Below are 57,671 nucleotides of genomic sequence, written 5' to 3'. Positions count from 1 at the left end.
CCGACCGGAGATCCGGTCGTGGGCGTGTGGTCGATGCTGGTCAAACCGCTGCTGGCCTACACCGCGCACGAGGTGCTACTGACCTGTCGGCAACGCAGCGGCGCGCAGGGATCACTGCGTACCAACTGGATTCAGGACTGGATCGGCAACACCGAAGGAACTATCACCGCCGAGGGTGAGTCGCAGCTGCTGTGGAAACAAGCCGGACAACTCACCTTCCGTGATTTTGCTGCCTTGGCGCTGCCGCGCACGCCCCGGATTTTGCCTTGGTACGTGCGGATGCTGGGCGATCGGGAAAAGGGCATAGCAGCCGGGTGGCGCCGCGATGACATCGCCGTCGCGGGGATCACGATCGATCGCGACACCGCCGCCATCGAACTCGCCGCGGCGACCAGTGAACGACTCGCGGCGACCGCGTTGTGGCAGGCATCGACGACGGCCGAAGACGATATAGCCCGTGGCCTGCTCGAATCCGCTACCGCTGTTTACGCGCTGGAACGAATCCTGTGCCGTGGTACCTGGTTCGCCGCGAATGGTCGGATGCCACCCCGAGTAGCACAACGCGTTCACCGCGATCTGCACCACCATCGTGAGCACCTGGGAGCACACCTGGGGGAGTTGGCCGCCGGGTTCGACATCGCCCTGGACGTTTTCGACGCGCCGATGGCCGCCCCGGACTACTTGCGGTGGTGGCAAGAATGGGCAGGTTGGCCGAGCACCCCAACCATCACCTCGGCCAGCGACGAGGCGAAGCCATGACCGAACCCATGATCAAGCACAGTGTGGTCGTGGTCGGCGCGGGATTCGGTGGGCTCACCATGGCCGCAGAACTGAAACAAGCTGGCGTGGAGAATTTTCTGGTCCTCGAGGAAGGACCAGAGGTCGGCGGGGTATGGCGGGAGAACACCTACCCGGGCTGTTCCTGCGATGTGCCCGCCCACCTGTACAGTTTCGCGTTCGACCCCTACCGAGACGCCCATGTGCGTTACCCGGGCCAGCAGGCGATCTTGACCTACATGCGAGAGGTCGCCGACCGCAACGGGTTGCGCTCGCACCTACGGTGCAACGTCTCCGTGGTGAGCGCGGATTACTCCGACACTGACCGCACTTGGGCGTTGAGCACCGCCACCGGCGAGATCATTTACACGGACGCGGTCGTGTGGGCGCTCGGCCAACTGCATCGACCCGCGATTCCTCGGGTGCGTGGAACGCAGACCTTCGGCGGCCCTGCGTTCCACTCCGCACGGTGGGATCACACCGCCGACCTGAGCGGGCAGATCGCCGTCGTCGGGACCGGTTCCTCGTCGGCACAGATGATTCCCGAGCTGGCCCGCGTTGCGGCCGGTGTCACCGTGTATCAGCGTTCCCCGTCCTGGGTACTGCCCAAGCCTGGCGCGTCGTTCGGACCGCTGTCACGAAGAGCACTCACACATGTGCCCGGTCTGCACGACCTTTACCGGGCGGGGCTCTACCACGCCGCTGATCTGGTTCTCGCGCCGATCATGCGCGCGGGGTGGTCGGCGGGACCTGCCGAACTCGTTGCGCGGGCCCACCTTCGGTGGCAGGTGCGAGATCGTGAGCTGCGCGCGAAGCTCACACCGAACTACCGGATCGGGGAGAAACGGATCCTGCTCGACAGCGGATATTATCCGGCGCTGTCCCAGCCACACGTCGAGCTGGTGACCGACCGCATCGACCGGCTCGGCCCGGACGGGATCCGCACTGTCGACGGCACCGAGCGCCGCGCGGATGTCATCGTGTGGGCCACCGGGTTCCGCGCGCCGGAATTTCTTGCCGGGATGCGGATCCGTGGCCGCGGCGGGGTGGACCTGCACGACCGGTGGCGGCGAGATGGGCGACCGACCGCCTTCTACGGACTTGCGGTGCCCAGCTTTCCGAATCTCTACATGATCGCTGGGCCGCACTCGTTCACTCCGTCGAACAGCAATCCCTCGGTCAAGCAACACCAGGCCCGGTACATCATGCGCTGTCTGGCCCTCAGTGCAGACTGGGGTGCGCCGGTGGAGGTGATCGAGCGGGCGATGGCGAGCTACATCGATCGGTTGGATCGTGCTCTCGCCCGAACTGTCTGGTGCGATGGTGCGGCGAGGACGTGGTGGAAGCGCGCTGACGGCACGATCACCAATGCCTGGCCTGGAACCGTCAGCGAGTTCGAACAAGCGATCGCAGACAGCGATCCAGCCGAATCGTTCGTGCGGGTGGCCGCGAATGCTAGAGCTCTGGTGGAGCGCCGATGAACGTGTCACGCATGTCTGCCGGCCGAGCTCGTGGCGAGATCGGAGAATCGCCTAAGTGGTCATATGCAGGGGTCAGCTTGACATAGTTCCGATGAGCAACCGGTTGCGACGCAATAGCTATAGGTACCGGGAGAGCACGATTGTTAGCGTCTTCTCAAGATTCTCTCGCGGGTGCTGAGTGGGCACAGGCTTGCTGAACATTCCTTCCGGCTGAGCTGTCAGCTGATAGAGCAATCCGTCAGTGCCGACCACAACGCCGCACCCTCGCCCGTACGATGACAGCGCGGGACTACGGTCACCAGTACACCCTTGGCAGCTCGACAGGCTCCACCCGGTGATACGTTTCCGTTTGACCACTATCGAACTAGTGCCGCCGTAGTCGGGGTAGTGCGTATCTCTGTGACTGGCTGGAGCAATTCTCAATCGTGTCATTTCAGCGACGAACTCTTGCAGAAGAGCATGTTCGGCCGCCATGAGTGAAGCCCGCTCTTCCCCGGACTTCTTGGCAGCGGAAGCTTCCTGTTGTTGTTTTGCGTCTCGGTCAGCCTTTGCGCGCTGCGCGCCGTCGAACAGACCCACGATGCTCCTCTTATAGGTTGGTCGACGAGGTGATGTACCCCGGGTTCTGCGGGTATGCGCTGCCGACAGACATCGGGCCAGGGTTGGTTGACTGTTGCAGTATCTCGCACTCGGTTGGGTCCGGCCCGGGAATCCTGAAGCTGTGGCCCGTCGATCCTTGACGGAGTAGTCGTGCCCGGATCATCTCGCTGTGGGTCCGTCGATTGTTGTCAAGACAATGCGGGACTTGGATGAGCGGTCGCGTCTAGGCGGGCCGCTGCTGCTCAGGCGATGCCTAGCGGCGGCTATGTGCGCGCAGCCGGAGCCCTGCAGGCTTGAGGGTGAGAGTTTCGCGGACATCGAGGTCATAGCCGGGGTCGGATTCCAGGTCGAACTGGTGCAGAAGCACCGCGAGGGTGACCGCTATTTCGTGGTACGCGAACTGGCGCCCGATGCAGGCACGGGGGCCAGTACCGAAAGGCTTGTAGACGCGGGGCGGTAGGCCGCGAAGGTTGTCCGGCAGGAACCGGTCGGGATTGAACTGATCGGCATCGGGGCCCCAGGCGGGGTCTCGATGGGCGGCGAGGAGTAGCACCAGTACCCAGTCCTTCTTAGCGAATCGATAGCGGCCGCCTAGCGTGGTGTCTTGCTTGGCCCGGCGGAAGTATCCGGGCCCGGTTGGCCACAGCCGCAGAGTTTCGTCGATGACGCGGCGCAGACTACGCAGCTTGGCCACGTCGTCGTAGCGGATGTCCGGGAATTCCGCTGTGGGCCAACGCTCATCGAGTTCGACGCGGACGGTCGCGGCGATGTCGGGGCGGGTCGAGAGGTAGTGCAGAGCGAAAGCGATGGTGTTGGCGGAGGTCTCACTGCCCGCGATGAGGAAGGTGAGGATCTGGTTTCGGATGTTGACCGTGTCGAGACGTTCCCCGGTTTCTGGGTCGACGCTGTCGAGCATGAGATCGAGGATGTCGCGATACTCACGATGGGGATGGCCTTTGCGGGCCTCGATGATGTCGTCGACGACAGCGTGCGCATGCGTCAGGTCGGCCAGGTGTCGCTCGCGGTCGTCGCGTCGGAAGACTTTGTCGAACAAGGGAAGGACGTCGGTGCGACGGTTGGCGTAGGCGAGCTCACGCACCATCGCTTCGACGAAGGAACCGCTGTTCGAATCGGCCAGCGAACCGAAGGAATGCGAGAACCCTGCGCGCGCAATGATTTCGAACGTCAGCTTGTTCGTCGTCGCCGGCACGTCGATCCACTGCGGTGTCGCGGACCAGACATCGGTCAACTCCCGAACGGTCTCGATGATCGAGCCGTGGTAGTTGGCCATCGCCGACTTGGTGAAGGCTGGGGCGAGAATGGTGTGTGCCTTGGCCCAATTCGGCTCGGAGTTGTAGGCGGTGAACAATCCGTCGCCCGCCAGTGGTCGCAGTTTGATCAGCGCGTGCCCGACGTGCTTTTCCCACCGCGACTCGTCGTTGACTTCCTCGACGGCCTCGACTCCGGTGACGATGATCGCGGGGTAACCGAACAGCTTCTGTTCGAAGACCGGCCCCAACTCCCGCGCTTGCTCGGCCAGCCGTTGGCACGGCTTTGCGAAATCGGTGGTCAGGATGTCGCCGAGCAGCGGTAGCCGAAATCGGGGATGCGGCAGCTTCGCCGATAGCCCCGTAGCGGTGGTCGTCTCGATCATGTTGTGTCCCTACGTCTTCTGGGTTGGTGATTCGGCTGGTCGGTGCGAAGCGGACCGGTCGGCGGCGACGAACCGATGGGCAGGCGACCACCACTTGGCCAGTCGCAACAACTCTGATACCTCGTCTGCGAGGTTCGCTGAGGTCGAGGTAGGTAGCGGCGTTGCGGTCTCGGCACGCGGTGCGATCCCCTCGAGGCGATCGTGGGCGGCCCTCGCCAACTGCAGTGCGAGGGTGGCTGTGTCCCATTCGGATCTGGGAATGTGCTCTCGCGCAGTGAAAGTCGCGAACATGTCGGGTTCTACGTCGTGAGCGAAGGAACGCAGCCCGAGCATGGCGTCTCGTATTTCGACTGTCGCACGGTGTAGCTGCAAGGTAGTGATCCGTCGCTGCGACGGGCGCGGGCCAAGTGGAAGTCGACTGTCGGGGAACAGTGACACCATCGCTTGCCATAGTGATCGTAGCTGGCGCCACTGCCTGCTTGTCGTGTCGTAGCCGAGCCATCGCGTCGCTGACCGTAGTGGCGGAGCGGCTGACACGGCCACTATGGCGGCGGCGATCCAGAAGAAGTTCCGCGGATGGGTTTGCATCCGGTACTCGACGGAATCGAGAAGGTGTAGTTCCTGAAGGACCGCGAGCACCAGCGCGATAGCGGTGGTGACTCCGATGGTTGCTCCGGCTGCCGCGATGCCCGCGAGAACAAGTTTCTCGCTGCGGATCACGCCGGGCTGCCGGTATTCGGTGTGGCACCGGCTGACCATCACATAGGCCAGGTAGGTCGGCAGCACCGAGAAACCCACCCACACCAGTACCCCGTCCCAACCGCCGGTTATTTCGATGGGCATGTGGGCGCGTCGTGCTCGTGTACCGGCGATGAGCATGAGGGCCGACAACGCGACAGCGACGAACGCATACCGAAGACATTGTTGTCGTGCATGTTTGGTATTCCAGCCCGACAACATGCCGACCACGCAGAGGAACGGTGCGATGGAGCAGACGATTGTGCACAGCGTCAGTTGCTGAATCGCGGTCACACTCAGCGGCGTGTGCTCGGCGATCGCGTGCTGTACTGCGCGTTCACGCAGCAGTTGGGTCGCGAGAATGATGGTGAGGGTCGTGTTCAGGTACCGTTCGGCCGTGCTGCTGGCGAACCAGTTCCAACGCGCACCCACCACCAGCGTCATCGCGACGATGATCGGCCATGCGATCGTTGCCGATACTGCCGAGGTCATTGCTGCCTGAAAAGAACATTGCGTAGACCCTGGCTGGGGTGGTCGGCTGTTGCCGCGACCATGACCAGGGTGGCGAAGGTCTCCGCTTCGCGCTCGAGGCGGTCACCGTAGTCCGAGCGCCCCAGTACCGCTCGCACCGTCGCCGGGTCGAGGTCTGGAAAAGCTGAGCGGAGCAACGGATCAGGGGCTCGGGCGTTCTCGGCAGTGCCTGCTGCGCGGTCGTGATCGAGCAGCATGTGACCGAGCTCGTGGCAGACGATCTGATCGATGTGATATTCCGAGGTCGCGGCCTCGTAGATGATCACGTCCTCGCTGTCGCGCATCAGCCAGATGCCGCACGCGCTGTCGGGCGTCACCGGCAGTTCGAGGTCGGCAGTCGAGATCAGGGTGATGGGCCGCCCGCGCAGCGTGGCGACGTTGTCGACGAACGTCGTTCGGTTCCACGGCCGGGGAATCGGGAGCTGGGTAACCAGCTTGTCGATCCGCTTCGTCGAATTCTTCATGACCCCGTAGTCCCCACCGATACGTCCACCCCAGATCAGCGATCCTGCGACTCGATCGGAGGCAGATTCTCGATCTCGCGCGCACGATCAACGATAGCGGCGATGCTGTCCAACGTGCGAGGCGTGAGACCCGATGCCCGCAACGCCAGGCCGCGTACACCGGAATCTTTCATCGCTTGCAGCAAATTCAGCTGAGCCTCGGTCGACTCGTCGGACTCGGCATCGAGCAGATACGACGCGGACACTCCGAAGAACTGCGCGATCGCGCGCAGATGCTGCACCGTCGGATTGGACTTCATCCCCGACCGAAGTTGCCACAGATACGCGGGGCTGATCGACACCCCGGTCGCCTCCGTGATCGCAGCCGCGGCAGCGGCATTGGACAGCGGCGGCACCGAGGGCTTGCGCATCACCTCGAACAACCGATTGATCTTCGCGGCCAAATCGGTTGGGCTCTCGGGGTTTTCGTGCTGTCGCCCGTCCACTGTTCCCCCTCCTGCGAAATACGGCCGTTTACACCACAGTACAATAGACGGCCATTGACATGTACCAGCGTGCATGACACAGTCGCTTCGTGTACATCAGTACACGCCACTCGGTCCGTATGTGTACTGGCGTGGAGGGGGGTCAGTACATGCTGGACTAGGTCGGCGAACGCCGACGGCAGCACTCCGGTCGATGAAGCCCGGAGTGTTGCGGTCTAGCAGGCTCGGCCGCGGCTAGGCGGGCGTCGCATGTCGGCGCCGATGCGATGATCGCAGTCGGCGGGCGCGAGGGCATTGACAGCACCCGCAGTCGAGCTCGTCGCCTTCTGCGGATCGGCTTCGGAGGGGAGTGCACCCATCGGCGATGCCATCGGACGCCGAAGTGACCGATGCCGCCGGGCGAAGGGGGGAGTGAGCCCGACGGCATCGATATCAACGGCGCCGACCGACCCGCGAGGGCGCGGCATGCCGCTGATTCGGGTGACAATCCTTGGGGGGGAATAAGGTTGCCGACCCGCACTTCATCCTAACCAGCAAGTTCTCGCACTGCCCATCTTGGTGATTCCGCGATGCTGTTGAAAATGCCGCTAAAAGACAGTGCAGCGCAACGGGCCTGTCCGCGATGGCGAACCGGCATAGACCGCCCGTGAGTGTGAGACCCCAGTGCTCGTGTGGAATCGCTGATGGGCCGCACTGTGGAGGGGCTGGCCGTACACCGGATTGGCTAGTCCCCGCGCCGTGCAGACAGCGGCGTGGCGCGCAGATCAGGGATGGCTGAGCCCGTAGTTTCCAGGTCGCGAGCGCACAACTGTATCGCGCGGACCCGGCAGCGCGGTCACCCCGGCCACAAGCCTTCTACGGTGCCCTGTTCACCGACCAGATGTGGAATTGCCGTCGTGAAGGTAGGCGGTGTGTCCGGTGGTGCGGGCGTGCAGTGCAGCCTGGAGCCGCTGCCAAATGTAGGGGCGAAGACGTTGGCGGGCTTGGTCTGGTGTGAAGAAGCCGAAGTCCTCGAGTTCGCCGTCGGCGATGTGAAGCGTCGAAATTGTTGCGGGACTGAGAGTTCCAGCGTCGAAGATGAGCATGAGGGAGTCGTCCCATGGGCCGTGGGGTGCTACCCAGTCGATGCAAAGCAACGACAGTGGTGTGGCGGAACGATCCAGGCCGAGTTCTTCGGCGAGCTCGCGCCGCACGGTGGCATCGGGTGGTTCGTTGGCGTCCGACATCCCGCCAGGAAGGTCCCAGTCCGGCTTGTAGTTGGGGTTGACCAGCAGGATTCGACCGTCGGAGTCGTGGATGAGGGCATCGGCACCGACTCGCTTGCGTGGTTGTTTGGCATTGCCTTCGGCGAGGTGAGCGCGCCAGGCATCGGGATCGCGCTGGTAGAGCGGGTCGGCGCGGTTCATGTGATCGCCGCCGTTCGATGCATCGAGGCCCTTTCGTGGATCACCGCGGTGAGTCGGTCTACGAATTGTCCCACCATGCGGTTGGTGAGGTAGGGCCGCAGTTGGTGGTCAAGGCCGTGGAGTTGGAGTGTGAGCTGGTGGGAGTTCATGGTGGAGATGCTGTCGAGGACTTTCGTCGCGACGACGCACGCGTGATCAGGGTGGCCTTGAGCGGTGAGGATCGCTGCAAGACTCAGCTGCGCGAAGGCGTGTGAGCGGGTACCAACAGGGCGTAGGCCGATGATGCGGTGGGCATTTCGGGCCGCGGCGGGCAGGTCGCCGACGGTGCGCAGACATCGGGCGGCGTCGCTGGCCAGTGAAGCTTGGTCGAAGTGACTTGCCCACGGTGAGGCGACCGGTTCGGCGGGGGCCTCGAGAGTGCGAGCGGCCTGATCGAGTAGACGGTGGGCGTGTCCGGGTTGGTGTTGAGCGGCGTGTGCACGGGCTTGCAGGGCATAGATGCGGGCGGTGAGTTCGGGATTGCGGCCAGCCCGCGACAGTGCCATCTCGGCGTCGTGGGCATAGCCCAGGGCTGCGTCGGGTTTGCGTCGATGCAGGGACAGGTGGCTGAGGCTGGCCAGGACGTGGACGTGGAGATGGTGGTCTCGGCCGACGACTGCGAGGTCCAGGGCGCGGCGGAAGTGCTGGTCGGCTTGGCGGTCGTGTCCGGCATCATGAGCCATCCACCCGGCCATTTCGGTGAGGCCGGCGGCGGCGGTGAACAACGAGCGGGCGTCGCCTCGCTGGTCTCCCCCGAACAGTCGGGGCGCGATATCGGTGTGCAGGTAGTCGATGACCGCGGTGTAGAGGTGTCCACCGCCCAATGACTGGTCGGCGGAGCGGAACGCGCGCACGGCGGCGAGGTCGGGATCCTCGTCACCGGACGCGTCGGTGATACGTACCAGCCGGAACGGCCCTGCCGCAGGTGCCGTCGCCGGGATAGCCGCTGGTACTGCGCGAGGGGCCTGACCAGGCAACTGGAACCAGAGCAGATCCGCCGGGATTGTGAGCAGGGTTGCCCACTGGACAAGCCTGTCCAGATACTTGATCGGTGGGCCGTTCTCGATGCGGCTGAGCTGACCTTGGGTGATCCCGACCCAACGTCCCATCTGAGCCTGCGATATCGGGCGAGGGTGGGCCGGATGAGCGCGATAGGCGGCGATCACCTTCCCCATGTGCCGGTTGCTCAGCGCGGCCCGGATGGGTACGGCATCCCAGAATCCAGGTGCCACCAAGGGGCACTGGTCAGAATCCGGAGCGCCACGTCCCGCACCGATACGGTGCTGCCCGGTCGACGCGGTGTCCATGCGGTCCTACCTGATGGTTGTCGATGAGCCCGATCAGGGGAAGTTTATCGGCGCTCGCCCACTGGCGCTGGCGGTATGCGGACGATGCATACCGTATGCGCGATCGGTCATTCCCACGGGTTCCGCGCGCAGTCACGGTTGAGGAAGTCGCCACGTTCACACGGCGACCAGCCATCGATCCCAGGAGCCGATTATGACCTCGCTGTGTGTGGTGCCGATGAAGCCGTCCTCGCGGTGAACGCTGTGCGGATCGATTGGGGAGCCCAGCGAGCATTGGTGATCGCACCCCATCCCGACGACGAGGTCATCGGCTGCGGTGGGCTGATCAGCCGGATCAAACGTGAGGGCGGACAGGTTCATGTGCTGTATGCGGTGGTCGACGATCTGATCGAATACTCGAAAGCGGGACATTCGAGTACCGCGCAACGGTTGGCCGAGATCACGCGGGTCGCGGAGTTCTTCCCCCTCGACGCCTGGCAACCAGGTCTGGTCGGCCAAGGCGCGACGCTGCGACTGGACACCATGGCACAAACGGAGATAGTCGACCTGCTCGAAGGGCGACCCACCCACCAAATGGCGTTGTCGGTGCTGCGCCCAACAGTGGTCCTCTCACCCGAGATCACCAGCTACAACCAGGATCACGCCGCGATCGCGCGGGCGACGCTGACCGCGCTACGCCCAGGCCCGGACGCGAGTCGCTGGCAGCCACCGCTGGTGCTGGCCTACGAAGAGCCCGCCGATGGTTGGAGCGGCGCCACGGTGGCTGCGGCCTCGCGCAACTTCTTCGTCGAACTGACCGCCGATGATCTCGATCGCAAGATCGCCGCGTTGAAGTTGCACGGCAGCCAGTGGCGTGAGCATCCCCATACCCGCTCCGAAGACGCGTTGCGGGGGCTGGCCGCCGTGCGAGGTGCGCAGAGCGGGTTCTCCTATGCCGAGGCGTTTGCCTGCTTGCGGTGGAGGTCGTGACATGAAACCACTCGTACCAAGGCGGGTCGCTGTGCTGGGCTGCGGGTATGTCGGTGTGCCGGTGGCACTACTCGCCGTCGCCGCCGGACATGACGTCGTTGCCATCGACACCGACCCGGACCGCATCATGCAACTCCAGGCCGGGAAGTCCTACATCGTCGATGTCACCGACTCTGACCTGGCCGACGCGCTCGGGTCGGGTCGGCTGCTTCCCACCGCGGACCCGAACGCGTTGGCCGGATTCGACATCGTGCTGATCACCGTGCCGACCCCCCTCGATCGCGATGGCGACCCGGACTTGACGCTGGTCGAGGCGGCAGCCAAACATGTTGCGGCCCATCTTGAACCGGGATGCACGGTGGTGCTCGAGTCATCCACCTACCCAGGCACCACACAAGACATCGTGCAGCCGATCCTGGAGTGCTCAGGGCTGCGAGCAGGGGTCGATTTCCACCTGGGGTACTCACCCGAGCGGATCGACCCCGGCATGGGCTTGGCAGGACTGCGCGCCGTCCCGAAGATCGTCGCCGGCATCGACGACGCCTCCACAACCGTGATCGCCGAGTTCTGGCGCGCACTGGTTGCCGAAGTCGTTGTAGCACCAGATATCCGGACTGCGGAGCTGGCCAAGCTCTTCGAGAACGTCTTCCGGTTGGTCAACGTGTCGCTGGTCAACGAGCTCGCCCAGCATGCGCGGGCGTTGGGTGCCGATGTACGCCAGGCATTGGCCTTGGCCGAGACCAAACCCTTTGGGTTCATGCGCTTTCATCCCGGTGTCGGCGCCGGTGGGCACTGCCTGCCGGTGGACACCCGATATCTGAGCTGGCAGATCCGCACCCTTTCCGGGACTCCAGCGGTGCTGATCGAAACTGCCTCCCGGATCAACGACTCGATGCCGACCTACGTCGCGGATCGCATCGTGAGTGGCCTGGATCGCCGTGGTGTCGCGATCGAGTCCGCCCGGATCGTCGCCGTCGGGGTCACCTACAAGCGTGATGTCGCGGATCTGCGCGAATCGTGCGCCCTCGAAGTGATCCGGGCGCTGCGCCGCTACGGCGCCGAGGTCGTGATCGTGGACCCGACCATCCCCGAGGGACTCCAGGTGCTGCCCCGTGTCACCGCCGACATCGTGAACACCGCGTCCGGGGTCGCGGTCCTGGTCGGGCATACCGGCCTGGACCTGAAGCTGATCAGTACCGCCAACTACGTGTTCGACGCGTGCGGGGCGCTCCCGACCGCACCGAACATCGAACACCTCTGAACCACACCGATTCCGACATCCGCAGTTCCACCCGATTCAGGAGGATTCATTGTCCACCAACGCATCTCACGTCATCGTCACCGGCGGCGCCGGGTTCATCGGTTCTCATCTGTGCCGCGCCCTGCTCGACCGTGGTGACCAGGTCACCGCGATCGACAACCTTTCGACCGGCCGCAGGGACAACGTCACCGACCTGCTGGAAAACCCCCGATTCAGCCTGCGCGTCAGTGATGTCAACGCACCGGTCAGCTTCGCCGCGATCACCGGGGCAACCCACCTCGTCCATCTTGCCTGCCCGGCCTCGCCCAAGGCGAACACCGCGATGCCACTGGCAACCCTGCGCACCGCCACCGTCGGGACGATGAACGTCCTCGAATGCGCGCACCGCGCCGGGATCCGAGCCATCGTGGCCTCGTCCTCGGAGATCTACGGTGACCCGTTGGTCCATCCGCAGACCGAGGACTACCGGGGCAACGCAGACCCGATCGGAGCACACTCGGCCTACACCGAAGGCAAACGCGCCACCGAAGCCGCCGCCGCGGCCTACCACCGGATGGGCGCTGATGTCGGGATCGTGCGCCCGTTCAATGTCTACGGACCATTCATGTGGCCCGACGACGGCCGGGTGGTCGCTGCGTTCTGCGCCGCGGCCCTGGCCGGTGAGACGCTCCAACTCCAGGGAGGCGGCACCCAAACCCGATCCCTGGTCTGGGTCGGTGATTTCGTGACCGGGCTGCTCGCGATGCTCGACAGCACCGAATTCGGGCCGATCAACCTCGGCTCCGAACACGAGATCACGATCCGCGATCTCGCCCAGCTGATCATCGACCAGGCCGGCTCAGGCTCCCTCGATATCGTCGCGGGTCGCAGCGACGTGGTCACGGTGCGCCGACCAGACACCACCCGTGCCCGCAAACTTCTGGACTGGCAACCCGAAACCCCGTTGGACGTCGGCGTCGCCGCGACGCTGGCGTGGATGCGCACCGTGGCGGTGCCGTCATGACCGTCCGATTCGTCTTGCCACCGAGCTGGCCCACACTGGTCGGAGCAGACCTGTCCGAACTGAGCACCCAGGCCACCACCATCGGGCAAGCCCTGACCTGGCTGGTGGGTCAGCACCCGATATTCGGTGAACGCATCTTCGACGGTGAGCGACTCGCACCGTGGACAATCGTGTGCCTCAACAACACTCACATCCTGGACCTCGACACCCCGATTCCTGCCGGAGATCACGAGCTCCAGATCATCCCGGCGTTGGTGGGCGGGTGAACGTGCCCGAGATGATCGCGATCCCGGCCGCCCAGGTGGCGGTCGGGTCACCCGAATCGCACCTGGACACCGTCGCCGCCTCCCAGCACTACCCTCGGACCTGGTTCGAGGACGAAACACCGCAGCACACCATCACACTGCCCGCGTTCGAGATCGACCGGACACCGGTCACCAACAGCATGTTCGCGGAATTCGTGACGATGACCGGGCATGTGAGCGCCGCCGAGCGACGCGGCTACGCCCTGGTCTACGGGCCCGACTACTGGACCACCATGGACGGCATCTCCTGGCGCCACCCCCGCCCCGACCTCGACGCGGTCACCGACCGACCACACCACCCGGTGGTGCACCTGGACCACACCGACGCCACTACTTACGCCATCTGGGCAGGCAAACGACTGCCCAGCGAAGCCGAATGGGAGTACGCCGCCCACGGCCCCCAGTGGCGGCCGTGGCCGTGGGGCCCGAGCTGGGACAGCGCCCGCGCCAATACCGCCGAACACTGGGCAGGCCAACCGATCCACGATCTGGCCACTTGGAAAGCGTGGTGGCGAACTCACTACGCCGAGCACGGGCCCGCCCCCGCTACCACCGAAGTCGGAGCATTCACCGACGGAAGTTCCCCTTTCGGGCTGGTGGACATGGCGGGCAACGTCTCCGAATGGACCGCGTCGTCGTATCTGCTCTACGACCGCCACCGCCGCTACGACCCCAGCTATCACGCCGTCGCCGACCACGGTCACATCACGGTGCGCGGCGGCGGTTGGAAGTCGTTCCGATGGCAAACCCGCACCAGCGAACGTATCGCGTGCAGCCCCGACTACTCCGGACCAGACCTCGGATTCCGTTGCGCCCGTGACCTACCCGAAACCACCACCAACGTGCTCTCACTCATCAGATAGGGTCTCCAGCCATGCGCGCACTCATCACCGGCGGTGCCGGATTCATCGGATCCCACCTGCTCGATCGGCTGGTCGCGGACGGGCACACCGTCACCGTCATCGACGACCTCTCCAGCGGCGACCGAACACGCATCCCAGACCAGGTCACGCTGCACACGGTCGACGTCGTCGATACCGCCGCGGTCACCGCGATCATCGAACAAGCGCGCCCCGAGGTGATCTACCACCTCGCAGCGCAGATCAGCGTCCGGTACTCGGTCGCCGACCCCCACCGCGACGCGCTCGTCAACATCAACGGCACCCTCAACGTCGTGGCCGCGGCCACCGCCGTCGGCGCCCGCGTCATCATGGCTTCCACCGGCGGCGCGATGTACGGCGACGGCGTGCAGATGCCGACGCCGGAAACGGTGCTTCCGCAAACCCAAGCACCGTATGGGATTTCGAAGTACTGCGCTGAGCAGTACTTGACTCTGCACAACCGGCTGTACGGCGGCCGCCACATCGCCCTGCGTCTGGGCAATGTGTTCGGACCGCGCCAGGACCCGCACGGTGAGGCAGGTGTAGTCGCGATCTTCTGCGGTCTCGCCGCCGCTGGTAAGGCACCCACGGTTTTCGGTGACGGCAAACAGACTCGCGACTATTTGTACATCGCTGACATTGTCGACGCGTTCGTGGCCGCAGGCAGCTACACCGGCACCACAGCAGTGTTCAATATCGGCTCTGGTACAGGCACTTCCGTGCTCGAACTGCTCGACGCGGTCAACGCAGCCGCCGGTACTGATCTCTCCCCTGAATTCGCTCCGGCCCGCGAGGGTGAGTGGTTGCACGGCGCACTCGACTCGACTGTGGCCGCAAGCGAACTCGGTTGGCGTGCCACCATTTCCATCCCCGACGGTATCGGGCGCACGTACACCGAACTGACCATGTAGGAAGCCACGGCCACGCTTGCCCGGGGCGCAGACCAAGCACAGTGCGAGGCTGCGTGTCGGCGGCGCGGCACAAACCGGCCGTCACTGATTACGTCACCGCAGCACCGACGTCGCCGGGCACAGACGTGAACTGCGGGCAGTCGGCCCAGGCGCTACGCGGGCCCGGCCACCCTCCAAATCCGCGCAGTGCGGTCATTGCTGCCGGTCGCCAGCTGGCTGCCATCAGGGCTGAACGCCACCGAATTCACGCTGCCTGTGTGTTCGCGGTAGGGCCCTCCGACCTGCCAATGGGTACTGAGATCCCAAATCCGCACCGTGCTGTCTTTGCTGCCAGTGGCGAGCTGGCCCCCGTCGGGGCTGAACGCCACCGAAACCACCCAGTCAGTGTGGCCGGTGAGGGGTCGCCCGACCTGATGATGGGTGCGCGCATCCCAGATCCGTGCTGTGCTGTCCCTTTCTCACAACGCCCAACTTGGCGATAGTGACAACGCTGTTAAGCGGAGGAACCTCGGCCAGCGCTCCCCTCGGTCACCATGGATAACGACGGTCATAGATCGTCGGAGGGCGAGGACGGTAGTAGTTCTCGGGGTGACCAGTTCTGATCTCGTGCGGGACCGGAAGGCCCGCACGCGGATTCACCTTACCTCGGCTTTCGTCGCGGCTCGCCCTGCCCACCTCGCTGCGTCGAACAACTCGTGGATACCGGTACGCGCTCCAGAAGGCGATGGAGAGGGGCACCGCCAACAGCAGGAGGTCAAAGCTCATCGGTCAAGTATCCGCATCGCCACCTCGGTGGCGAGCTGAATTCCAGGGGCCTGTACATGTTTGGGCGCTTGGGCCATGTCTCCCAAGACGGCGCGAGGGCTGTCTGCGGTGCGGAACCGGGCGGGCCGACCCAAGTCATTCACTGCTGCCAAAAGTAATGCGGCGATTGTTTCGACCCAGTTGTCAGTGCTGATGGAACCAAGGTTGCATTTCAATACTCGGATCACGGCGTGAAGGCGATATATGTCGTTAGTCGTTAATTCGAACGATGAATCTGTGTTCACAAGGCTCGATGTGAAGGGGTTGACCTCGGAACGATTGCGTTGTTGTATTGGATGTGATCCGGGATGCGGTTGAATCCAGGCAAGGAGCGGGTCGAGCCGGGGCGCCAAGCATTGGAGTCGTGGGGGACGATCTTGAACACGCTTGTGACCACGACTTGGCTGTCACGGTCGCCACGGCGCCGATTCTCGCACTCGCACTCAAGCTCTTCGCGGAATTTAGAGTGCTTTGTCACGGTGACGGCAACCAACCATGGTCATGCCGCCTGAAAATCAGATGAGGTATGGGATAGACGATCATGTACTGTCCATCCATGTCCAAGGCCCAAGACCGCGCGTTCCGCACGATAGCCGCCGCGGCTTGGCGCACGGTGCAGCAGAACGGTTCGCTCGCGGCTATTCTCAAGGCGCACGACGAGCGTATGCGGATGTTCACGCCACCACCACTATTCGACCAGTTGCGCCTTCCTCCGATGACTACCGCGATGAGCACGTACACCAGCGTGCTCCCCACTATTGACCTCGGTCGGCAGTTTTTTGAGCTGAACCACCTGCGCACCGCTGACTTCGACACCTACACATCGACCTTGTCGAAGCTGCGTATGGACCTTGCCCCGGTCATGAACACCTCACGCCTGTTTGTGGATTACTTTCCAAGCATCGGGTTGCCCGAGTCCATCGTCACGCCGGCCGTCAGCGATCTCCTACGCAGCCTGGCCAAGCGGTATCCGAGCAACTGGCCCGAGGACGACGCACTAGATTTCGAGCTTGCCCGCGAGATCGTCGAGGACGATGGAATCCCGATCGCGTACATCCCTCGAGCAGAGATAGTTGCTGATCTGGCTGAGGCGGATGATCGCGTCGGCCGCGTCGAAATACTGGTCGCCCGCACCGCGGACATCGTGGACGATTGCCGTGAAGCCCTCGATCGTCGAGTGCATCCCAAGGTAGCCGCCCAGAAGGTGCTGCTCGAACGGGCCATCGAAACCCTCGAGCAGGGACACCTCGAGTCGGCGCAAGCGCTCGCCGTCAATATCTGCGACACATTGATCACTGAACACATCAACGAATCGCACGGAAAGGCCAAGAATCAGTGCGTCGTCAAGAATCTGGCCGAGGCCTTCGCAACGAACACGCTGCGGTACACGTTGGGGGTTGCGCCGGTGGTGAACCTGCTGACTGAGTGGAGCCCAAAGAGCGGTAAGCCACGCCCGGCGCCGCTGTCCCGTCACGTCAGCGTCCACCGTGCGCATCCCGAGCACTACACGCCAGAGAACGCAGTTCTCGCGGTGATGGTCGCAACCAGCCTGGCCCTCGCTCTCAATGAGCGAAATTCCTGGGACTGAAGCCTAGATTCCGCGCCCCCGCGGTCTCGACAGCCTTCTCGATGACGTAACCCGCGCCGACGACCCCCGAGAAGGACCCGCTAGCCCCTCCCAAATGCCGCCACGCGAAATTCAATCCACCCGTAGGTCTGGCTGTTGCCTCCGATTACTCCGTCGGCATTCCCCCGCACGCCCGGCAGTAGTTTATCTCCGCGCACTACCCGGTCTTCTACTTTTATTAGCGGATGCTCATAAACAGCGAGATGCGCGCTTCCCGGAACATACGAAAGGGTGGTAGGTTTTGTCGAAAGGATTTTGCATCCATTCCATACTGTGATGGCATTGTCTGCGGAGAGTGTGACATTCAATACGGGATTGAAGACTGGCTTGGATTCGACCAGCAAGTCCATCCGAGCACCCCTTATGGCCTGGTCAGGGAGCGAACTGGAATTGTCAATCAATACCATAACTGAAATTTCAACATCGCCACTGATCGCGACCTCATCCGCGTACATGTTCTTGCTATCCGCCACACGGCAGTGCACATAATTTCGTTCGTCGCCCATCTGCTTATTGTCAGCAAGGCTATTGAAGACTGCGGTAGGGGAGGGTTCATTTTTGGTGTACATCTCCCGCATCGGCCCCCATCCATAGTTGTTGTTGCCAACGCCAATACCAGGTGCCGGATTCGCGGTGGATGCGATCGACGTGGTTGGCGAATTTGTCGCAGATCCGATCTTGAAGTCGACTGTGTCGCGAAAGAGCGCGAGTACGGCAGCAACGGCCCCGACCAGTCCCGCTACCCCGAGAACAACACTGTTCTTCCACCACGGGGTTGGTGGCGTGGCCGGCGAGGGTGTTGGCGACGACGCTGCGGGTGGAGGTGTCGACGAAGGCGGAGGTGTCGACGAAGAGGGGGGCGGAGTCGTCGGGTTCGACATACGGCCATTCTTGACGATTTTTCCGACGCGCATAACCCACTTGAGCGACATCGGCCATCGTTGGCGCCCTTCGCCAGGCCGACACGCTCGGCCTCCCTTCGCGAAGGAAAGATCCGCAGGGCGTCACCGAATAGCCTGGGCTACAAGCTCACCGGGAACCGGTAGATCGGTGACGGTCAAAATTCCCAGTCGTCATCCTCCGCCTCGACACCCTTCCTGATGTCGTAGCTCGACCCGGACCCAGAGAAGAAGTCGTGGTTCTCGTCGGCGTTGGGCCAGAGGGCGGACAGGATCGCGGGGTTGACCTCGCGGTCGTCGCGTGGGAACAGGCGTTCGTAGCCGAGGTTCATCAGGGCCTTGTTCGCGTTGTACCGCAGGAACTTCTCGACATCGCTGGTGACCCGATCGGGCCGTAGAGGTCGCGCGCGTACTCGACTTCGTTCTCGTAGAGCTCGTACACCAGTTCTTGCGCATCGGCTTGCTCGTCGTCGAGCTGGCCGACGCCGAGCTGGCCGACGCCGAGCTGGCCGACGCCGAGCTGGAACTTGTATCCGAAGTAGTAGCCGTGGACTGCTTCGTCGCGGACGATGAGGCGGATCATGTCGGCGGTGTTTGGTGATCGTCCCCAGTCGTGGCTATTCAGAGTGGGGAACGAGGTAGTCGTCCAAGAGGACTGTCCTTCCGATGAACTCACGATGGGTGTGCTCCGCTGAACCATGCCGATGCTATCCATCACACCGGCAGAAGGTCCGTCCCCGGTTGCACAAGCCGCCGGTCACCGAGGACCCCTCAGGTGGAGCTGGCCGATGGCAGCGTAGGCGCTCAGGTCCCACGCCCCGCGATGGCGTGGTGCGGCGGGCGACAGCCTCCGTACTCTGTCGCGGTCGTCGCCCTCGCCGTCCTCGTTCCCATTCCGGTTGTCGTCGTCGCGGCTGAGGGCTGGTACCCACCGGTGCGGGGCGATCAGACCGGGCGCGAGGAGTTGGTACTCGGCGAGCATGGCCGTGATCTCGTCTCGTCCGCGTGGGTGGTACGGGATGCCCGCGCGGCGCAGGGTTTCGGCGGCGGCCTGGACGTGCTGGGGGTAGAACTCGTCGGTGACGTGGGTGAACACGAGCCATGTCCCGACCGGGAACCGGGCGGTCAACGCCGCGAGCACGGCAGGGGCGTCACTAATCCATTCTGCGGTGCCCGACACGCACACCGCCAACGGTGCCGTCATGTCCATCACGGCGGCGACATCGCCCACGATCGTGTCAGCGTCGGTGATGTCGGTATCGGTGAAGAACCGGGTAGGTGGTTCGTGCAGCAGCGCACGCCCATGCGCGGCCACGACGGTGTCGGAGTCGACATACAACGTCTTTGCGCTGCTGTTCGCTCGTTCGGCGATGTCGTGGATATTCGGGAAGTGGGGAATGCCGCACCCGAGTTCGACGAACTGAGACACCTCGTGATGGTCGGACAGGTACTCGACCGCGCGTCGGGTGAATCGACGGGATTCGGCGACCGCGGGCCGGATCGTGCTGCTCGCCAAGGCGTCGGCTAGCACCTTGTCAGGGTCGTAGTGGTCCTTCCCGCCGAGGAACGCGCTGTGCAGGCGTGCGGGGGTCGGCTGGTCGGGGTCGATCAGGTTTGGTGGACGGGTGGTCACGGTGGGGGCTCCTGCCGCGTTCGGTGCTCGTTCATCTCGGTGTCTGTTGGTGTCGGAGGTGTGGGGTGGTGGTTGTTGGGCGGGTCATGGTGCCGCGCTGATCGCGGTGATCGTGGCTGTGCCGTCGGGCTCGGTCGCGGTGGTGATGATCAAGGCCGCCAACAGCTCTGGGGTTTTGTTCGGCCATTGCTCACGGATCTGGACCTGCCACCGGCCCGGTGCGGTCGGCACGACGGTGGCGCAGTAGCGGGTTCCGACGGGCACGGAATCTATGCCGCCCTGAATGTGCTGCGTGGATGGGACTTTCGCGTCGGCGGTGACGTATTCGCGTGCTTTAGTGGCGGATCGTTGGACGTAGTAGGCGTATTGGAAGGCGAAGATCACGCTGACCGCGCTGGTGGTGTCGCCGGGGTCGGCGCCCGAAGACAGAGCGGTGCTGCGTTTGTGGGGGCAGTCGGCGATCGCGTGTGGCGCGGTGGTCGTTGTCGGGACCGCGTGGACCATCCCGGTCAACGGTGCGGGCAAAGGCGTGCTCGCAGCTGTGTTGGATTGTTCGTCGGTGTCGGGCAGCGACTCGAGCACGACCAACACAACGATGATCACGACCGCGAAGACCGCGCCGAGGGTGGCGATGACTCGTCCGGTGCCGGGCTGGTCGGGGCGTGCGGGTGCGTAGTTACGTCCGACCTGCCGAAACCCGGGCGGCGCCTTCGGTTCGTCGGGGTCGGCGTCGGTGGGGTCCATCCAGGCCGACCAGTCGCTGGAGCGGTCGTAGTCGTCGTAGTCGTCGTCCTCGTCGAACCCGTGGTCGGCGTCGCTACTGAGATCGTCAGGTCCGGTCGGAGGGTCGGGTCGGCGCAGATCGAGTGGGTTGTCGGTCATGTCCCCACAGCTCCGATGACGGGAACCACCACCGCGACAACGTCACCGGCGATTGCTGATGGTGAGGTCGTGCCGGCTTGTGCACGCGGTTTGTGCTCGCCGTCAGTCCCGGCGGCTTGACCCGCAGCAGGCGGCACCACAGCGCCGGTGCTCGAATTCTGGCCAGGCGACACAGCGGGGCCAGGCGCGGGGGAGGGCTGGGGTTTCTGGTCGCCGTCACTGGTGGGCGCGTCTGGTTTCGGCGTGATCGGCGCGGCACCGGTATTCGATCCTGTACCGGTACTGGCACCGTTCGCGCCAGTGGCAGGTTTGTCGGAACCACCGAAGTTGAACAGCGGTGCCCCGCTACCGGTGCCGCCGTTACTGGGCACGTTCGAACCGGTCCCGGTTCCGTTCGCCGTGGGCGCGGTGCCTGTGCTGTCACCGGTATTGCCGGTGAGTGCGGCGGTGATCGTTTCACCGGCTTCGTCGCCGAGGACGTCGATGGCGTGGGTCGCGACCCCGGCGGCTTCGGTGATCAGGGTGGTCAGCACTTCGGCCCCGGAGGTGATCAATTGGGTGCCGAGGGTGGTCGCGGCGTCGATGCCGGCGGTGGCGAGGGTTTGCTGCATCGCGATGACCGGATCGGTCGATGTCGAGCTACTGCCGGTGTCGTCGATGCCTGTGTCGGTGTCGTCGTCGCTGGTCAGGGATGGGTCGCCGGTGGAAGGGCCGCCGCCGGTTCCGAGGCTGGATTTCGGTGTCGTGTAGTCGGTTTCGCGCAGCTTGCTGGTGTAGGTGTCGTAGTCGGCTTGCGCGTTGTCGACTGCGGAGAGGGAGTTGCTGTACATCTGTCGGGCCAGCTCGATGACGGTGGTGACGCCTTGCTCGTTCGGTGAAGCTTTCAGAATCCGGCGGGCTCGGGTTTCGAAGTCGTCGAGTTCGGCATCGATCGCCGCGGCGGCGGTGGTGTTGGTGCCGACTGCGGCGTCGATCAGCGTGGCGAACTCTCCAGTTTGGTCGCTGCCCTCGACCAGGCTGGTGCGGGAGGCGCGGATCGCGGGGATCGCGGAGTTAGCAGCTGTGGAGCTCCAGCTCGATTCGAGATCGGTTGCCTGCAGGCGGTAGGGCGCCTCGGTCGAGTCGAGTTGGCTGATCGCGTTGTTGAGCAGGCCCAGTGCCTCGGCTGGGTCGCCGGTGCCGTCCACGCTGGTGCGCAGCTCGCGGATCGGTGCCGACAGGTAGGCGATGATCGCATCGGGATCTGGCGCCACCTGGCTGCTGGTCGAGGTTTTCACACGCCCGGCCATCACAACTGCCCGATGTTGTCGAGGCCGTCGCCGATGCGCTGATCGAGCCCGCTGATCTGGGCGCGGTAGGTCGCGACGTGGTCGGCTTGATCGGTCACCGTGTGCGCGCAGCCGCCGAGATGGTTGGCGTGGTTGGTCATCGCGGTGATCAGCAAAGCCCGAAAGTCTTCGCCGATCAGCCCCAACCCGGGCACCGCGTCGACCGCTGCGGTGGTGGTGTTCGTGGCGTGGGATACCTCGGCGGCGATGTATGTGCCGGTGGTGGCGAATTGGTGTGCGGTGGCGGGATCGAAGTCCAGTGTCATGTGGTGGCCCCCTGGCAGTGGTACGGGTGTAGGTAGGTAGGACGGGTGACGGTGTGTGAAGGTCAGCGTGCGGTCAGCTCGACACGGCGCGGCCGAGCCTGATGAAGCGGCGGAGCCTGATGAGAGATGAGGGCTGTCGAAGACCGTGCGGGCGGTTCGATCTGGTCGAGCAGGGCCACGATGTCGAGGTCGGTCGAATCGAGGAGTTTCAGGTGGCGTGCACCCTGGGCGGCGGCGGCGAACGCTTCGACGAGGACCGTGCGTTCGGCCAGCTGTTCGGGTGGGGTGCCGGGTGCGAACCCGTGTGCGATCACCGCGTTCAACAGCTCTGCGCCGGCCTCGGGGATGTCGTAGGCGAGATCGATCATCGTCATGATTTCCGATTCGAACCCCGTCCGGAACTTCCAGAGCCCGGCCAGATCGGAGAGCACTTGCGATCCGTAATAGCAGCGCAGATCCGGCACCGGATTGTGCGCTGCCAGCGCGCGGGCGTGGCGCCAGCATTGATCGATGCGGGCAGAGAGAAGTCGGCGTGCTTGCTGGTGGAGTCCGTGGTGGATGACGATGTCGCATCCGACTTCCACCCCGACCGAGCGCGAACCCCTGGTCACGGTGCGGACGCGGGGATGCACGGTGAGGTAGACCAGGGCGAGGCAGGTGGGGTTGAACGCGAGCCCGACAACGGTGTCGGGGCCGTGTCGGACCATCGCTGCGGTGGGGGCGCTGATGTTGCTGTAGTGCAACATCGGGCGAGTAGTCGTCATGGTTGGCTGCTTCGGGGCACGGCGCCCAGCTCGATGCGCTGCGGTCGGGGGACCGGCGGCAAACCGTCGCAACGGCGACGAGGCTGGCGACGACCTTTGGCCAGGCCCCGCATCAGCTTGTCGAACTGTCGGCCGGATTCGAGGAACGCCGGACCGAGCGGGCACTGGCCCAGGTGCGGCGGCCATTTGTCGAAGAGCACGGTGAACATAGCGATGCGACCGACCAGTTCCCCGGCGGTGACGAGCTCGGGGGAGTCGTCGTCGATCAGGACCGCTGTGTCGTGTCGGTTCCCGATATGCCAGCTGATCTCGTCATCGATCACCCGGGCGATGGTGCGACTGAGATCGGTCGCGGCTTTGGGGATCTCGTAGTGCTGCCATTCACTGATGGTCGCCGGGTCCACGTCTGTGAGGTAGATCGTCCACATCGTGACGAAGACGTGCGTGGCGTGCTCGAGCGAGGTCGTCGACTTTTGCGCGCCGTTCCACACCGTGAGCAACCGGTTGGTGTCGGGCAACGGTGCGATTCTTCTGTTCATCGGTCTCCGATCGATCGGTGAGGACTGCTGGTTACGGGCAGTGCGCTGCCAGACAGCGGAGGGGTTGGGGGAGTTAGCGAGTGGGGTCGGTGATGCCGGGCTGGCGGGCAACGGTCGAGCTAGTCGGGGGGTGGGTCGCGTCGGCGCTGACGCCGGGCTGGCTTGGGCCGACCACGGTCACCGGAACGGTGGCCGGTAGTTGTGGCAGCTCGGTGGGTGGTGCCGCGATGTGTTGGGGGGCTCCCACCACCTCGACCGGCAAGGGGCTCGGTCCTCGTGAGGTGGTGGGAGCTGGAAGGTCCACGCTGAACGGCGCGGACGAGGTCGAGACGAGCACCGAGCGCGTGAGGGTAGCGGTCGGCGACGGAGGTGAAACTTCACCAGTGCGCGCCGGTAACAAGGGTGCGGCGGCGGCGTCGTGGGCGACGGCGGCAAGCCACGATCCCGCCCACGCGGCAGGGGAGGGCCCGTCACCGACGGCATGGGAGTAGGCGTCGTGCCGCATTCCGGTTTCCCAGATCCGCACCCACGTGGTGAGGTCGAGCAGGTCGCGGTTGTCGGCAACCTCGCGCCGCACGACATCGAATGCCGTCGAGATCAGTCGATCTCCGGTCGTCGGCGCCACCAGGTCGGCGACCGCACTGGTGAACTTCTCGCCCAGCATGACGACAGCGGCGGCCGGATTGGACAGTGCGACAGCCGCCAGCTGGGTGAGGGCGGCGGGGTTGAGCACCGACGCGACAACAGCGTTGACCGCGTCGAACCCGATAGTTCCGACACGTGTCACGGCGGCGAGGGCGGCGTTGACATCCAACCCGGCCCGCGGGTCCGAGGCATCCGCGAGGCGCTGCGATATCGACTTCTGCGGTGAAATGCTCAGCGTGCCATATGAGTCAACAACAGCGATGTCGTCGAGGACGGTGGCTGCTGCGTTGAGCGAGGTGTAGGCGAGGGCTTGCCCGATCGAGATCAGCGAGCCGATCGGGTCCCCGGTCGAAATCAGCGACTGCGAAGCCACCCCCGCGGCGGCACGCAAGATCGCCGACCCCTCGGGGGTGTCGCAGGCCAGATCACCGGAGACGCAGACACTGGCCACTCGGCCGGTCAGTGCGCCGAAATCTTCGGCGATGTCACGCTGCGGGCCGATCCCACCACCCGCAACCCCTGATCGGACCGGCGCTGCGGGCAGTGCTGCCAGATGTTTTCCACTGGTTCCTGGCGCCGGGGCCGGTGCGGAGGCTTCGGTGCCAGGGAACAATCCCGTGCCGGGGCTTCGGGTCGGGTCGGCCATCAAGATCACCGCCGCGATCACACTGGGATCGACGACCCCGTGGCCCGCACCGATCTGCTGGGCCACGATCGAGGCGACATGCGAGCCCTGCGAATAGCTCACCAACCCCACCCTGGTTCGCGGACACACCGAATGAAGCTGCGCCATCATCGATTCCGTGCGCACCACGCCGGTAGCGACCGATTCGGCGTACGGAACGAGCGAGGCACCGACCGCGCCACCGAAGCCCGCCGGATAAGGCACATAGGCGCGATCGACCAGACCCGGATCGGAAGCGGCGGCCATCATCGGCCGCATCACCAGCGACAACATCCCGGTGTCAGTGCTCGGCGCGGCATCCGGTGAGGACTCACCGGTGCCCTGAACAGCGAACACATACAGCGCTGGACATTTCGTGAGCGACAGCGACGTCGAAGGGGCCGGTGTCGTCGTCGGTGACGCCGAGGCCACGCACACCTCAGGTGCGCCCGAGACGAAGACCGCGACGCAAGCGACGATCGCCGCGGTCCTTCGGGTGAGTGTCATCGCTTCTCCTGCAAGGGAATCAAGTCGGAGCGGGTGCTCCACCAGATGCTCAACGGGACCCGCCGACGTCCGGCGAGCAGATCGTCGGTGAGCGCGTCGAGCCCGCGCACCAGCTCATCGAGCGGGCCCCACACCGCAGACAACCGGTCGAGGTCGACGGGGCGGCCCGGCGACGCGGCGTGGTCGGCCATCCTGACCAGCACCATCGAGACCGTTTCGGTGTGCAGCACCGCTGACTCGACCGGGATCGGCAGGACCTGATCGACGTAGGTGTCGATGCGCCGCATCTGCCCGATCCGCGCCCTGCTGACTTCGTCGTCGGCGGCGCGGGTGGCCAGACGGACCAGCTCGGCCGCGGCGGCGAGGAGAGGATGGGTCAGCTGGTGGCTGCTGGCCCGTCCGAACATCGCTTGCAGCACGACCCGCCCTGATGGAAGCGACGGTGACGGCTCGTTTGCGCTGGTCATCGACGAAGCTCCTTGCGAACAGCGCACACTCGCGACCTTGCGGCGTCGGTGTGGTGGTGAATCAGATCGGGGGCAGAACAACTCGCGACCACGCCGCCGTCGAGCCGGTTGGCTCGGCGGTGGACGACGGTGACGGCTAGTCGGTGTGGGTAGCTAGTGCTCGGGTGAGCAGGACCCGCGCGTCGTCGCCGTAGACGGCTTGGTTCTGGAGCAGGGCGAAGGTGCGCTCAGCGAGTGCGATGTCGTCGGGGCGGGTGGCGATGACTTCACCGGTGACGGTTTCGATCTCGACCGCAGAGCTGTCGTGGATAACGAAAGCCAAGGTGGCGGCTACGAATTCGGCGCTGAGCGCGACGATCCCGATGCGAAGGTTCGGGCGGGAGTCCAGGTCATCGATCAACGCCTTGATCTGAGCGCGCATCACCGCGGCGCTACCGACCGTGCGATGCAAGGCCCACTCGCCGATGAGGAACTCGAACGTGTGGGGTTCGCGGTCGAGGATCAGTTGGCGTTGCATCCGGGCCGCGACGACCTCGTCGAGATCGTTCGGAACGCCCAGGACTCCGATGCAGGCGGTCAGGACCGCCCGTGCGTAGTCCTCGGTCTGGGCCAGTCCGATGACCAATTCCGGGTTCCATGCGCGCTGGCGGGTGACACCACTCTCGATGTCGATCAGGCTGCGCTGCAGCGCAGCCAGGCCGGACTCGGTCCGGGCGTACCAACTCGCATAGGTCATGTCAGTTCCGTATCTGTGTGGTGGTGGGGACGCCGGTCGGCGCCCGGCGAATCGGGGATGTTGGTTCAGTTGGCGTGGTGGTCGGTCACGCGGCGTGCAGCGCGGCGCGCGCGGCGTCGAGGGTGAAGCTGATCAGCAACTCGAAATCGGCGAGACTGTCCGGGCGGGGTTCATCGAGCCAGACACGGGTCTCGTCTCCCGGGGTGGGCAGTGGGATCGGGGAACCGGGGGCGGTACGGATGGCCTGCACCGTCGAGGTAGGCGGAAACAAGCTGATCGCCCGGGTATCGCCGACCTTGGGCGCGGTGGTCAAGAAGGTGCGGGTCCGGGTGGCGACGTTGTCCACGACCGGCGTGATCACCCTGCTGTGGCGCAGCGTGTCCAGGACCAGGTCCGCCAATCCCGAACACACTTGGATCCCGTGAACAGTCTTGGCGGGCAGGATGATCTGGTCGTATCCGTCGAGCTCGACGCGCCAACCAAGGCTCCGGTAGGCGATGCAGCGATCGGCAGGGGTTTGGGTCAGGGGTGTAGCCACAGTTCCTCGCAGGGCATTCGGTTTATCGGGAGAAATCCGTCCCGAATCTCGGTAGCGGTGATGGATGGATGGGGATGGGAAAGCCAGTCACGCAGAAAGTTCCGCACCGCGGTGCGGCAGCCGCGGAAGTCGACCACCAGCCCGGCGCTGATCACCCGTAGGTGGGTGTCGGGTTCGTCGGGGCGAGGTGATCGCGGCAGCGGCATAGCGAACCTCCGGTGCCCTACCGGCACGCCAAGATCGCGGTGACGACGACCTCGGCGGTAGGCCGATACGGATCCAGTGGTTCGAACGGCAGCCAGCGTCGCGCGGGATCACGTGGTGAGGGCAGTAGCACCTCGTCACCGTCGGGCATCAGCACGGCCTCGACGGCCGATAGTGCCGCATAGGTACTCGAGCTACGCAGGTATGACGGTGGCGGCCTGGTCATCATTGTCGCCACAGGACGGCGGGAGCTGGTGTCGAGGATGACTGGTCCCGGCCACGCCATCTCCGCAACGACTCGCTGACACAGCGCAGACGGCAACACGATCGCGCCGATGGTGCCGGTCCGCACGACGATCTGGCCGGTGGATTCCCGGGCGAACGCATCGAATCCACACACCTGCCGGTAAACGGTCGCCTGACGAATAACCTTGTCGGTCGCTAGAACTCGTCCGCGAGTCATCGTGATTCGCCCCGTTCTACACAGGCACGCACCGCACGCAGAACCGTTGTGGTCCCCGGGCGCTGCGGGCTATGTGGTGGCAGCTCCCAAAGACGGACAGGGTCGTCGTTTCTCGCGGTCGGCGTCGGAAGTCCGATCTGCACGCCGGAAGCCATGACCACCACGTTGTGGTCCCACAACGAGGCGGCCTCGGCGGCGGGGATATCGAGTCGGAATTCGGATCTGGTGAGGAAGGTCCACGACCCTGACTGGGGATGGGACACGATCGGTCCACATTCTTCAGCTCGTCTGTCCAACTCCGCGCGCATTCGTCGACCGAGAGGGGCAGGGACCATGACCGCCTGTACACGACCCGCGATGACGACGATCTGGTCGGTAAGGGGGTCGAGGACGGCTGGAAGCTGGCAGACCTCTCGGTAGTAGGTGCAACGCGATGCCGCGGTGACGCCCACGAAATCCAACACAGTGTCGCCGGAAGTCGTTGTGCACGGGGGGTGGTCCATGGGAGCTGTGGATGGTGTCCGCGCCGGAAACGCGTTCATTCGTTGCCTCCACGGACGTAGCCGGTTCTCACTGTCGAGCGCGCAATGATGGCCAGGAGTCGATGTCGGGTGGCCGGTCCGGTGGTGATGGCTGTCAAAGCCTTGTCTACTGCTGCGGATCGGCGGGTCCTCGCTCGCCACCGAAGCCGACCTGTGGGTTCGGATTTGAGTTCGGTGACGCAGGCTTCCAGCTCGTCCGGACGATGGCGGGCCGCCCATCGCAGGATGGCTTGTAGCTCATGGCTTCTTCTGTTCCACACCGCCTCGACCCCCAACTGGTATGCGCGTGTTTGGTTTCGTTCAGACAACCAGCGGCAGGTGGTGCCGACTAGAGATTTGGTGTCCACAGCGCATCCACATCCGCGGCTGGTGTTGTGGTGGCCGTCGGGAATTCAGTGCCCGTTGCTGGATCCGGTTGCTGATCGGAGGGGCCGGTGTCGATCAGCCGCACGTCGGCTGCCTGGGGACCACGGCTGCCTTTGGTGATCTCGAACTGCACGGGCGCACCGTCGGCGAGGCTTCGGTAGCCTTGGCCGATGATGCCGGAGTAGTGGACGAAGACATCAGGGCCGTCTGCGCGGGAAATGAACCCGAACCCCTTTTCGGCGCTGAACCACTTCACAATTCCGTTGGTGGACATCTGATACGGCCTCCTTGATCCTGTTCGGTCTCCCCGTCGCCGGTCTTCCGATGTGAGGAGCTACGCAAATTCCGGGTTGCTGGCGGCGAATTGACCTGCCGTCAGGCTTTAGCGCTGGTAGTCATCGTGGGCGTTGGTCGGCTCCGGCTGTAGTGCTCGGGTGAATAGGTTTGATTCACTGCGAGATCGGTCGAGGATTAGGGTGGACAGATGGCGTCATCGCCTGGGTTCCGAGGCTGCGTTCGGTGCCGACGGCCCGCCGTCGGCACCGACGCGCGTTCGCTGTGCGTCGACTGCGCGCACGCGTCATACGCCTCACGGTTGCCCGCCGCGCAGTGGTGGACCGGTGAGTTGCGAGATGCTCTGCGCAGCAGGGATATCGGGTCGATCCTCGCGGCGTACCGGCATCACCCCGCGCACGGGCACCGCCCGCTGCCGCAATCGGAGTTGGCGCGCTGGCTGGGCATCTCGCAGCCGCGACTGTGCCGGCTCGAAAACCACCGTGCCCAACTCGATGACACGGTCTTGGCGACGATCGCCCACATCCTCGGAATCCCAGAAGAGCTTCTCTGGTTCGACCTCCAGTCGAAAACGCCTCCGGCACAGGGCATCGCGCCGGTGCGGCTCCCTAGCGGCCAAACGGTCCCAGCATCGAACGCAGCGACGGAGGACCCGCTCGCCGAAACGCACCTCGCGACGCTGACCCACTACGCGAATCTCGACATGCTCGCAGGTCCGCACGATCTGCTCGATGTCGTCGAAAGCCAGTTCGCAACAATAGATTCCGCGATGCGAACCAGTCGGGGGCGGCGTCACGAGAAGCTGCTCTACACTTCCGCCCGGTTCGCCGAATTCCTGGGCTGGCTGCACCAAGACGCCGGAAACCTCAACACCGCGATGAGATGGTCGAACGAAGCCCAGAATCGTGCGGAGCAGAGCGGCGACGTCCAACTGCGGGCTTACGTCCTGATGCGCAAATCCAACATCGCAGCCGACTCCGACAACACCACCTTGGCAGTCGATCTGGTCGACGAAGCACTCACCAGAACAGTCGGACTGACCGTGCGGCAACGCTCGGTCCTGTTGCGGCAAAAAGGTCACGCCTACGCACAACGAACCGCGATCACCGGCGACCGAAGAGACCGCCGAACATGTGTCGATGCACTGGCGGAGGCCGCGACGCTCGCTTCCGACGACAACACGGATCCCAACGACTTGGCGCAATACTGTTCATCGGGCTATATCGCGATGGAAGCCGCACACTGCTGGGTCCAACTCGGCCGCCCCGAGAAGGCCCTGGCGACCCTCGAATCAGGCCTCGCGGATTGGACACCCGGCAACCACCGCGACCTCGGGATGGGCTTTGCCCGGCTCGCGACCGCCTACGCTGGCGTCAGCCAACCCGACCAAGCCCTCGACGTCGCCAGGCATGCGCTGACAATCCACTCCGACACCGGCTCACACCGGACGATCCAGCAGTTGAAGCAAGTAGGCGTCGCGCTCGCGGCCCGAGGACACCGCAGCCACATCCTCGACTTCGCCGCTATGCTGCGCGCACACATGGCGACAGCCCAGGTCGCCTCAGTAACCCACGATGAGGAGTTCGAGTGGAGCTGATCACGACTGCCACCTCGACCGACGTCGCACGTCTCGACAGTACGGTCGCGGTCCTGCCCGTCGGCAGCTTCGAACAACACGGCGATCACCTCCCGTTGATCACCGACACAGCCATCGCCTGCCTGATCGCCGAACGAATCGCCACCACATATCAACTCGTGCTGCTGCCGCCGATCACCTTTTCCTGCAGCCACGAACACGAGACCTTCCCCGGCACTGTCAGCATCAGCGCATCCACCCTGACGGTGATGATCGACGACATCAGAACTTCCCTAAAGAGAAGCGCAATCACCACCCTGGTCATCGTCAACGGCCACGGCGGAAACTATGTCCTGTCCAACATCGCCGCCGAAGCCAACGTCAGCGGCCGTAACGTCGCGCTCTACCCCGGTCGCGTGGACTGGGAAGCTGCTCGAACGCAAGCGGCGATGGTGAGCGACATGCACGACGACATGCACGGCGGCGAGCTCGAAACATCAATCCTGTTGTATGCCCGCCCGGAACTGGTGCGTGACTCCTATCGCGACGCCGATCACCTCGCAACAGAACGACGGCACTTCCTCCTGACTGGAATGGCCGAATACACCCCCACAGGCATCATTGGTCTCCCCTCGGCCGCCACCGCCGCCAAAGGCGAAGCCGCGCTCGCGAGCCTCACCGATTCGTTTGCGAGCTACCTTGAAGCAACCAAACGATAGCTACTTGATCTTGTGAAGCTGCCGGGTTCTCGCCGAAAACTGAGCTGCGGACATCTTGAAAAACTGTGCTGTACAACTGATTCCTAGCGGTCGAGAGCACCAGTGTGTCGCTAGGACGCAGGTTCACTGCACGGAGCGTTATCCACAACGTGTCCACAGAATGGCATGATTCGACAGCATGGACAGTCACGCCGCTATCGTCGGTGCGCAGCTCCGAGCCGCCCGCGAGGCCGCAGGCGTTTCGTTGGCTGCGTTGGCGGCCGAAATTCACCGGGGGAAGTCCGCGCTGGCCTACTACGAGACCGGTGAGCGCACACCGCCGCCGGATGTCATAGCGTGTTACGAGAAGCGATTCGGTGGCCTTCAAGATCCAGTCGCTACCCTCGCCGACCTTGGAAAGGCTGACGTGGAAAGACGCGCGTTCCTGCGTGGCGGGTACTCGACAGCGCTGGGCGCCTCGGTATTGCGGCCTGGATGGCTGGACACCTCCGCACCAGTATCAAGAGCGCAGAGCGCGATCCGGCACGTCGGATCTTCCGATGTCACCGACGTCCGCAACGTCATGACGCTGTTCTCCCAGATCGAACAGCGCATGGGGGGTGGCCACGGGCGACGCGCTGTTGTCCAGTACCTCAGCAGTGAGGTCGTCGACTACCTCAACGGCACCTACACCGACGAAGTCGTGCGCCGAGATATGTTCTCGGCAGCGGCCGAGATGGCGTACTTGGCAGGTTGGATGGCCTTCGACAACGACGAGCATTCCGCGGCTCAGCGCTATTTCGCGACGGCGACCAAACTCGCCGCCGAGGCGGAGGATGCGCCGTTGACCGGCCACATCTTGCGTGCGATGGCGCACCAGGCGATCGACCTCGGACACGCCGCAGAGGGGCTCGAATTGGCCGCGGCTTCCGTCGCTGGCTCCCGGTACAGCACTGCTACCCCCCGCGAGCGAGCATTGCTCAAGATTGTCCACGCGAAAGCCCTCAGCGTTGCCGGCCGACGTTCGGAGGCTGCGAAGGCTGTGATTGTCGCCGAACAGGACCTCGCCTCGGCATCGAGCTCAATCGCTGAACCCTCGCGGGTGTTCTTCTTCACCGAGGCCAGCCTGGCCCACGAAACTGCGTGTGTTCTCCGTGACTCCGGTGACCTGCACGGCGCTGCTGAACAGTTCGACCGCAGTGTGCGCAAACGGAAAGCACAGGCATTTGCACGAACTCATGCGGTCACCCTCGGCTACCTAGGGGCGGTGCAAGCGAGACAGGGCGACCTCGAAGTAGCTTGCGCAACATGGAAGTCCGCGCTGGTGTCGATGGGTCAGGTTCAATCTGGTCGCACACGCGCCGTGGCACACGGTATCCGGGCGGCCGTCGCGCCGCATCGTGGTTCGGCGGTGGAGGGGCTGGCCGAAATCGATAACCGAGCCTCTGAATACCTGCAAGCACAAGGGAAATAGGAACGCAGCAATGACTGATGAGAAGTTCGAAGTGGTACCGATCGCGCACGTGGTCGGTGGGCGCCGTGAACCCACGGACGATCAGTGGGGTGACACAGAGACGATCATCAGGATCGATGACCCTCGGTTCAGTGAAGATTCCGTCAAGGGGCTCGACCAATTTTCCCATGTTGAGGTCGTGTTCCGGTTCCATCTGACCGATCAATCCGATCTCCACTTAGGTGCCCGCAGCGCGCGCGACAACCCTGAGTGGCCCGAGGTCGGGATCTTCGGGCACCGCAACATGCGTCGCGTCAACTGGCTCGGAGTCTCCCGCGCCCGACTGCTTCGCATCGACGGTCTCGACCTCCACGTCGCTGAACTAGACGCCGTCGACGGCACTCCCGTGTTCGATATCAAGCCGTGGTTCGCCGAGTTCGGGCCTCGCGGCGACGTCGAGCAGGCGCCCTGGTCGACCGAGATGCTCAAGAACTACTTCTAACCGTGCGATCTGCTCCCGGCGCGGCCAGCAACGCTGAGGAGCCTCTGCTCGAAGACAAATGCCGGAAAGGCGCAGCCGCATGGGCGATCAGGACGGCATCGACTTCAATGGTGCAAGCACCGGGGACGACTATTGCGTTCTCCCTGATGGTCGGGTGCCGTTCTGGGTGATGCTGACCGTGGGCGATGACGCTCACTGCGTGACGCCATGGCACACGCACCAGGCCCCGTTGATCCTGTCAGCCGCGGTGATCGGCCGCGACTGCACCATCCCGGCCGGCGAAGCCATCGGCCGGGAGTTCACCGCCGCTGGCGGCCGGGGCGAACCATTGCACGACTTCCGGCTTGTGCACGATCCACGACTGTAGGGCTCCGAACTCGCAGGACCTCGCACCTGGCGACGTGGCTGGACCTTGCCGGAGGGCTGTTGGTCGACAGAGGATGCACTGTTGCTCGGTCACCTCAACACTCAGAACGAGGGAAACTGGCTCGAACCGAGTAGGTCGCGTCAGGTGCTGACGGACCCCGGATTGGTGTCGGAGGCCGCGGCTATCCTCGCGCGCCATGGACCCCTCTACCGCTGCCGTCGCCGAGCTGATCGCCGCGATGGCCCCGTTCGACGATCTCGAACAGCAACACATCGAACAGACCCTGGACTGGCTCGCCGCAACGACCGATGTTTACCGTCGCATTTCGCCTGCGACGCCATCGCCGCACCTGGTGGCCTATGTGGTCTTGGTCGACCCCACCGAGCGTGGCCTTTACCTCGGTCAGCACCGCAAGTCCGGCCTTCACCTCCCGATGGGCGGGCATCTAGATCCCTTCGAGCATCCGTTCGCCGCAGCGCGCCGAGAAGCCCGTGAGGAACTGGGCATCGACGCGAGCTTCGATGTCGTCGGCCAACGGCCACTGCTTCTGACCGTGACTTCGACCATCGGCCCCACCACCGGACACGTGGACGTTTCGCTGTGGTTCGTCGCCCGTGGCGATCGGACCAGCCGCCCAGATCTCGACCCGGGCGAGTTCGACGGTGGTCAGTGGTGGGATCTCGACCCCCACGGCCTACCCGATACGGACCCACACCTCGGCCGGTTCATCCGCAAGCTCGACACCGTCCTGCAACCCACGACCGTCCGATGAAACCACTGGTAGTGATCCGTGGAAACTCGGCCTCGGGCAAATCGACCACCGCGATCGCAGTCCAGCGCCGATTCGAACATGGGCAATGCGCGGTGATCTCCCAGGATCTGGTGCGGCGGAACATGCTCCGGGAACCGGACGAGGCGGGCGCGTTCAACATCGACCTGATCGAGGAGATCGCCCGTTCGTGTTCGGGGCGGGGGATGGTGGTGATCATCGAGGGAATCCTCCATGCCCACCGGTACGGGAGCATGCTCGGCCGGCTCACACATTGGGTGGAAAGGTCGTTGTTCTACAGTTTCGATCTCACCTTCGCCCAGACCCTGGACCGTCACGCGGGGCGCCCACAGGCGGCGACGATTCCACCGGAGCAGATGGCCTCGTGGTATCACGGCTGGCAGCCGCTGCCGTTCGTCGAAGAAGTCCGCATCGATGCGAGCTGGACTCTCGATGCCGCGACAGACCGGATCTATCGCGACATCGAACACAGCCGTGGCCCAGCGTGATGAGCGGAGTCGCAGGCTGTTGGGCAGTGCGGGGCAACCAGTCGAGGATCTCGATGCGATCCAGCGACCGCTCGCCGGTGAAGACCTTACCTACTTCGAGTCCCTGTCGTCGGTGTGCTGGCGCGGATCGGCCTGTCACAGTGGTGGCCGTGGCGTATGTCGTTGTCGGCAAAGAGGACTGGCTGGTGTGGGGCTCTCGTGTGGTTGCCGACGAACCCGGGTTCTGTGAGGTGCGAGGTTCGGGAATCGTGGCGCCGCGCGCGGGTTGATGCGGTCGTGGCGGTTGCTCGCGACCTGGGCTGCTTGCGCTACTGGCGCAAGGTCGAAGTCGACGGTCTGGATGGAATTTGGGCATTGTGTAGACGCGGCCGGTGCGCTTTGACATCGAGTAGTTGGTCGCGCGATGATCATGCAGCGTTCATTGACGAGCGCGTGTTACGGCATTTTCTTCATGGGGGTTAATAATAAGTACCAGCGTGCCCGAGAGTGCGGCGAATAGCGGATCCAGTGAATTGGCTGACCATCGAGATGTCGCACCTTTTGTAGACAATCACTTGAGTAGCTCGACATCGCGAACGGCTGTCTTTTTGATCAGCGCGTCTGTGATTTACGGCGTGCTCACTATCGGTCTCCTCATATTATCGCGGACGAGCCCGGACCGCGCCCGTGAGCTCAGCCTCAAACTCACCATCGACACCTCGACGGGCATTGACCTGCTCGCAGTCATCGCGACGGTTGTCGTCGCGCTCAACATCGCCGCGTGGTGGACTCGAACCTCAAGCCCGTCGCAGGCAACCGCAACCGCATCCGAAAGCACGGAGAGGCTGAAGGGGCGGGCAGCTGAATTCGCGCGACATCTGCACTTCTCCGATGCTGCGTTGGCGTTGGGATTGACCGCTGCGGTCGTCGGCCTTGCATCGCTCGCCGATGCTGTCCATGACGACAACCTGCTAACCGGAGTCGTGATCGTTGTTATTGCTACGGCGATCTCGATTATCAGCATCGACTCACAGTCAGGGCTCCGTGACAGTCTGGCGCTCAGTAGGGCGTTGACCAGGCATCGTCAGAGGTCCGACCTAGCTAGGCTCAACAACATCGTCCGTGAGCCGACAACAGGAGATGATGAGTCTCCTCCGAGATGGTCAGATCTTGCAACGTCGGCCCGCTGGGCAGGCCACGCATGGAGCCGACGGCTCTGGTGGGCATACGAAGTCATCGTCGTTGTCTCGATAACGGTTGCTGGTCCAGCGGTGGTTGTCGGCACCGATCGGCTGATCCGCTCGGATACCGAAGGCTATTGGCAAGGGTTGGTGTGGCTTATCGTCGCAACCCTCGGGTATTGGGCAATTGTGTCAGTTCTCATCCTCATGCCACTTTGGTTGATTGTGTGTCGCCCCGTTTTCACTGCGAGGGCGATAGCAGCTATCTGCGCTGGTTTGCTTGCCCTCTTCATCGCTTTGCCGTTCGTCTACATCGGTACTGCCGATGACTCGATCGTGGTCCGTTTGACACAGGGTGCTGCCAGCTCATGGTGGATTCTTGCACCCATTATTATCATGATTCGCTCCCTGGTGACACGCGATGACCATGTGCGATGGTTCCCCGCGAGGTTTGCTAGACGCGCGCTCAGACGCTTGATCTGCCTACAGATCGCCAGTCTCAAGAAGCAGCTCGGAATTGGGACGCAGGAATCAGGATCGTCGGGCGCGGCTATCCCGAATTGGCTTCAGTTCTGGACGATCCCGATGTTGTTGGTCTCAGCGTCGCGAAGATGGTACCGGTCGGCATCCGGAATGGAGATACCGCAACCGCAACCGCAACGGCCTACCGACCTCGCATCATCATGACCGTGTGGGACCGCGGCGCGTAGCGCTACGAACCGATGGTGGCCGACTAGTCCCCACCATACTGGGCGGCTACAGAGCTGAATACGAACGTGCTGCAGTACCAAACGATCTCGCGGTGCACAGGCGGCCGCTAAGCGGTGGTGGGCATCGGGGGCCTCCAACAACGAGTGTGCTCCGTCTCGGGCCGACAGTAGGGTACCGAGTCCTGCAGACTGGGACATCGACGAATCGCAGCTCGTAGGCTAGGACGTCGCTGTCAGTCTGTCGCGACTGGATGATGGATCACTGAGATAGGGATGCCGTGGACGATCAGGTTCGCCTTCTGACTGGCTGGTTTCGTACCGGGAATTGGCCGGTACTGCCATGTCCCGCGTGCTCGAAAGGCAAGCTGACGGCCGACGATGAACATCTGAAGCACCTTCAGAGCCCAAGCACGTATGGCTGGGAGAGCGGTGGTGATCCCACCGATATCCGCGGGATCTTCCATGGCTTCCTCTTCTGCAACGCTCAGGCATGCCGGGAGCGGGTCGCCGTTGTCGGCGACTACGCAGTCCAGTACGACATCGACGACAATCTCGATCACTACTTCCGCGTGCGGGTGCTCCATCCCCCAGTTCCAGTTGTTGAAATTCCTGATTCGGTCCCAGGTTCTATCCGACAAACCCTCCTGCGTGCTGCTGGGGTGGCGTGGAGCGATCCATCGGCGGGGATAGCGCTGCTGCGCCAGAGCATCGAGCGTCTGATGGACGAGCAAGGGATTGCCGCCACAACGACAAATGACAAATTTCGGCCGCTACACCAGCGCCTCACCGACTTTCGGGCGATCGAATCCGAAGTGGCAGACCTGTTGGAGGCCGTCAAATGGGTTGGGAACGAAGGTACTCATCCTGGAGGACTGGACGCAGTTGACTTCGTCGAAGCTGCTGAACTCGTCGAGCTAGCGCTGAAATTGCTCTTCAAGTCTGACACGTCTGCCCTACACGAACGAGCGCGCCGTGTGGTCCAAGCGAAGCGGTGGGTGCCGTAACTCAGCTCGGCTGCGCCGTCAGTGTCGTGTCGGTGCTGGCGGCGATGACCGGCGAACCACACCACCTCGCCGGTCAGTACGCCGACGGCCACGGACTCACACAATTGTCCTGCCAACGTAGTCGCGTTCTAGCTGGTCCAGACGGAGGAGGCCTGGCAGCCATCATCGAGCTAGCGCTCAGATCGACTCAGCGCGTATTCGACCGCAGTTGCCCGGTTTGCTGCCTCTCCGACTCCGATCTCGGCAAGGTGAGTTCGCCAGTACGATCGCCAAACCTCACGTGAGCTGTCGTCGCTGAGAATGGCATCAACCGCAGTCGGCTTGTCGCCGAGTGGCCAGTGCGGGATCGGATCGGGCCCCGTGGCGAGACAGAGCCGAGCGAGGATGGCTCGCCTCACGATGTCACGCAGCCGATCAATCGCGTATCCGAGGTTCACTGTGAGTTTCACATCGTCGCTGGTATCCGATGTCGTCGAGACCGATGCGAGGGTCTTCCGGAGCGCCTTCTCGGTGAGTTCGCCTCCATGCACGATTGTCGAGCGCAGACCGTACAGCGCTTTCACATCCCCGAAGATGCCGCGTGCAGAGTCGTCGTCGGCAGCAAGCAACGCGGATACACGCGTGCACAATCGAAGCGTAAGTCCCTCCCCCTCGTTGGTGCCCACCATGACGCCCTCCAGCGCGGTGGCCAGATCAACCAACTGCTCGAACGCGTCAGTCGTGTGATCGAATCCGCCGAACTTCTTGAGCGCCAGGCCGAAGGAGGTGTGAATCTTGCCTTCGTGTCCAGGATCTGCCGATCGAACGAGTGCTGAAAGCGCATCGAGAGCTGGGCCGTGCGCGTCATTCAACCGGATCACTCGACGAGCCACTGTGATCGACCCATCGTTCATCAACTCCCGGAGCCTGGCCGGAACCTGAGTCACCGCCGTGGACATCCCCGTAACCTCATAGACAGGTTGAGCGGTTCCATTGGTGAGAAGCGAGGCGATCAAGATGAAGTGGTCAAGCTTTCGACTGAGTTCTCTGCCGGTGTGAAAACCGGGCGTATCGAGTGTCTGGCGAAGGACTAGCAGACTCCGCGGCGTGAGTCCCTTGACGGACGGCCGACGCTGCAAGACGTGTGCCGAGTCCGGAATCTGTCTGCGGATCACGATATTTGACGCTGACCCGACCTGATCGGGTATGACCTTGATGCCTTCGAGCTCGATCGACGCACCCGACTCCGTTGTCAGGTGGGAAACCAATCGTGCTACGACAAAGTCTCCCGGTGCCCCAGTGAGGACCCGTTCGAGTTCATCCATGACCTCCTTCACCGGCGCTCCGGTCGGCGAAAAATCATCCGCATAACCACACTGGTAGAGAACTTCCTCAAGGAAGGTATCGATATACTGCTGAACAGTAAACGACTTGAAGAAGTCATCAAGGTCGTCGAACAGGGCGGGAAAGGACTGGAGGAGCTCGTCCTTGAGCGCGGTGTACTCTGACCGACTTCGGATTCGATCGGCATCGAAGTCGATATCCGCCTGGAGTCTCGGAGCATCAGACCACATCGGAATCACTCGATCAGACGTCAGCTCCTCGAAGGCTGCGGCAACGAGGGCGCTACACAGCTCCCGAATACGTGTCTCACTCACCAGTCACTATCTACCACAGAAGATTCAGCGTCGATGCCTTCATCGGTAGCTCAGCGGCTATCGCTCGCACTGGGTCTTGCGTACAGACCGGCGGTTGGCCGCGGTTTCCGCTGAGACCGAGCGAGATATCCGGTCGCCTAGTGAGGTGTCGTCGATGATGTCGGCGGCTACTCTTGCGGGGCATCCGCCTACCCATCACGACAGCGGCGGTACGAAATCCGACGCCGACGCGGGCGGAGGGTGCGACGACGTCGCGCCGACCTGTGTTGTGTCGCAGTATAGTTCAAACCAGTGGGTACCGTTTCTCTCTGTAATCTTGTGTTATGGCGGACAATGCGGATAGTGACTGGACGTGGACCTGTAACCTGTGCCAGGTCAATACCACCACTGAATGGGATGACGAACTTGAGCAGGACATTGGCCTACCTGCCTTCGCTGCGCCGTTCTCTGATCGCGTGATCAATATTTGTGATGCGTGTGCAGGAATTCGAGGACCGCACGAGCTGACCGAGTTGGCGCGCACCCTCGCCGAGAACTCTGAACGGTGAAAGAGGCTGCGGCGCAACCTTGGTAGCCAGCGAGCTGAAGGCGGGTCGATCGGGAGTGCCGTCGCGTTGTCCCTCTGCTGCACCGACTTCCCGAAACCGAGGTCTGGCGGGGTCGAGTTGGTACTGCGATCGCGCCGGTTGGTTGTGCGGCGGCAGGATGGCCGCAGCGCGAGCGCGTGATTGCTGTGGAGGCGGATCCGAAACACCTTTGGATCGGCGGCGGGATCCTAAGTGGCGAGGAAGAACACCCAGCTCTAGCCCCGGCTCCTGGTTTGGCGCCTAGAGACCCATGCCCGATCGGTAGTCAGGCCCGGTGCCCTCTACTGCAGAGCGTTCCTCGACCGTGAACTCATCGGCGGTGGCCGCATGTTGTTGGCGCGCGCGTTCCTCCAGCTGCCGTTGAGGATTGGTCAGATTCTGTCGCCTGTTGTGTTCTGTGCGATGAGCAGCGAGCTCGGATTCGAGCCCTTGGTGGAGCGCCTCAACGGTGGCATCGCGTGCGACAGTGTTTTCGGCTGCGGCTCGAGCTTGTTCACCGCTTCGGCGCGTCTCGTCGTCGGCAGCGGAGCGCTCGGCCTGGGCGATCAGTTCGTTGGCGTGTCGGTTCGCCGCACGGGCGATGTCGCGGGCCTGTTGATGTTCCCCGCGGCGCTCGCGATGTTCTCGAGACAAGTCGTTGATACGGCTCTGAATGGTCTGGCGTGCCGCACGTCGGATCAGCGGCAGCGCGTCGAGCGCTTCGCGGGCAGTATCGAGCGCGTCGCTGGTAATGCGGAGTCGCCGGATGGCGCTGTCGAGTTCGTCGGCACGCATTCGTGCGGTGTCGCGGGCAGTGTCGGCAGCATCCTGGTGTGCGACCACGATCGGGTCGGGCCCGGGGTCGAAGCCGTCGTGTCGGATGGGTGCGAAGAATTCAGCCTCGGTTGCGGAGTTGCCGAGCCGTTGGGCAAGTCCGTCGATCGCGTCGGCGAGGTCACGTTCGGTCAAACGCTGCAGCGGCTCGAGGACCGGGAGTGGCTGTTCGGTGAGGGGATTGTCGGTCAGCCATTGCTGGATGACAGCGCGCCCGGCTTGGTCGAGTGTGCGCCAGTCACGGCGGAGCATCGCTAGCGCCGCAGGCGCAGGATGTGTTTCGGCGATGTGCGCGCATCGCGCGACGAGGTGATCGGCAGGGTTGTGGTCGGGGATACCTGGCCGTTCGTTGTCGCGGCAGTCGAGGCACAGACCGTCGTCGGAGTGTCGTGGAGGTACGGGGGAGCTGGCGTTGCGGGGACGTTCGGTGCTGCAGTCGACGCACGGGAGGCCAACGATGGCGGGCATCGCGGCCAAGTCGTAGTCGATCGGGTAACCAGCGCCTGCTGGTCTTTGCCGCTCTCCCGTTAGTGCCATATAGCGGCTGTCGAAACGTTCGGCGTCGTCGAGGTAGGTGTCAAAGGCGTCGTTGCCGGCGGCCTGAATCGGGTCGAACAGTGCCGGTGTGATCGTGGGGTCGACGTGTTCGCGGTGGTCGTAGACAGGGTGGGGTCGGCCACGCTCGGGTTCGGTATCGCGGTGGAAGGTTTGCGGATCGGTCGAGGGTGTGCACGCGTGGATCAGCGCGCGGTGTTGCGGGAATTGTTGCTCGGCCCAGCGCAGTCGAGCCAGAGCGACGGGGAAGCTGTACTGGTAGAGGGTTTCTGAGACTGCGGTGAGGACCGCTTGTTCGTCGTCGGACAGCTCGGTTCTGAAGCCCCGGTATGCGGCGACAGCGTCAGCGACTCGCCCTGTCGCGAACAATCGGGCGATGCCTTCGATACCGGTGACGAGGTCTTCCTCGAGTGGGTCGCTGATAACGGTGACGACAGGAGCGGCGTCGTGTTCATTTGTGGCCGACGCGGCGGTAGCAGAACTGGCCGAGGGCTCCCTCTCGGCGTCTGGGGCGGTCGGTTCACGCGCGAATGGTTCATGGCCTTGGGTGGGTTGTTGCTCTGTCGGGGTGTGGTGGTGCAGTGCGTCGATGCGCCAGGCCAGTGCGGCGGCGAGTTGGTCGGCGCGCAGCGGTGCGGCGTCGTCGGGTTGCGCGCCTTGGAGAAGTTCGTAGGCAGTGACGAGTAGATCGCGGGGTGACCAGGTGCTGGTGGCGCGTTCGACGGCGGCGACGACGCGAGGCCAGGCCGGTTCGGTAGTGACTTGTTCGGTCATGTCGGTGCCCAGAACGGCTTCGAGGTCGGGTAGCCAGTCGGGTCGGAGTAGGTCAGTGCTGGTGGTATCGAGGGCGGAAGGTTCCAGTTCCAGGCGCGCCCACAATGCTGCGGCGGGCATCTCGTCGGGCAATGGCCGCTGTGCGGCCGCGTCGGTCAGCAGGACGGTGATGTCGAGTCCGGAACGTGCGGCGAGGTCGATCTTGTCAGCCACGACCGACCACAACGCATCGGTGCTGATACGAGAATCGAGGTCATCGACGACGTCGGCCCACCGATTGCGGGGGAGTGCCGGGTCACCGTAGGCGTCGATGACGCGTTGTTGCAGGCGTTTCTGGTGTAGGCGTTCGAGGTCGGTGTAGCGGGCAGGGCCGGTGGGTCGGGTGTCGGTGTCGGGGACGTGGAGTCCGGCCCGCCACACCGAGAGCTCGCCCAGCAATGAGGGATCGGTGCCCAGCAGTGGGCGCGCCCACGCGGGTGCGGTGGCCGGTGTCCACCCTGCCGCGGCATCACGGATCTGTTCGGCAAGGGCAGACACGATCCGTTCGCGTGCCCGAACAGGTTCAGCGAGAGCCTGATCGGCGACACCGGTGGGGAGCCCTGGCGTCCAGGACAGAGGCCCGCTACCGGTGGAATGTGCTCCAGAGGGATCCAGACGCCAGTCCAGCACCGCGGCAGGATCGTCGGCGGTGTCGAGCTCGCGGGCAGTAGCCGCAGCGCGAAGTGCGGCTACTGGATCGGCGCCGGTGAGTGCGATCAGGGCCAGGTGTTGACGGAGCACCGGGTAAGCGGGACTCTCGGTCAGGTCGGGATGGATGGTGTCGGCGGCACGGTCGAGTTCTGCGAGACGGTCGGTGTCGAGGGCGTGTTCGGCGGCCAGGCCGAGGGTGTCGAGGTAGATATCGACTGCCCGCCCGATCCGCAAAGCCGGGTCGAGGGCGTCACGAAGCTCGGTGTGCGCTGACTTCTGGGCCCCGTCGCGAGCCAACACTCGCTGCAGAACTTCGACTGCGGTGCGCGGGTAGACGGCAGGTTCGGTGTAGATCGAGCCTTCGGCGCCGTCGAGGGCGGTGGCGATGTAGGCGTGGTTGGCGTGGATTCCGCGGGTCATCGCGACGTAGAACTGTTGGCGGGATTCGAGCCCGGATAGCGCGACATGGCAGGCGTCGGCGGTGATTCCTTGCGCGGAATCGATCGTCGCGGCGTATCCGAGGTGCACGTGGACGCGCACATACTCGACCGGAAGTCGTACGGTTTTGTCGCTGTCGGTGCCGCCGCGTCGATGCGAAACGGTCAGTGAACCGTCCTCATGGACGGCGGTGATGGTCCACGAGTAGCCGTTGCGAACCCAGTCCGTCTGGCCGAAACGCAGCTTCGGGTTGTTGCGTCGGGTGCGCACGGTGTCACCGACGGAGCCGGAAAGACCGTCCACGAGGGCCACTTCAGTATCGGGTTTCGTGCCGGTTCGGGTGAGTCTGTCGGCGCGGGCGCGTGCGTTGAGCGCGCTCACGACCTTGTGTGTGGGCGCCAACATGACCGCGTCGCGACCGGCAACGTTGTCAGCGGCCCATGCTGTGTAGGTGTCGTCGTAGACCGATCCGGTGTGCCCGGCGTGGATGCGGTCGTTGTCCAGATACCAGGCCAGCGCGGCCGGGTCGCCCTCGCGTAGCCCGATCGACGCCGTTGCTTCGCCGGTGGATGCGAACCGGACGACGTGCGACAGCGTCAAGGTCTGTTCGGGGGAGGCGGCGTTCATGTCGGCGTCGGCGCCACCGGCGTCGATCGCGGGCAGTTGTCGGTCGTCGCCGATGCAGCGCACCGTCGCGCCGCGCTGGGAGAGGAACTGCAGCAGTTGGAGACGTTTGGTGTTGCCGAGTTTGACGTGCTCGTCGACGATCACCAGCGTTCGGTCGTCGATGTCGAGGACCCATTGCGGCAACGACGGCGGATGATCCCGCACGATCGTGGGCGAATCCGGGCGGCGGGAGTGGCGGTCGATGACGTCGAGAAGCTTGTCGACGGTCTCGGCACGGGTGCCGATCGACTCCCCGAGAACAGCGGCCGCGGCAGCGGTGGGCGCCATGCCGAGGACGGTGCCGCCGCTGGAATGCCATGCGCTGGTGAGGACTTGCATGGCAGTGGTCTTGCCGGTTCCGGCAGGGGCGTTGGCGGTATGCACGCGCAACCCGGAGGTGGCGAAGGAAGAGATGACACCAACCTGGCCGGCATTGAGCGGCCGATCAGGATGCGCGGTGTTGTAGTCAGCGACCGCGCTGGTCAGCAGTGCGGAGTCCAGGGTGCGGGCGCCGGGCTCGATCGACAGCTCGATGAGTGCGGCTTCGACGTCGAGAGTGGCTTCGGTGGTGTAGATCTGGGAGTTCGGTCGAACGTGAACGGGGCTGCCGTCGCGGTGGCGCAACCAGGCGGGCACCGCCCGCAGCCCGGGCTCTTCGGTGAGGTCGGGATCACCGCGCGCAACCGCCGACCGTGGCGAGAGCGCGGCGACGACGACTTTGTCGGGAACCCAGTCCCAGTCGGCCGGGCTGATCTGGCCGCGCAGTTGGCGTTCGATCTCGGCCCGCAGATTGAACGGCCGCCATGTCGAGCGTCGCTGCGACGCTGCGGCCAGCGCGCGCTCGGCGGTCGCGGCGATGAATACGGCGTCCGGGTCCGGGCGAGGTATCCGCGGCACCGCCACCACGCGTATCGCTACCGCTTCAACCGGCTCACGGCCACCGAGCAACGTGGTGGCCTGGGCCAACCAGGTCTCACTTTGCTGGGTGTGCGATTCCGGAAGGTGTTTGGCCGGACGGGTATCCAACGTCGCCCGGTCGGCGAGACCGTAGACCTCCTCCGGGGTCGGTTCGCGGCCGAAGGTTGTCTGGAAATCGGCGGTGAGTTGGTCCAGGCGCGCGTTGATCGCGGTGCCTCGCTGCGACCAGGCGTGGATCAGTTCCAGCGGGACGCCGATGACCTCACGGACGGGGACTTGGTGGATGTTGCGGTCGGGGCGGGTTTCGAACTGCAGGTTGAGAGCGAGTTCGAGATGGTGCTCGAGGCGGGAGTCGTAGATCTCCGAGACCGTGACAGCGGCTTCGTGGAACAGCCGGGAGTCGATCGTGCGCCATTTCCCGTCCAGGGTGCGGACCTTGTTGGCGATCAGGACGTGGGTGTGTAGGTCGGGATCGCCTGCGCGGCTGTCGCGATGGGTGAAACAGGCCGCGACGATCCCCTCGACTTCGACGTGGCGGACCCCGTTACGGCCGAGCCGGGTTAACAAGCCGTTGCGCTCCAACCACGTCAACGCATCACCGATCGCACGCTGGTGGGCGGCCTCGATCCGGGCTGCCATGTCCGGTGGGGCCAACGCCCACAGCACCGACACACTCTTCACCGGGGAGAAGGCGATCTCGAGACCTGCCAGCGCGGCCTGGTTCGCGCGCGAGTTTTTGGCGACCCATCCCGACAACTCTCGTGCGTTCAGAGGTGGGCGGCCGTACTCGTCAGTGAACATTCCGGTCGCGAGTCGTGTACGAATGCGCGCACGTTCATCATCGGGAATTGCGGCAGTGGGCTCGAGATTTCGTTCTGAATTGTGCGCACGGTAGGCCTCGGAACAGCGCTTCCGATACTCCGAACGGACCTTGTAGATGGCGAATTTGTTGCCTAATTTGGTTGCCTTCTCAGCCGTGCGGGTGGCGTCGCGGTCGTTGGCGCCGAGCGCAATCTGGCGTTGGAAGACCTCGGTCTTGATCTGCTCGGCGTTCGGGTGAAGGCCCTGCCCGAACAGCGACTTCATCTGTTCCTCGGTCACTTCCGTACCAGCGGCGATGCCGAGCGAGGTTAGTCCGGTGCCATGCCAACGTCCGGGTGCTTCGCCGTGGTCGGAGTAGTACTGCGACAGCGATGACCGCCCGCGAGCTGTCCTATCGTTGGCGGCGGTTTTGCGCAGATAATATTGGTAGCCGTTTCCTGCGGCGACTCGATGAATGGTCGCGACCATGCCTCCATGAAGCATCGCGAATTCCCTTGCCGCAAGGGGCAATTTATTCGCTTGGTCTACGCTGGACAACGATGGACAACTATCGACACGGGCGTTATCGGATCGGTATCCGAGATGCCAGATGTCTGCATGTTAAAAGGGGCGGAGAGAAGCGAGGAGAGGTGTGTGGGAGCGTGAAAGAGGGTGCGGGAGTAGTGGCGAGAGGTGCGGCGTAGGGCAGGCATGGGCTGGAGGCAGCGGTGGTGAGTATGGCGGGCTACTGCGGGGTGCTTCGGGTGGGGATCAACGGGTGGAACGCGGTTGATCCCCACCCGTCGGCGGGCTCAGTCCGGCGCTGCGATCGGTTCCCAGCCGATCGGCGCGCAGGCGTAGTGGCGTCCGCTGAGCGCGACGACGTCGCCGACCGAGAGCGAGCGGCGTCCGCCGCTGTACCAGCGGGTGGTGAGGTGTTCGTCGCCGGGTTCGGGGTGGTCGTTGAGTGCATCGAAGATCCGGCCGAGCACGACGTCGTCGGGACCGCCGGTGTCGCGGGCGAAGACTCGCTCGAGCAAGGCGGTGTCGGCGAGGCGGGGTGTGAGGTCGAGATCGAACCGGTCGGCGAGGGTGAGTGCGGTGCCGGGGGTGTAGCCGGTGATGAGCGCGAGTGGGTCGTTGGCGAGATAGACGGTGACGAGGACCGATCGGTGTCGGCGCAGGGCGCGGGCAGCGACGACGCCCAGTCGTGTGAGGTAGCGGCGGGCTCGGTGGAACACGAATACCTCCGGTGAGAGTGGAATGGGTTGGGACACCAACTCGCGGTCCGGTGACGGTGCGGCCGGGTGGCGGCGCTGGGTCAGACGAACCAGGCGCGGAACTGGATTTCGGTGTATCCGGTGGGCGCGGTGTCAGCGACGCTGATGCGTTGGCGCGCCCAGGATCCGATCAGGCCGTGTTCGTCTTCGAGGTAGCCCTCACCGCCTTCGACGGTGAGCGCGGCCAAGGGATGGGCCTCGTCCTCGGTCGTGGAGTCGTCGAGGAGGTACACGCGGCGGTCGTGGTTGATCAGGTACGGGCCGCTCGCGCGATCGGGGACCGGCGTCTGAGGGAGCGCGTGGGAGAGCTGACGGAGGTTAGCCGGTGGCTGGGTGCCAGGTTCTGGGTCGGCGGACGCGCCGACCCAGACGATGCGCGTCGGTGTCGTGAGGATTCGTGCGACGTCGGAGACGAACCAGTCGTCTTGTCGGGTGGCGTGCTCGGCGAGTTTGTAGAAGATCTCTGGATCGAGGTGGCCGATGACTGTGTCGGAGTCCTCGGCGAGGAAGACAGGTTTGAAGGGTTGGCCCATCGCGGTTCACCTTTCGGATCGGGTGTAGGTGCAGTGGTGAGAGCTGGGGGTCAGCCGGGTGGCGGGACGTGCAGCCACCCGAGCGCGGTACAGGCGTAGTGACGTGAGCCCAGCGCGATGACGTCTCCGACCATCAGGCGTCGGCGCGCGGGGCTGTAGCCACGGCGAGTGCTGTGGTCGTAGGTGTCGGGGCGTCCATCGCGGACAGCGTTGGCGTGCTCGGTCACCGCCCGGTCGTCGAAGCTGGCGAACATGTCGTGGAGGATCTCGACGTCGGTGTTGCGCGCTGAGACGTTGACGAGGAAACGGTCGGTGAGGACCAAGGTCATGCCGGGCGGGTACCCGCGGAGCATGGTGTGCGGTTCGGTGGCCAGATACGCGGTCACGCAGAGCTGCCGCAGCGCGGTACCGCTGGGTTGTGGTCGGAATCGGCGGCGGGCGCGGGGGTGATGGGCACGGCCGAACACGGGAACCTCCATCGGGTGAGCGGTTGGGGCACCCAGTCGCGCGGTGCCCCAACCGACTACGGAGAAAACGGGTCGGGCGAGGACGAGATCAGGCGGCGGTGTTGTCCCGCGCCGCCGGCACGTACAGGCCGAGGTAGACCCGGCACTGAGTGCAGAATCCGTCGTCGTGGACGGGCAGGTACTGGGTGCAGCCCTCGCACCGCCCCGCACGCTGGCCGGGGGGAAGTGCCCGCGCTTGCCTGCGCGGCGCGGGCCGCACCGGCGCGGACTCGTCTTCGAGGTCGGCGAGGGTGGGCGCGCCGGGCAGATCCGGATGCGTGGCGAGGAATCCGTCGACGACACGGATCAACCACTCGGGTGCCCGTCGACGTACCTCGGCGAGGAGCGCGCACGCCGCGTCGCGGTAGTGCTCGGCGAAGTAGGTGCAGTACGCGGTGGCGAGTTCGGACAGTTCGAACCCGGACTCGAGTTCGGGCAGACCGGTGCGGTTGTCGCTGCGGCAGTAGTCACACAGCCCGTCATCAGAGCGCAGCACTCCGTCACGGGTGTGGATGGGGCGTTGGTCGGTGGCGGCGCGTTCGACAAAGCACGACACGCACCGCCATCCCGCGACGGGGTTCATGGCGGTGCGGAAGTCATCGAGCCCGTTGCCTTGGAACATATAGGAGTCACGACGATCCGAGCGAGAGCCCAGTCCGGTGCGCCGCTCTGCCCACAGCAAGGAGTGTTCGTGCGATTTCACGGGGGCACCGGCCTCGGCGCGGTCGAGGTCGTGTTGGTCGGCGACGAACGCACAGTACTGGTGATCCCAGATCGCTTCGGAGACCTCGGTGGGCAGCGGTGCACGCTCGCCAGGGCGGCGCGGTGTCCAGCCCGGCTGGGTTCCGGTGAATCGGACACCGCGCGCGATCAGTTCGGCCATGCGTTGGCGCAACCTGGCTTGGGTGTCGACTTCGGTGTCGACGAACAACGACTCGGCGACGTAGTCGGCGACTTCGAACGGCTCCGCCTCGGCGGGCCGTCGTTTGCCCCGCGCGCCGACACGGGCACGGATCTGCTCGGGCCGCAACCTGGAGGCATCGACGGCCCGGGAAGCGGGCAACGTCAGTCGGGGCAACGGGTTGCGCCACAGGCGGATCGATTGGCGTGGCATTTCGGCGGCGAGGAGTTGGACGTGGAGCTTGGCGAACTCGTCGGCCGCGGTGGTCTCGGGATCAGGGTTGGCTTTGGCCCGGGCTTCCAGGATTTGGGCGAGGTCGTGGTCGGCGTGGGAGTGCAGGACCGGGTCGGTGTCGGGGACCAACCGCACCAACCGTGCCCGCTCGAGGTCGTCACCGGCAGCCCACCGCGCGCGCAAGCGCCGCAACGCTGCCTCACGCGGGTAGAGGGTGAAGACTTCGACCATGTAGTCGAGCACGTCCCAGTCGGCGTCGGTCGCCAGGTCAAGCGCGCCGCGGAACGCACGCTTGGCGGCGCGACGGTCACGCTCGAAGGTGAGCCCGATCGCGGAGATCGCATCGAGGAACGCCGCGGTGCCCGGCTCCGGCACCGGCTCGACAGCGGGATCGGGAGTGACGGTGGCGAACTCGGCCGGTGTGACGAGTGTCGGACCGATGAAGGTGCTCGGGTCGAACTCGGGCTCGACGACTTGAGTGGCAACGGCACCTGTGGGCACAGGGGTGTGAGGGGCTACGAGGGTGGACACAGCAGATCTCCTGACTAGGACGAGAGATTCGACGGCACCCGGGCGCGCTGGAACTGCCACGCTTTTCGCACAAAAGAGGGTGCCGGGCTGGGGTGGGCCCAGCCGAGGGCTACCGACCAGGACCGTGGGCGACACGACGGCGGGAACGCGCCTGGGCGTGCGGAAACGAATTCCCCGCGCTGACAGCAAGACCAGTGGGTGGGGCTGGTGGTGGCGCGGGGAATTCGTTTGTGCCGGGCGCGGGCCCGATGGCGTGGCGCACGCGGTCCTGGTAGCCCTCGATCGGCTGGGCCCACCCCAGACCGTCACCCGGACACACCACCTCCCGACAACCTCACGACCGTCGGCCGCCGACCTATCCGGATGCGGTCAGGAGACCGGCGCGCTCAGAACGGTGGTTCGCCGAAACCTGCACCGGCACCAGCGAGTACAGGCGTTTCCCACGACTCACGCCGATCATCACGATCGGTGGCGTCACCGGCCCATGGAGCCGCGGGCCCGCTCGCCGTGGGGGTCTCGCTGCTCGTATGGGTGGTGGGTACCGTGGCGTCGCGCTGGCCGAACCCACCGCCGCTAGTCCGGCCGGTGGTGCGGGTAACTTGGGCGCGGGCGAAACGCAAGCTGGGCCCGAGCTCGTCGACCTCGATCTCGTAGATGGTGCGCTTGTCGCCCTCGCGGGTTTCGTAGCTGCGCTGCTTGAGCCGTCCCATCACCAGAACTCGCGCGCCCCTGGACAACGACTCCGCGGCATTCTCGGCGGCCTCGCGCCAGATGTTGCAACGCAGGAACAACGGGTCACCGTCACGCCATTGGCCGGTGTTGCGGTCGAAGACCCGTGGCGTGGAAGCGACGGTGAAGTGGGCCACCGCCACACCCGCAGGTGTGAAAGTGAGCTCTATCTCGGAGGCCAAGTTGCCTACCAAGGGCAGTGTCGGCTCGCTGGGCATAGTCGGACCTTTCTGATCGTGAGGACACATCGAGGACGTCAGGCAGTTGGCCAGGCGTCGGAGCCCGACCGGTGATGGGTGAGGGCGGACCCACAGGTGGATACCGGCACAGGGCGTTGCTATTTGACGAGGTCGTTGTAGAGGTTGTTGATGGTGTCGGGGGCATGGGGCAGGTGCGCGCGGACACCGGCGGGTATCGGGGCCGTACCTTTGTTGCTCCCGGCGAAGTAGTGGGGTGCGAGCACGAGCTGGCTGCTCGGTCGGTGGAACCAGACCGGGACGAGGCTGCCGGTGAACCTGCTGCTCGAGGCATCAGGTGGCCGCCGCATTTCCTCAGGGCTGGCCAACACCACCGACTGATCCCAATACGACAAGACCAACGCGACAGGCTCGTGGGAGGTGCGGGTCCACTGGTGGAAATCGATTTCGGGGAACGGGGTGACCACCGCGCCTTGCGGTGCGTCGCAGTCGTGAGTGAGCACGTGACCGACGATCACCAGGTCACGTTGAGTCCCGGTGATGCGGGTCGTGAAGTCCTCAGGGTTGTTCGGCATCGGGCTCCTGTGGGTGTACGGGCGCGATGGTCGGGCCGTGGTGGTCGGTCAGGTCGTAGGCGTCGGGCAGGTGTCGCAGGAGTTCACCGAGGGTGAGTGAGATCAGGTGGGGCTCGTGGCACACACGGTGACCAGCGACCGAGGTGGCACCGTCGAGTTCGATCGTTTGCGCTGCGAGCCAGTCGATGTCGCCGGTCTCGGTACGCGGCACCGTGACCGGCAACCACGCCTCGACGTGGCTGGCGATGGACTGCCATGCGCTGTGGGTGAGGATCCGTATGTACTTCGCGGAGGCGAAGGTGCCGCGGGGGCCTGCGACGTGCAGGCAGTAGTCGTACACGGCCAGGTTGGAGGGGCCGTCGATCCAACGAATCGACACCGACCTGTCGCCGATCGGCATGACAGTGAACGCGGCGTCGGGCCAGCGGCGGCGCAGTGCCGCGGCGAGCAGTTGGGTGTTGGCGTCGGCGTCATCGGGTTGGACCGGCAGGATCCGGTACCAGGTATAGAAACTCGGCCCCTGGACTCGGGCCCGCTCCCAGAATCGGCATATCCCCACGGTCGGATCGGTGTCGCTGTGATCGGTGAGGATCTGCTCCAGCGTCGCGTGGACCTCCTCGACCGACAAGCCGTCGGCGACGATGGTGCGCGCGGACTCGTCCAGGACGCGGAATCGGTCATTGATGTGTAGTCGTGGCATCAGCTGGTCCTGTTCGATACCGCCGGTGTCCGGCATTGGCTCGGATGTGGCGAAGGTTGTGCCGAACGCGCGGATCTGAGAGCCGCCAATCAGGTGATGTCGAGGCAGAGGTCGGCCGCGACCACCACTCCGGCCTCGGCCAGGCTCCGGATCTCTTCGGGGGGCAGGTGCTCGTCGAGCGCGATCGCCAGCAGTTCCGCCATGGCGTGGGTCGGCTCAGCGTCGAGTGCGGTCGCGATCGCGATCCCAGCGAGCACGGTGTTCGCGCGGTGGTAGGCGCTGTAGGCGAACATGGTGGCGGCCTCGGCGCGGTCGAGACCGTCGGTCGCCGACGCGATCTGGCGCCATAGCGCCTCTGCCGCGCTGTGGTACTGGCTGCGGGCGAGGCCGTACATGATGTCGCGGATGGTCCGGTCGCGCAGCAGCGCGACAACCATGGCGAGATCCTGTGCGCTGGGCCGCTCTTCTTCCGCTGTGCTGATCTGAGACAGGACCCACAGAATGCGGTCACGTCGGAGCTCGCGCACGCGATCGGGGGTGCGCGCGGCGGCGAGGTCGTCGCGGTAGCGGGCAACAGCGCCACCGCGATAGGGCAAAACCTGCTGGGCGAGGACCGGGTCTGAGTCGAGCAGGTCGGCGAGTTCGTGACGTGCGGCGTAGATCTGGTGGCCGCAGACGACCCGAGCGAACGCGACGGTGGAGGCGCGAGGATCACCCACGCTGCCATCGCGGCCGTGTCTCAACAGGTCCCGGTACTCGACACCCGTCGCGATCTGCGCGACCCACCAAGCGTGACTGGGCTCGATCCCTGCTCGAGCGAGGTGGCCCAGCAGATATTCTGCGTTGGTCGACCAGGTCGGGCGGTCGTCGATGACGACGACCATCGTGGAACTGGAGTTCTGGCACTGACGTACCGATTCCAACATGCGCGCCAGACCACGGGCTTCGGCAGGGCCTGCGGCGGAGTCGATGTCGAACCGGGTCACGGCACCGATCACCTGGACGCCTTCGTTCTCAGGGTGGGAACCGAGCAACGCCACCACCAGTGACCGGGTGGGACAGAATCCGAGCATCGCCGGAATCGCGGAGATCAACTCCCCGGGATCGGCGACCCGGCCCAAAGCGATGTTGCCCTCCGCCGGATCGGGATCGCGGACGGGCTCATCGAACTCGGGGGCGCGGACTTCATCCTTGGCTTCCATGACAGGTCCCTTTCGGACTCGCGCACGATATTGCGGACGAATCCGCGTGAAGTTCTCGCCGGCCTACGTGGTCGGCGCCGACAGGACTGACCTTGCTGTGAACGGGCGTGTCTGCGCCGGGCTACGAGGCCGCGCAGAGTTATTGGTCTGGACCGGCTAGAGCCGCGCCGACAGGGTGATCGCTCATCGGATCTACACATCCACCGCGCGATCGGCCCGAGGTACCACCACAGTGGCGACAATGGCAGCATGCTGCCCGATGACGACTACGCGAGCTTGGTACCGAATCCGCCGACCATTTTCGGGTTGACCGAGCTACGCGATGCCTATATCGATGCGGTCGCCGACGAAGAGAATCCGCGCCCGATGGCCGAGGAGCGTCGTGCCTACTTCGACGGTCTGTGTGGACTGTTCGACTTCGATCTGCCGACCTCGCGCAAGGCCGTCGGTTGGAATCGGGCCCGGTATGTGCACGGCCTGGTCCTCAATGCCGCGAAGTCGTTGCTACGCACCGGCAGCCCGTGGGACGGCTACCTCGAAGCCGGGGCACTGCTCGAGGCGCTCGATGATCTCGGTATCGGTCAAGCACACCGGTCGATGGTGGTGGACCTGCGCACGACGGTGGAAGCGTCGCGGTCCAAGCATCGGGCGCTGTTGGACCTGTTGCTGACCGGGTTGCTGGGCGAGCGCGCGCAGCTGGTGTTCACGCTGGCAGATCTCGACGCCGCCGGTATCGAGCGTGCGGTGCCGATCCGCTATCTGCCTGACTGACCACGATCGGATCGGATCGGGCATACCGGGTTTCAGAACGCCTCGGCCACCGATTGCCGGGTCGACGTGGCACGAAGCGGCTCCGCTTCGCTGTGGCCACGTCGACCGGCCATCACTCGATCGCTGCGCAGCCAACGACCGAGCAGCAGTGATTCGCAGTCGGTGTCACGTTGGATCGGCGCGGTCGGACACTCGTCGTCAGTGGTGCCTGCGGAATGAAAGTTGCTAAGCCTCAACATCTTCCGCTACCAGCTGACAAAGAAATTGGCGGCAGGCGCGGGCACAACAATGTCGCTACGGTCAATGATGCCCCGGTCCAATCCCCTCCGGACCGGGGCGCAACACGCCCACCGTCTGCTGCAAGCCACCCAAATCAGGCGGCGAGGGCTTCGACCATTTCGTCCCCGACCGGCGCGGCGGCCGGGTTGTCGAGATCGATGTCGTTGTAGTCGATCTCGCCGGTGATAGCGCGTTCGACATCGACAAGCGCGAAGCCTTTCCTCGCGCCGAGGTCGGCGAGAAAGTTCAGATACCGGCCTGCCCCGGACGGGGGCCTGCGCCAGGAGTCCTTTTCGATCTGCGACTCGAGGGCACCGAGGACCAGTGCGAGCACGATTACCCACGCGCGCCCAGTCGCCGCTGCGGCGATCTTCTCGGTGAGTTCGCCGGTGCTGGTGACGCCCAAGAGTTTGTGTGTCGTGGTGGATGCGCCCCAGCTCGCGAGCAACCCTGGTTCCCGGTTCAGCGACGTGGCGACGAACATCGCGGTCCCGGGTGGGGCTGTCCGCGCGGTGAGCAGTTCGGTCAGGAACTCGATGCGGCGGATCTTGGCGGCCGAGCCCTGCTTGTTCAACTCGATCACCCGCCGCCGCGCCGCCCGCGCTGCCTCCCGGTCAGCCTGCTCGGTGTCGGTCGCGTCGACGGGATCGTCGGCACGGTCGACAACGGGCTCGGGGACAGGGACCTGGAGTCCGCTGGCAGGCAGGTGTTCGGCGAGCAGGTAGTAGGCGGGAACCCATCGCTGTCGGGTCACCAGCCCGTGAGCGCTGCGCAACCCCTCGCCCGGTTCTATACCGGGTTCGGTGGCGTCCCAGTCGACGGTGTCGGGATCGACGAGCTCCCCGGTGTCCTCGGCAATGAGATCAGCGTCGCTGTCGTCGACAACAACATAGACCGCCCACCGATAGGCATCGGCGTAGATCTCGGTCTCGGTCACCGTCTCACCCTCACCGGTGACAAGGTCGGTGGCAGGGATCAGGTTGGTGGGTTCGGTGGCGAGGTCGGGGTCCTCGGTCAGGACGCCGAACCCGATCTCGGCGTAGGGAAGTGCCGCGGCCAGCCGGGCACGGGTCATGGCTCGATCTTGCTCGATCAAGGTGGCGCGATATCTGAAGTTGATGCGGGGGAAACTGAGCTGGGCCACGGCGTCGGTGTCGCCGAGCGCCTCGTAGTGCGCGATCGTCTCGAGCTGAGGCAGCGAGTACTGGGAATCGTCGAGCAGCCCGCGTGCGGTGGCGGATCGACCGATCACCCCTGCGGTGCGGATCTTGGCGTGCTCGGTCTGCAATCCCTCGGCGATGCGGGTCACGCTGGCACCGAGGTCGAGCATCAACGCGACGCCGCCGGCGCGGTCGGCATCGGTGATCGGGATGCGCCGGTCGTTGAGATTGAGCTGACGCAGCGCCCGGGTGATCCGGCGTTCATTGATCTCGATGCTGGTGTCGACGTCGGTGATCCACACCGGCACCGTGCCCACACCTTCTGTGATGGCGATCAGGGTGCGGACCTGACCGTCGAGGACATGCAAGCTGCCGTCGGTCTCGCGTTCGACGAGTACCGGTGCCTGCACCCCGAACGCCTGGATCGAGGCGGCCTGCTTCGGATGGTCGGCGGGGTCGAACTCCTGGCGGATGTTCTCCCCGATCACCAGCTCACGAGGATCACGGAAACCGGCCTCGGCATTGAGCGGCGGCACCACCTCCAGCGCGGCGTTCGGCGAAGTAGTGGCGTCGGCGTCGGGGTTGTCCTCAGCGTCGCGTGGGTTGGGTTCGATCTGCTCGGTCTCGGTGAGCTCGTGGGTGCCGGGTTCGGCCAGGGTGGCGGGCATAGGAATTCCTTTCCGGAATACGAAACCAGCGCACCCACGGAGCCGGTGGGCGCGCTGGTCAGGTGGGTGTGGGACAGAGTCAGGCGCTGCGGCGACGGGCGGCACGAGCGACGTTGACCGGCCGTAGACGCAGAACACCGTCGTTGTCGGCGGTGTAGGTCCAGTGCCGTCCCCTCCACCGGGGATAGTCCGCGCGCCATCCAGCGATCGCCGTCTCGTCGGTCAGCGCGCTGATCGGGCCAGCGATGCCCAAATGCTCGCGTCTGACGAACTCCGCGCGCTCGATCGAGTCGACAACGCCCGGCACACCGGTGGTGGTTGCTGGGTCGGTCGGGGAAGCGATTTCGGTGGTGGATGTGGACATGACAGACCTCCTGAGCGTTGAGGAAATCTCGGCTTCGAACCGGTGGGGTTGTCCTGCGGCGTCGCGACAGCCGAGTGCGATAACCAGGGCATATGCTGAATGTTTGCTGACTGTGTCCGTGGGACTGATCAGGTGATGGCGAGGGCCGGATGACCCGATTGCCGCACTACGCCGCGATGCTGGCCACGGCGGGCCAACTGCCCGCCGACGATGACCGCTGGCGTGTTAACTGAACTAGCGTCGTAGTTATTGCAGGTCAACGCCGTTCGCTGATAGCTTCTGCCGCCATGCGCGATGACGAGCGGCCCAGAGACCTCGACGTGTTGGTGCTGCCTATGGTCGGCCGGTTGGAGCGGACGGATTCGGCGTGGGAGCCGTATCGCCTATTGGGTGCGGATGGTGAAGTGGTGTCTTCTGCCACACGATTCTTCGCGGAGTTGCAGGCATCGGATCGCTCGGTGTCGACAATCCGCTCCTATGGGCTGGATCTGTTGCGATGGTGGCGTTTCCTGACTGTGCTGGGGGTGGAATGGGACCGCGCGATGCCAGCGGATGGCCGCGATTTTGCGCGGTGGATGAAGATCGCCGACAAGCCCGTACGTCCACATTGGCGGCATCGCGGTGACGAAGCGGGGGCGGCCGGTCGGGGTGAGAAGGGCACGGAGACAACAGAGTTAGCGGTCCTGAATCCGGTCACCGGTAAACCTGGCCAGGGTGTGAAATTCTCGGCGGCCACGCGTGCTCACGCGGAGACGGTGTTGCGTTCGTTCTACGAGTTTCAGTTGGGCATCGGGTGCGGGCCGCTGGTCAATCCATTCCCGCTGGATCGGGTGCGCCGTGCTGGGCGCGTGCACGCGCACCACGATCCGTCCGATAGGTTCGGGAACGAACGCGTGGGCCGTTACCGTCCCACGGTGCCCAAGCGGATTCCGCGGAGGATTCCGGACGAGCAATTCAACGGCGTGTTCGCGGGGTTGCGGTCGACCCGGGATCGTGCGTTGTTGGCGTTCTGGGTGTCTACGGGTGTGCGTGCAGAGGAACTGTTGTCGTCCGGGCAAGACAGCCCGGATGTTGGTCAGCAGGTGATCGCGGTGACGCGCAAAGGTTCTGGTGCGGTCCAGCGAGTTCCGGCCTCGCCGGATGCGTTCGTGTGGTTGCGGATCTATCAGGAAGAGCTGTGGCGTCGCGGCGCGCCGCGGGGGCGGGGGTTTCCGCTGTGGTTCACATTGCGGCAACCGTGGCGGCGGCTGTCGTACCCGGCGGCGCGAGCAATGTTCACGCGGGCACAGGCGTTGCTCGGGTCGAATTGGACCCTGCACGATCTGCGTCACACAGCGGCGTACCGGATGGCCAGCGACCCGGAGCTGCCGTTGTTCGACGTGCAGGCGATCCTCGGCCACGTCTCCTTGACCACGACCCAGCTGTACCTCACGC

At 64.6% G+C, this 57,671-nt stretch carries 53 protein-coding genes and 2 pseudogenes (1 of these 55 running past the window's edge); 21 read left to right on the top strand and 34 right to left on the bottom strand.

Annotation, left to right across the window (positions count from 1 at the left end; all coding sequences use genetic code 11):
• Both NS1_RS31440 and NS1_RS31435 read left to right on the top strand, forming a co-directional pair.
• Positions 1–759 carry the end of an acyl-CoA dehydrogenase family protein gene (locus NS1_RS31440; protein WP_169812858.1) on the top strand. Its footprint begins 1,086 nt before the window's first position, so 759 of the gene's 1,845 nt are visible here — the last part of the coding sequence; the start codon falls outside the window, past its left edge; it ends in the stop codon at positions 757–759.
• A complete protein-coding gene (locus NS1_RS31435) occupies positions 756–2,258 on the top strand; it encodes a flavin-containing monooxygenase (protein ID WP_062990443.1) in 1,503 nt (500 codons plus the stop codon). Before NS1_RS31440 ends, NS1_RS31435 begins: the two co-directional genes overlap by 4 nt.
• Positions 2,259–3,111: 853 nt before the next feature.
• Here NS1_RS31435 and NS1_RS31430 read toward each other — a convergent pair.
• The 6 genes from NS1_RS31430 to NS1_RS31405 all read right to left on the bottom strand — a co-directional run bounded on the left by NS1_RS31430 (position 3,112) and on the right by NS1_RS31405 (position 9,482).
• Positions 3,112–4,512, bottom strand: coding sequence for a cytochrome P450 (locus NS1_RS31430; protein ID WP_084504682.1), 1,401 nt, complete (start codon positions 4,510–4,512; stop codon positions 3,112–3,114).
• Between the two features lie 9 nt (positions 4,513–4,521).
• Positions 4,522–5,742, bottom strand: a complete 1,221-nt coding sequence (locus NS1_RS31425) for an MAB_1171c family putative transporter (RefSeq protein WP_062990371.1) — start codon at positions 5,740–5,742, stop codon at positions 4,522–4,524.
• Complete coding sequence (locus NS1_RS31420) at positions 5,739–6,245, bottom strand: hypothetical protein (RefSeq protein WP_062990369.1); 507 nt, start codon at positions 6,243–6,245, stop codon at positions 5,739–5,741. The genes NS1_RS31425 and NS1_RS31420 overlap by 4 nt, the downstream gene beginning before the upstream one ends.
• 35 nt (positions 6,246–6,280) lie before the next feature.
• Positions 6,281–6,655 (bottom strand): helix-turn-helix domain-containing protein, encoded by a 375-nt coding sequence (locus tag NS1_RS31415; protein ID WP_245915102.1) that lies wholly within the window; start codon positions 6,653–6,655, stop codon positions 6,281–6,283.
• Positions 6,656–7,599: 944 nt separating this feature from the next.
• Positions 7,600–8,136 (bottom strand): NUDIX domain-containing protein, encoded by a 537-nt coding sequence (locus NS1_RS31410; protein WP_062990365.1) that lies wholly within the window; start codon positions 8,134–8,136, stop codon positions 7,600–7,602.
• Positions 8,133–9,482 carry an NsdA family TPR-like regulatory protein gene (locus tag NS1_RS31405; protein WP_062990363.1) on the bottom strand — a complete coding sequence of 450 codons (1,350 nt, stop codon included), beginning with the start codon at positions 9,480–9,482 and terminating at the stop codon, positions 8,133–8,135. The genes NS1_RS31410 and NS1_RS31405 overlap by 4 nt, the downstream gene beginning before the upstream one ends.
• Positions 9,483–9,686: 204 nt before the next feature.
• Between NS1_RS31405 and NS1_RS31400 the strand changes: the two genes are divergently transcribed.
• From NS1_RS31400 to NS1_RS31375, 6 genes are read left to right on the top strand one after another with little or no spacing between them, the layout of a single operon-like run.
• Positions 9,687–10,451, top strand: a complete 765-nt coding sequence (locus NS1_RS31400; protein WP_062990361.1) for a PIG-L deacetylase family protein — start codon at positions 9,687–9,689, stop codon at positions 10,449–10,451.
• Position 10,452: 1 nt separating this feature from the next.
• Positions 10,453–11,712 (top strand): nucleotide sugar dehydrogenase, encoded by a 1,260-nt coding sequence (locus NS1_RS31395; protein WP_062990359.1) that lies wholly within the window; start codon positions 10,453–10,455, stop codon positions 11,710–11,712.
• 49 nt (positions 11,713–11,761) lie between these two features.
• Positions 11,762–12,715: an NAD-dependent epimerase/dehydratase family protein gene (locus tag NS1_RS31390; RefSeq protein ID WP_218019991.1), complete on the top strand. Its 954-nt coding sequence runs from the start codon at positions 11,762–11,764 to the stop codon at positions 12,713–12,715.
• Positions 12,712–12,981: a MoaD/ThiS family protein gene (locus NS1_RS31385; RefSeq protein WP_157125492.1), complete on the top strand. Its 270-nt coding sequence runs from the start codon at positions 12,712–12,714 to the stop codon at positions 12,979–12,981. Before NS1_RS31390 ends, NS1_RS31385 begins: the two co-directional genes overlap by 4 nt.
• Complete coding sequence (locus NS1_RS31380; RefSeq protein ID WP_062990355.1) at positions 12,978–13,883, top strand: formylglycine-generating enzyme family protein; 906 nt, start codon at positions 12,978–12,980, stop codon at positions 13,881–13,883. The genes NS1_RS31385 and NS1_RS31380 overlap by 4 nt, the downstream gene beginning before the upstream one ends.
• An 11-nt stretch (positions 13,884–13,894) precedes the next feature.
• Positions 13,895–14,812 carry an NAD-dependent epimerase/dehydratase family protein gene (locus NS1_RS31375; protein WP_062990353.1) on the top strand — a complete coding sequence of 306 codons (918 nt, stop codon included), beginning with the start codon at positions 13,895–13,897 and terminating at the stop codon, positions 14,810–14,812.
• Positions 14,813–14,964: 152 nt separating this feature from the next.
• Here the strand turns inward: NS1_RS31375 and NS1_RS42550 are convergent, their stop codons facing one another.
• Entirely contained in the window at positions 14,965–15,249 is a 285-nt protein-coding gene (locus tag NS1_RS42550) for a WD40 repeat domain-containing protein (RefSeq protein ID WP_101465726.1), read from the bottom strand.
• 923 nt (positions 15,250–16,172) lie between these two features.
• On the opposite strand from NS1_RS42550, the gene NS1_RS31370 reads away from it, so the two are divergent.
• The gene (locus tag NS1_RS31370) at positions 16,173–17,204 is read left to right on the top strand and encodes a hypothetical protein (protein ID WP_062990351.1); all 1,032 of its coding nucleotides are present in this window, start codon (positions 16,173–16,175) and stop codon (positions 17,202–17,204) included.
• An 80-nt stretch (positions 17,205–17,284) separates the two neighbouring features.
• On the opposite strand, the gene NS1_RS40450 is transcribed toward NS1_RS31370, so the two are convergent.
• The 15 genes and pseudogenes from NS1_RS40450 to NS1_RS41955 all read right to left on the bottom strand — a co-directional run.
• A complete protein-coding gene (locus NS1_RS40450) occupies positions 17,285–17,749 on the bottom strand; it encodes a hypothetical protein (RefSeq protein WP_143876015.1) in 465 nt (154 codons plus the stop codon).
• A gap of 46 nt (positions 17,750–17,795) precedes the next feature.
• Positions 17,796–18,182, bottom strand: coding sequence for a hypothetical protein (locus NS1_RS40445; protein ID WP_143876016.1), 387 nt, complete (start codon positions 18,180–18,182; stop codon positions 17,796–17,798).
• Between the two features lie 118 nt (positions 18,183–18,300).
• Positions 18,301–18,737: pseudogene (locus tag NS1_RS39510) on the bottom strand (ribonucleotide-diphosphate reductase subunit beta); the annotation flags it as partial.
• 162 nt (positions 18,738–18,899) lie between these two features.
• On the bottom strand, positions 18,900–19,775 hold the full coding sequence (locus tag NS1_RS31360; RefSeq protein WP_062990347.1) for an SAM-dependent methyltransferase: 876 nt from the start codon (positions 19,773–19,775) through the stop codon (positions 18,900–18,902).
• 84 nt (positions 19,776–19,859) lie between these two features.
• Positions 19,860–20,657, bottom strand: a complete 798-nt coding sequence (locus NS1_RS31355; protein ID WP_062990345.1) for a DUF8176 domain-containing protein — start codon at positions 20,655–20,657, stop codon at positions 19,860–19,862.
• On the bottom strand, positions 20,654–21,934 hold the full coding sequence (locus tag NS1_RS31350) for a hypothetical protein (RefSeq protein ID WP_157125491.1): 1,281 nt from the start codon (positions 21,932–21,934) through the stop codon (positions 20,654–20,656). The genes NS1_RS31355 and NS1_RS31350 overlap by 4 nt, the downstream gene beginning before the upstream one ends.
• 11 nt (positions 21,935–21,945) lie before the next feature.
• The gene (locus tag NS1_RS31345) at positions 21,946–22,251 is read right to left on the bottom strand and encodes a hypothetical protein (protein ID WP_062990341.1); all 306 of its coding nucleotides are present in this window, start codon (positions 22,249–22,251) and stop codon (positions 21,946–21,948) included.
• Between the two features lie 62 nt (positions 22,252–22,313).
• Positions 22,314–23,015 carry a hypothetical protein gene (locus tag NS1_RS31340; protein WP_143876017.1) on the bottom strand — a complete coding sequence of 234 codons (702 nt, stop codon included), beginning with the start codon at positions 23,013–23,015 and terminating at the stop codon, positions 22,314–22,316.
• A complete protein-coding gene (locus tag NS1_RS31335; RefSeq protein ID WP_062990336.1) occupies positions 23,012–23,554 on the bottom strand; it encodes a hypothetical protein in 543 nt (180 codons plus the stop codon). Before NS1_RS31335 ends, NS1_RS31340 begins: the two co-directional genes overlap by 4 nt.
• A gap of 73 nt (positions 23,555–23,627) precedes the next feature.
• Entirely contained in the window at positions 23,628–25,370 is a 1,743-nt protein-coding gene (locus NS1_RS31330; protein WP_062990334.1) for a cutinase family protein, read from the bottom strand.
• Positions 25,367–25,837 carry a DUF4254 domain-containing protein gene (locus NS1_RS31325; RefSeq protein ID WP_143876018.1) on the bottom strand — a complete coding sequence of 157 codons (471 nt, stop codon included), beginning with the start codon at positions 25,835–25,837 and terminating at the stop codon, positions 25,367–25,369. Before NS1_RS31325 ends, NS1_RS31330 begins: the two co-directional genes overlap by 4 nt.
• Before the next feature lie 136 nt (positions 25,838–25,973).
• Positions 25,974–26,573: a DUF5753 domain-containing protein gene (locus NS1_RS31320; protein ID WP_062990330.1), complete on the bottom strand. Its 600-nt coding sequence runs from the start codon at positions 26,571–26,573 to the stop codon at positions 25,974–25,976.
• 85 nt (positions 26,574–26,658) lie between these two features.
• Complete coding sequence (locus NS1_RS31315) at positions 26,659–27,111, bottom strand: hypothetical protein (RefSeq protein ID WP_062990328.1); 453 nt, start codon at positions 27,109–27,111, stop codon at positions 26,659–26,661.
• A 223-nt stretch (positions 27,112–27,334) separates the two neighbouring features.
• Positions 27,335–27,715 carry a hypothetical protein gene (locus NS1_RS31305; RefSeq protein WP_062990323.1) on the bottom strand — a complete coding sequence of 127 codons (381 nt, stop codon included), beginning with the start codon at positions 27,713–27,715 and terminating at the stop codon, positions 27,335–27,337.
• 1,044 nt (positions 27,716–28,759) lie between these two features.
• Positions 28,760–28,960: pseudogene (locus NS1_RS41955) on the bottom strand (cold shock domain-containing protein); the annotation flags it as partial.
• Positions 28,961–29,170: 210 nt separating this feature from the next.
• Between NS1_RS41955 and NS1_RS31295 the strand changes: the two are divergent.
• The 9 genes from NS1_RS31295 (at position 29,171) to NS1_RS39505 (ending at position 37,728) form a co-directional block, all read left to right on the top strand.
• Positions 29,171–30,577 (top strand): helix-turn-helix domain-containing protein, encoded by a 1,407-nt coding sequence (locus NS1_RS31295; RefSeq protein WP_143876019.1) that lies wholly within the window; start codon positions 29,171–29,173, stop codon positions 30,575–30,577.
• Positions 30,568–31,275: a creatininase family protein gene (locus tag NS1_RS31290; RefSeq protein ID WP_062990319.1), complete on the top strand. Its 708-nt coding sequence runs from the start codon at positions 30,568–30,570 to the stop codon at positions 31,273–31,275. Before NS1_RS31295 ends, NS1_RS31290 begins: the two co-directional genes overlap by 10 nt.
• Before the next feature lie 178 nt (positions 31,276–31,453).
• Positions 31,454–32,728, top strand: coding sequence for a helix-turn-helix domain-containing protein (locus tag NS1_RS31285; RefSeq protein ID WP_062990317.1), 1,275 nt, complete (start codon positions 31,454–31,456; stop codon positions 32,726–32,728).
• A 10-nt stretch (positions 32,729–32,738) separates the two neighbouring features.
• Positions 32,739–33,209 (top strand): SAM-dependent methyltransferase, encoded by a 471-nt coding sequence (locus tag NS1_RS31280; RefSeq protein ID WP_062990315.1) that lies wholly within the window; start codon positions 32,739–32,741, stop codon positions 33,207–33,209.
• 79 nt (positions 33,210–33,288) lie between these two features.
• Entirely contained in the window at positions 33,289–33,576 is a 288-nt protein-coding gene (locus NS1_RS31275; RefSeq protein ID WP_062990313.1) for a hypothetical protein, read from the top strand.
• A gap of 196 nt (positions 33,577–33,772) precedes the next feature.
• Positions 33,773–34,348 (top strand): NUDIX domain-containing protein, encoded by a 576-nt coding sequence (locus tag NS1_RS31270; RefSeq protein ID WP_062990311.1) that lies wholly within the window; start codon positions 33,773–33,775, stop codon positions 34,346–34,348.
• Complete coding sequence (locus NS1_RS31265; RefSeq protein ID WP_062990309.1) at positions 34,345–34,854, top strand: P-loop NTPase family protein; 510 nt, start codon at positions 34,345–34,347, stop codon at positions 34,852–34,854. The genes NS1_RS31270 and NS1_RS31265 overlap by 4 nt, the downstream gene beginning before the upstream one ends.
• A gap of 476 nt (positions 34,855–35,330) precedes the next feature.
• Positions 35,331–36,701 (top strand): hypothetical protein, encoded by a 1,371-nt coding sequence (locus NS1_RS31260; RefSeq protein ID WP_143876020.1) that lies wholly within the window; start codon positions 35,331–35,333, stop codon positions 36,699–36,701.
• Between the two features lie 301 nt (positions 36,702–37,002).
• Positions 37,003–37,728, top strand: a complete 726-nt coding sequence (locus NS1_RS39505) for a DUF4145 domain-containing protein (RefSeq protein WP_084504680.1) — start codon at positions 37,003–37,005, stop codon at positions 37,726–37,728.
• A 170-nt stretch (positions 37,729–37,898) separates the two neighbouring features.
• Here NS1_RS39505 and NS1_RS31245 read toward each other — a convergent pair whose 3' ends face one another.
• Positions 37,899–39,365 (bottom strand): HEPN domain-containing protein, encoded by a 1,467-nt coding sequence (locus tag NS1_RS31245; RefSeq protein WP_062990300.1) that lies wholly within the window; start codon positions 39,363–39,365, stop codon positions 37,899–37,901.
• A gap of 323 nt (positions 39,366–39,688) precedes the next feature.
• On the opposite strand from NS1_RS31245, the gene NS1_RS40440 reads away from it, so the two are divergent.
• Positions 39,689–39,913 (top strand): hypothetical protein, encoded by a 225-nt coding sequence (locus tag NS1_RS40440; protein ID WP_143876021.1) that lies wholly within the window; start codon positions 39,689–39,691, stop codon positions 39,911–39,913.
• A gap of 279 nt (positions 39,914–40,192) precedes the next feature.
• Here NS1_RS40440 and mobF read toward each other — a convergent pair whose 3' ends face one another.
• The 9 genes from mobF to NS1_RS31200 form a co-directional block, all read right to left on the bottom strand.
• Positions 40,193–46,096, bottom strand: coding sequence for a MobF family relaxase (mobF, locus tag NS1_RS31240; protein WP_157125490.1), 5,904 nt, complete (start codon positions 46,094–46,096; stop codon positions 40,193–40,195).
• 323 nt (positions 46,097–46,419) lie between these two features.
• A complete protein-coding gene (locus tag NS1_RS31235) occupies positions 46,420–46,848 on the bottom strand; it encodes a hypothetical protein (RefSeq protein WP_062990297.1) in 429 nt (142 codons plus the stop codon).
• Between the two features lie 80 nt (positions 46,849–46,928).
• The gene (locus tag NS1_RS31230; RefSeq protein WP_062990295.1) at positions 46,929–47,420 is read right to left on the bottom strand and encodes a hypothetical protein; all 492 of its coding nucleotides are present in this window, start codon (positions 47,418–47,420) and stop codon (positions 46,929–46,931) included.
• Positions 47,421–47,470: 50 nt separating this feature from the next.
• Positions 47,471–47,887, bottom strand: coding sequence for a hypothetical protein (locus tag NS1_RS31225; protein WP_157125489.1), 417 nt, complete (start codon positions 47,885–47,887; stop codon positions 47,471–47,473).
• A gap of 88 nt (positions 47,888–47,975) precedes the next feature.
• Complete coding sequence (locus NS1_RS31220) at positions 47,976–49,592, bottom strand: hypothetical protein (protein WP_062990291.1); 1,617 nt, start codon at positions 49,590–49,592, stop codon at positions 47,976–47,978.
• 386 nt (positions 49,593–49,978) lie between these two features.
• A complete protein-coding gene (locus NS1_RS31215; protein WP_062990289.1) occupies positions 49,979–50,539 on the bottom strand; it encodes a single-stranded DNA-binding protein in 561 nt (186 codons plus the stop codon).
• A 119-nt stretch (positions 50,540–50,658) separates the two neighbouring features.
• The gene (locus tag NS1_RS31210; RefSeq protein WP_062990287.1) at positions 50,659–51,093 is read right to left on the bottom strand and encodes a hypothetical protein; all 435 of its coding nucleotides are present in this window, start codon (positions 51,091–51,093) and stop codon (positions 50,659–50,661) included.
• Positions 51,077–51,829, bottom strand: coding sequence for a hypothetical protein (locus NS1_RS31205; RefSeq protein WP_062990282.1), 753 nt, complete (start codon positions 51,827–51,829; stop codon positions 51,077–51,079). The genes NS1_RS31210 and NS1_RS31205 overlap by 17 nt, the downstream gene beginning before the upstream one ends.
• A 53-nt stretch (positions 51,830–51,882) precedes the next feature.
• Positions 51,883–52,995: a DUF4192 domain-containing protein gene (locus NS1_RS31200; protein WP_062990280.1), complete on the bottom strand. Its 1,113-nt coding sequence runs from the start codon at positions 52,993–52,995 to the stop codon at positions 51,883–51,885.
• Between the two features lie 249 nt (positions 52,996–53,244).
• On the opposite strand from NS1_RS31200, the gene NS1_RS31195 reads away from it, so the two are divergent.
• Positions 53,245–53,766 carry a hypothetical protein gene (locus NS1_RS31195; protein WP_062990278.1) on the top strand — a complete coding sequence of 174 codons (522 nt, stop codon included), beginning with the start codon at positions 53,245–53,247 and terminating at the stop codon, positions 53,764–53,766.
• 373 nt (positions 53,767–54,139) lie between these two features.
• Here the strand turns inward: NS1_RS31195 and NS1_RS31185 are convergent, their stop codons facing one another.
• On the bottom strand, positions 54,140–55,873 hold the full coding sequence (locus tag NS1_RS31185) for a ParB/RepB/Spo0J family partition protein (RefSeq protein WP_062990274.1): 1,734 nt from the start codon (positions 55,871–55,873) through the stop codon (positions 54,140–54,142).
• Between the two features lie 79 nt (positions 55,874–55,952).
• Entirely contained in the window at positions 55,953–56,237 is a 285-nt protein-coding gene (locus tag NS1_RS31180; RefSeq protein ID WP_062990272.1) for a hypothetical protein, read from the bottom strand.
• A gap of 287 nt (positions 56,238–56,524) precedes the next feature.
• Between NS1_RS31180 and NS1_RS31175 the strand changes: the two genes are divergently transcribed.
• A partial coding sequence (locus tag NS1_RS31175) for a tyrosine-type recombinase/integrase (protein ID WP_062990270.1) occupies positions 56,525–57,671 on the top strand: 1,147 nt, incomplete at its 3' end.

This window comes from Nocardia salmonicida NBRC 13393, from assembly GCF_001613085.1.
Classification (GTDB): Bacteria; Actinomycetota; Actinomycetes; order Mycobacteriales; family Mycobacteriaceae; genus Nocardia; species Nocardia salmonicida.
Note: the sequence above shows the minus strand (reverse complement) of the source record. Positions and strands in the feature narration are given on the sequence as shown.

Bases quoted from the DNA above. Each gene is read 5' to 3' on its own strand.
- NS1_RS31435 (WP_062990443.1), top strand. From the start codon at position 756: ATGACCGAACCCATGATCAAGCACAGTGTGGTCGTGGTCGGCGCGGGA.
- NS1_RS31430 (WP_084504682.1), bottom strand. From the start codon at position 4,512: ATGATCGAGACGACCACCGCTACGGGGCTATCGGCGAAGCTGCCGCAT.
- NS1_RS31425 (WP_062990371.1), bottom strand. From the start codon at position 5,742: ATGACCTCGGCAGTATCGGCAACGATCGCATGGCCGATCATCGTCGCG.
- NS1_RS31420 (WP_062990369.1), bottom strand. From the start codon at position 6,245: ATGAAGAATTCGACGAAGCGGATCGACAAGCTGGTTACCCAGCTCCCG.
- NS1_RS31415 (WP_245915102.1), bottom strand. From the start codon at position 6,655: ATGCGCAAGCCCTCGGTGCCGCCGCTGTCCAATGCCGCTGCCGCGGCT.
- NS1_RS31410 (WP_062990365.1), bottom strand. From the start codon at position 8,136: ATGAACCGCGCCGACCCGCTCTACCAGCGCGATCCCGATGCCTGGCGC.
- NS1_RS31405 (WP_062990363.1), bottom strand. From the start codon at position 9,482: ATGGACACCGCGTCGACCGGGCAGCACCGTATCGGTGCGGGACGTGGC.
- NS1_RS31395 (WP_062990359.1), top strand. From the start codon at position 10,453: ATGAAACCACTCGTACCAAGGCGGGTCGCTGTGCTGGGCTGCGGGTAT.
- NS1_RS31385 (WP_157125492.1), top strand. From the start codon at position 12,712: ATGACCGTCCGATTCGTCTTGCCACCGAGCTGGCCCACACTGGTCGGA.
- NS1_RS31375 (WP_062990353.1), top strand. From the start codon at position 13,895: ATGCGCGCACTCATCACCGGCGGTGCCGGATTCATCGGATCCCACCTG.
- NS1_RS31370 (WP_062990351.1), top strand. From the start codon at position 16,173: ATGTCCAAGGCCCAAGACCGCGCGTTCCGCACGATAGCCGCCGCGGCT.
- NS1_RS40450 (WP_143876015.1), bottom strand. From the start codon at position 17,749: ATGGGCGACGAACGAAATTATGTGCACTGCCGTGTGGCGGATAGCAAG.
- NS1_RS40445 (WP_143876016.1), bottom strand. From the start codon at position 18,182: ATGGCCGATGTCGCTCAAGTGGGTTATGCGCGTCGGAAAAATCGTCAA.
- NS1_RS31355 (WP_062990345.1), bottom strand. From the start codon at position 20,657: ATGACCGACAACCCACTCGATCTGCGCCGACCCGACCCTCCGACCGGA.
- NS1_RS31345 (WP_062990341.1), bottom strand. From the start codon at position 22,251: ATGACACTGGACTTCGATCCCGCCACCGCACACCAATTCGCCACCACC.
- NS1_RS31340 (WP_143876017.1), bottom strand. From the start codon at position 23,015: ATGACGACTACTCGCCCGATGTTGCACTACAGCAACATCAGCGCCCCC.
- NS1_RS31335 (WP_062990336.1), bottom strand. From the start codon at position 23,554: ATGAACAGAAGAATCGCACCGTTGCCCGACACCAACCGGTTGCTCACG.
- NS1_RS31330 (WP_062990334.1), bottom strand. From the start codon at position 25,370: ATGACACTCACCCGAAGGACCGCGGCGATCGTCGCTTGCGTCGCGGTC.
- NS1_RS31325 (WP_143876018.1), bottom strand. From the start codon at position 25,837: ATGACCAGCGCAAACGAGCCGTCACCGTCGCTTCCATCAGGGCGGGTC.
- NS1_RS31320 (WP_062990330.1), bottom strand. From the start codon at position 26,573: ATGACCTATGCGAGTTGGTACGCCCGGACCGAGTCCGGCCTGGCTGCG.
- NS1_RS31295 (WP_143876019.1), top strand. From the start codon at position 29,171: ATGGCGTCATCGCCTGGGTTCCGAGGCTGCGTTCGGTGCCGACGGCCC.
- NS1_RS31285 (WP_062990317.1), top strand. From the start codon at position 31,454: ATGGACAGTCACGCCGCTATCGTCGGTGCGCAGCTCCGAGCCGCCCGC.
- NS1_RS31280 (WP_062990315.1), top strand. From the start codon at position 32,739: ATGACTGATGAGAAGTTCGAAGTGGTACCGATCGCGCACGTGGTCGGT.
- NS1_RS31275 (WP_062990313.1), top strand. From the start codon at position 33,289: ATGGGCGATCAGGACGGCATCGACTTCAATGGTGCAAGCACCGGGGAC.
- NS1_RS31270 (WP_062990311.1), top strand. From the start codon at position 33,773: ATGGACCCCTCTACCGCTGCCGTCGCCGAGCTGATCGCCGCGATGGCC.
- NS1_RS31265 (WP_062990309.1), top strand. From the start codon at position 34,345: ATGAAACCACTGGTAGTGATCCGTGGAAACTCGGCCTCGGGCAAATCG.
- NS1_RS40440 (WP_143876021.1), top strand. From the start codon at position 39,689: ATGGCGGACAATGCGGATAGTGACTGGACGTGGACCTGTAACCTGTGC.
- mobF (WP_157125490.1), bottom strand. From the start codon at position 46,096: ATGGTCGCGACCATTCATCGAGTCGCCGCAGGAAACGGCTACCAATAT.
- NS1_RS31230 (WP_062990295.1), bottom strand. From the start codon at position 47,420: ATGGGCCAACCCTTCAAACCTGTCTTCCTCGCCGAGGACTCCGACACA.
- NS1_RS31215 (WP_062990289.1), bottom strand. From the start codon at position 50,539: ATGCCCAGCGAGCCGACACTGCCCTTGGTAGGCAACTTGGCCTCCGAG.
- NS1_RS31210 (WP_062990287.1), bottom strand. From the start codon at position 51,093: ATGCCGAACAACCCTGAGGACTTCACGACCCGCATCACCGGGACTCAA.
- NS1_RS31205 (WP_062990282.1), bottom strand. From the start codon at position 51,829: ATGCCGGACACCGGCGGTATCGAACAGGACCAGCTGATGCCACGACTA.
- NS1_RS31200 (WP_062990280.1), bottom strand. From the start codon at position 52,995: ATGGAAGCCAAGGATGAAGTCCGCGCCCCCGAGTTCGATGAGCCCGTC.
- NS1_RS31195 (WP_062990278.1), top strand. From the start codon at position 53,245: ATGCTGCCCGATGACGACTACGCGAGCTTGGTACCGAATCCGCCGACC.
- NS1_RS31185 (WP_062990274.1), bottom strand. From the start codon at position 55,873: ATGCCCGCCACCCTGGCCGAACCCGGCACCCACGAGCTCACCGAGACC.
- NS1_RS31180 (WP_062990272.1), bottom strand. From the start codon at position 56,237: ATGTCCACATCCACCACCGAAATCGCTTCCCCGACCGACCCAGCAACC.